Source organism: Arcticibacter svalbardensis MN12-7 (assembly GCF_000403135.1).
In the GTDB taxonomy this organism is placed as follows: Bacteria; Bacteroidota; Bacteroidia; order Sphingobacteriales; family Sphingobacteriaceae; genus Arcticibacter; species Arcticibacter svalbardensis.
This window is the reverse complement of the sequence record NZ_AQPN01000100.1, coordinates 57,672-100,897: the sequence shown is the minus strand read 5'-3', so window position 1 is coordinate 100,897 and position 43,226 is coordinate 57,672. Positions and strand designations below refer to the sequence as shown.

36 protein-coding genes (1 of these 36 only partly in view) are annotated in these 43,226 nt (G+C 39.2%); 5 read left to right on the top strand and 31 right to left on the bottom strand.

Annotated elements, in window-relative coordinates:
• The 5 genes from sov to ADIARSV_RS13435 all read right to left on the bottom strand — a co-directional run.
• A partial coding sequence (gene sov, locus ADIARSV_RS13455; protein ID WP_083936588.1) for a T9SS outer membrane translocon Sov/SprA occupies positions 1-1,832 on the bottom strand: 1,832 nt, incomplete at its 3' end.
• Between the two features lie 197 nt (positions 1,833-2,029).
• On the bottom strand, positions 2,030-2,614 hold the full coding sequence (ruvA, locus tag ADIARSV_RS13450; protein ID WP_016196108.1) for a Holliday junction branch migration protein RuvA: 585 nt from the start codon (positions 2,612-2,614) through the stop codon (positions 2,030-2,032).
• A gap of 8 nt (positions 2,615-2,622) precedes the next feature.
• Entirely contained in the window at positions 2,623-4,914 is a 2,292-nt protein-coding gene (locus ADIARSV_RS13445; protein ID WP_016196107.1) for an NADP-dependent malic enzyme, read from the bottom strand.
• 65 nt (positions 4,915-4,979) lie between these two features.
• Complete coding sequence (locus tag ADIARSV_RS13440; protein ID WP_016196106.1) at positions 4,980-6,371, bottom strand: LutB/LldF family L-lactate oxidation iron-sulfur protein; 1,392 nt, start codon at positions 6,369-6,371, stop codon at positions 4,980-4,982.
• A 12-nt stretch (positions 6,372-6,383) separates the two neighbouring features.
• The gene (locus ADIARSV_RS13435) at positions 6,384-8,207 is read right to left on the bottom strand and encodes a M61 family metallopeptidase (RefSeq protein ID WP_016196105.1); all 1,824 of its coding nucleotides are present in this window, start codon (positions 8,205-8,207) and stop codon (positions 6,384-6,386) included.
• 129 nt (positions 8,208-8,336) lie between these two features.
• Between ADIARSV_RS13435 and ADIARSV_RS13430 the strand changes: the two genes are divergently transcribed.
• From ADIARSV_RS13430 to ADIARSV_RS13410, 5 genes are all read left to right on the top strand, one after another.
• Positions 8,337-9,407 (top strand): efflux RND transporter periplasmic adaptor subunit, encoded by a 1,071-nt coding sequence (locus ADIARSV_RS13430; RefSeq protein WP_016196104.1) that lies wholly within the window; start codon positions 8,337-8,339, stop codon positions 9,405-9,407.
• A 9-nt stretch (positions 9,408-9,416) separates the two neighbouring features.
• Positions 9,417-12,524, top strand: coding sequence for an efflux RND transporter permease subunit (locus ADIARSV_RS13425; protein WP_016196103.1), 3,108 nt, complete (start codon positions 9,417-9,419; stop codon positions 12,522-12,524).
• Positions 12,493-13,845, top strand: coding sequence for a TolC family protein (locus ADIARSV_RS13420; protein WP_235048421.1), 1,353 nt, complete (start codon positions 12,493-12,495; stop codon positions 13,843-13,845). The genes ADIARSV_RS13425 and ADIARSV_RS13420 overlap by 32 nt, the downstream gene beginning before the upstream one ends.
• 94 nt (positions 13,846-13,939) lie before the next feature.
• Positions 13,940-14,305, top strand: a complete 366-nt coding sequence (locus tag ADIARSV_RS13415) for a response regulator (protein WP_235048420.1) — start codon at positions 13,940-13,942, stop codon at positions 14,303-14,305.
• Positions 14,306-14,322: 17 nt separating this feature from the next.
• Complete coding sequence (locus tag ADIARSV_RS13410; RefSeq protein WP_040300073.1) at positions 14,323-15,180, top strand: N-acetylglucosamine kinase; 858 nt, start codon at positions 14,323-14,325, stop codon at positions 15,178-15,180.
• 326 nt (positions 15,181-15,506) lie between these two features.
• On the opposite strand, the gene ADIARSV_RS13405 is transcribed toward ADIARSV_RS13410, so the two are convergent.
• The 26 genes from ADIARSV_RS13405 to ADIARSV_RS13280 all read right to left on the bottom strand — a co-directional run.
• Positions 15,507-16,697 (bottom strand): ATP-binding protein, encoded by a 1,191-nt coding sequence (locus tag ADIARSV_RS13405; protein WP_016196097.1) that lies wholly within the window; start codon positions 16,695-16,697, stop codon positions 15,507-15,509.
• 181 nt (positions 16,698-16,878) lie between these two features.
• Positions 16,879-17,337 (bottom strand): hypothetical protein, encoded by a 459-nt coding sequence (locus ADIARSV_RS13400; RefSeq protein WP_052017021.1) that lies wholly within the window; start codon positions 17,335-17,337, stop codon positions 16,879-16,881.
• Positions 17,334-17,894 (bottom strand): Panacea domain-containing protein, encoded by a 561-nt coding sequence (locus ADIARSV_RS13395; protein ID WP_016196096.1) that lies wholly within the window; start codon positions 17,892-17,894, stop codon positions 17,334-17,336. Before ADIARSV_RS13395 ends, ADIARSV_RS13400 begins: the two co-directional genes overlap by 4 nt.
• Before the next feature lie 139 nt (positions 17,895-18,033).
• Positions 18,034-19,593 (bottom strand): hypothetical protein, encoded by a 1,560-nt coding sequence (locus ADIARSV_RS13390; protein WP_016196095.1) that lies wholly within the window; start codon positions 19,591-19,593, stop codon positions 18,034-18,036.
• A gap of 15 nt (positions 19,594-19,608) precedes the next feature.
• The gene (locus ADIARSV_RS13385; RefSeq protein WP_016196094.1) at positions 19,609-20,781 is read right to left on the bottom strand and encodes an MraY family glycosyltransferase; all 1,173 of its coding nucleotides are present in this window, start codon (positions 20,779-20,781) and stop codon (positions 19,609-19,611) included.
• Between the two features lie 77 nt (positions 20,782-20,858).
• Complete coding sequence (locus tag ADIARSV_RS13380; RefSeq protein WP_040300085.1) at positions 20,859-21,617, bottom strand: glycosyltransferase family 2 protein; 759 nt, start codon at positions 21,615-21,617, stop codon at positions 20,859-20,861.
• Positions 21,618-21,763: 146 nt separating this feature from the next.
• Positions 21,764-22,480: a glycosyltransferase family 2 protein gene (locus ADIARSV_RS13375; protein ID WP_200864754.1), complete on the bottom strand. Its 717-nt coding sequence runs from the start codon at positions 22,478-22,480 to the stop codon at positions 21,764-21,766.
• A 19-nt stretch (positions 22,481-22,499) separates the two neighbouring features.
• On the bottom strand, positions 22,500-23,342 hold the full coding sequence (locus ADIARSV_RS13370; protein WP_016196090.1) for a glycosyltransferase: 843 nt from the start codon (positions 23,340-23,342) through the stop codon (positions 22,500-22,502).
• Positions 23,343-24,302: an EpsG family protein gene (locus ADIARSV_RS13365; protein WP_160166671.1), complete on the bottom strand. Its 960-nt coding sequence runs from the start codon at positions 24,300-24,302 to the stop codon at positions 23,343-23,345. It abuts the gene before it with no gap.
• Positions 24,303-24,376: 74 nt separating this feature from the next.
• Positions 24,377-25,153, bottom strand: a complete 777-nt coding sequence (locus ADIARSV_RS13360) for a glycosyltransferase family 2 protein (RefSeq protein ID WP_200864753.1) — start codon at positions 25,151-25,153, stop codon at positions 24,377-24,379.
• On the bottom strand, positions 25,122-25,895 hold the full coding sequence (locus ADIARSV_RS13355; RefSeq protein ID WP_016196087.1) for a hypothetical protein: 774 nt from the start codon (positions 25,893-25,895) through the stop codon (positions 25,122-25,124). Before ADIARSV_RS13355 ends, ADIARSV_RS13360 begins: the two co-directional genes overlap by 32 nt.
• On the bottom strand, positions 25,892-27,343 hold the full coding sequence (locus ADIARSV_RS13350; RefSeq protein WP_016196086.1) for a flippase: 1,452 nt from the start codon (positions 27,341-27,343) through the stop codon (positions 25,892-25,894). Before ADIARSV_RS13350 ends, ADIARSV_RS13355 begins: the two co-directional genes overlap by 4 nt.
• A 12-nt stretch (positions 27,344-27,355) precedes the next feature.
• Entirely contained in the window at positions 27,356-28,450 is a 1,095-nt protein-coding gene (locus ADIARSV_RS13345; protein ID WP_016196085.1) for a GumC domain-containing protein, read from the bottom strand.
• A gap of 35 nt (positions 28,451-28,485) precedes the next feature.
• The gene (locus tag ADIARSV_RS13340; RefSeq protein WP_016196084.1) at positions 28,486-30,990 is read right to left on the bottom strand and encodes an SLBB domain-containing protein; all 2,505 of its coding nucleotides are present in this window, start codon (positions 30,988-30,990) and stop codon (positions 28,486-28,488) included.
• Between the two features lie 96 nt (positions 30,991-31,086).
• Positions 31,087-33,000 (bottom strand): polysaccharide biosynthesis protein, encoded by a 1,914-nt coding sequence (locus tag ADIARSV_RS13335; RefSeq protein ID WP_016196083.1) that lies wholly within the window; start codon positions 32,998-33,000, stop codon positions 31,087-31,089.
• A gap of 246 nt (positions 33,001-33,246) precedes the next feature.
• Positions 33,247-33,843, bottom strand: coding sequence for a sugar transferase (locus ADIARSV_RS13330; RefSeq protein ID WP_016196082.1), 597 nt, complete (start codon positions 33,841-33,843; stop codon positions 33,247-33,249).
• Positions 33,840-35,054 (bottom strand): DegT/DnrJ/EryC1/StrS family aminotransferase, encoded by a 1,215-nt coding sequence (locus ADIARSV_RS13325; protein ID WP_016196081.1) that lies wholly within the window; start codon positions 35,052-35,054, stop codon positions 33,840-33,842. The genes ADIARSV_RS13330 and ADIARSV_RS13325 overlap by 4 nt, the downstream gene beginning before the upstream one ends.
• Before the next feature lie 57 nt (positions 35,055-35,111).
• Positions 35,112-35,720, bottom strand: coding sequence for an acyltransferase (locus ADIARSV_RS23070; RefSeq protein WP_016196080.1), 609 nt, complete (start codon positions 35,718-35,720; stop codon positions 35,112-35,114).
• A gap of 4 nt (positions 35,721-35,724) precedes the next feature.
• The gene (locus tag ADIARSV_RS13315) at positions 35,725-36,741 is read right to left on the bottom strand and encodes a ketoacyl-ACP synthase III (RefSeq protein ID WP_016196079.1); all 1,017 of its coding nucleotides are present in this window, start codon (positions 36,739-36,741) and stop codon (positions 35,725-35,727) included.
• Positions 36,726-36,959: an acyl carrier protein gene (locus tag ADIARSV_RS21215; protein WP_040300083.1), complete on the bottom strand. Its 234-nt coding sequence runs from the start codon at positions 36,957-36,959 to the stop codon at positions 36,726-36,728. The genes ADIARSV_RS13315 and ADIARSV_RS21215 overlap by 16 nt, the downstream gene beginning before the upstream one ends.
• 16 nt (positions 36,960-36,975) lie before the next feature.
• Positions 36,976-38,202 carry a glycosyltransferase family 4 protein gene (locus ADIARSV_RS13305; protein ID WP_016196078.1) on the bottom strand — a complete coding sequence of 409 codons (1,227 nt, stop codon included), beginning with the start codon at positions 38,200-38,202 and terminating at the stop codon, positions 36,976-36,978.
• Positions 38,199-39,152: a hypothetical protein gene (locus tag ADIARSV_RS13300; RefSeq protein WP_152439884.1), complete on the bottom strand. Its 954-nt coding sequence runs from the start codon at positions 39,150-39,152 to the stop codon at positions 38,199-38,201. Before ADIARSV_RS13300 ends, ADIARSV_RS13305 begins: the two co-directional genes overlap by 4 nt.
• 313 nt (positions 39,153-39,465) lie before the next feature.
• Positions 39,466-41,013: a lipid II flippase MurJ gene (locus tag ADIARSV_RS13295; protein WP_016196076.1), complete on the bottom strand. Its 1,548-nt coding sequence runs from the start codon at positions 41,011-41,013 to the stop codon at positions 39,466-39,468.
• A 1-nt stretch (position 41,014) separates the two neighbouring features.
• A complete protein-coding gene (locus ADIARSV_RS13290) occupies positions 41,015-41,824 on the bottom strand; it encodes a hypothetical protein (protein WP_152439883.1) in 810 nt (269 codons plus the stop codon).
• A 4-nt stretch (positions 41,825-41,828) separates the two neighbouring features.
• The gene (locus tag ADIARSV_RS13285) at positions 41,829-42,677 is read right to left on the bottom strand and encodes a DUF6492 family protein (protein ID WP_016196074.1); all 849 of its coding nucleotides are present in this window, start codon (positions 42,675-42,677) and stop codon (positions 41,829-41,831) included.
• A 13-nt stretch (positions 42,678-42,690) separates the two neighbouring features.
• Positions 42,691-43,226, bottom strand: partial view of a Wzz/FepE/Etk N-terminal domain-containing protein gene (locus tag ADIARSV_RS13280; protein WP_016196073.1) — the 3' portion only. It continues 532 nt past the right edge of the window; the window shows 536 of its 1,068 coding nt (coding positions 533-1,068); the start codon falls outside the window, past its right edge; the stop codon is at positions 42,691-42,693.

Here is a 43,226-nt window from a genome sequence, read left to right as displayed (position 1 = left end):
GGAATATTCGTCGCGTTCAACTGAAACTCAGAACTCACTTCCGACTGATACGTTCCCCTAATAATATAACGATTCAACTTCGGAAATAACTGTTGCGCAATCACACGTGTCGAGTCATACAAAGGCTGATACACATACTTATCCTTCAAACTTTGCTCTGCACTAGCAAACTGCGATGCCAGATCTGCACCAAAAGGCTCTACCAGCGGAAAAGTAATCCGGCCATACAGCGGGTCAATCGTCACGCCATCTATAAAGTCAAACGTTCCATCAGCACCCCGGTCACCCGCCTGATTCAAATTATCCAGGTCCGTTAACTGCAACCAGCGTTGCCCAGCCGTATTCTGCCCTTCAGACATCTGCGGCTTCTCCACTCCCGAATTCTCATCCAGACGATATACATTCAGATTAAAATCAGTTTTACTCACCTGGTAAGCCCCCAACGAATAAATATTCTTCATCATCAGGTCCCAGGTAGGCAAACTCGTCTTCAAATTTTCATTCTTTAGCAACTTAGTTACCAATGTCTTTGGCGCGTTCGGATCCACAGGCACATCCGTAGAAAGTTGCCCCACCTGGTACTCCACACCATTACTATTATACCGATAGGCCACCGCCAAAACCTCATCCGCATTCAAAGCAAAATTAAGCGAGATGTAACCCAGACGGGAATTAAGCACATACTCCTGATCGGTCAGCTTACGCGCATACGTCAATTTCGAGTAATTATCTGTCCCCCCGTTCTGTTGAAAATAAGTATTGATGCTATTCGAATTCGTCAGCAATGCATCCTGAGGCAGATTTTGCAACAGATTATTGGATTGCTGCGGAAATGCAGGATCATTAATTGGCCCCCCTGCCGGAAGCTGCGAATACCCTGCTCCACCCTGAAATAAGCCAGTCTGGTAAGGCGCATTCTCCCCAAGGTCCATAAATGCCAGCACATCCCTCGAATCCGTTGCACTGTTTGTACGGTTCGTAATCCATACCTCCAATTTCGTAATATTTACACTGCTCCTGATAATAGGAATACTCTGCAGCGCCTCGTTATAGCGGTTCCTAAAGTAATGCGCAAGAAAATAATGCTTGTTTGTTTCGTAACTGTCCGCGCTGATCCTGAATTCATTCTGCTGCGAACCATTCGTTATCGTGATCTCACTTTGCTGCGACTTCTGCTGCGAAAACACACTCGTCACGCTCAATGGCCCAAACTGAAGCTGCGTTTTCAAGCCAAATAAGGCCTGACTCCCTGTAATTAGGGAAGAACTCAGTGGCATACTCACATTCCCAATCTCTATCTTCTGGATAATGTCATCTGGTTTACCCTTCAAATCCAGCTTAATCTCATTTTCAAAGTCAAACTGCGATTCCGTATTATAATTGGTCGCCATCCTAAACCGCGTACCAATCTGTCCCGTCACATTCATCTGGATCCGCTGATCAAAATCAAGGTTAAACTGCTGCCTTTGCCTTTCCGTCAACAGTGGATTCTCATTTTTATTGATCTTGCCCGAAAGGGTGATATCCGCCGATCCCTGTGCCCGTATGTCAATATTCGTACCCCCAAAAATGGTGTTAAACAAAGGACTGTTCACCGAAAAGGAAGGGATTAGCCCGGACTGCTGTTTCGTTGTATCTGCTTTGGATGAAGAGATCCCCTTCCAAAAATCATATTTAAGCTGCTGATTTTCATACCGCTGATATTCATCAATGGTCATATACTGCGGAGCACGGTATAAATGCTCCCCTATTTTCTCCTGAATGATGTAACGGCGCGTTGCCGGATCAAATTCAACCGTACGGATAATATTAGATGGATTGGGCAGTATCATTCCCGACGGTTTCCGAAGCTCCAAAAGACGTGAGTCTTTAAAAGGGTAAGGAACCCTTAAACTATCCGCATGTTTATCCTGAACATGTACCAGTCTATTTTGTGCATATAATGGTAATGCGGAGAAGGAAATAAGAAATAAAAACCATACTGCAACGACAGTATTAATTCGTTTAAAAACAGGGAATATTTCCGTAATTACAAACTTTTAAGGGCAAATTTAATGAGCTGCTCCACTGATAAGTCACCAGTCTCTCTTTTATATACATTATCTAAAGCCTTTTCTGCTACATTCTTTGCAAAACCTAACATCACCAATGCAGACAAAGCTTCGTTTTTAATCGTATTATACTGGGGAAGGGAGGATAAGGTTTCAATCCCTTCTTTTTTCAATTTATCCTGCAGTTCCAGGATCATTCTTTGTGCCGTTTTCGGACCAATTCCTTTAATCTTTTGGATCAGAGGCACGTCCCCCTTCACAATCGCCACCTGGATCTCATCGGGAGTAATCGACGATAAGATCATCCTTCCGGTACCGGGACCAATGCCCGACACAGAAATCAGATGAAGGAAAACACGTCGTTCTCCTTCATCTGCGAATCCGTATAAAGTATGCGCATCTTCTTTAATATGCTGCCAGACATACAGTTTACAATTTTCTGTTTCCGGCAACTTAGCATAAGTATGAATGGATATATTGATGTGGTAACCTACGCCACCAGCTTCTATAATTACATACGCAGCGCATTTAAACACCAACTTTCCATCAATATAAGCGAACATACTTTCTACTATTTAAATAACATTTGAGTAGCTTCTTTTTGCTTCTCCTGAACTTCCACTACCGCAATGGTCACCATATTGACGATCTCACGTACCGAACTTCCCATTTGCAAAACGTGCACCGGTTTATTCAGACCCAATAAAATAGGTCCCACAGCCTCCGCTTCACCCAGTTCCTGAAGCAATTTATAGGCAATATTTCCCGACTCTAAGTTAGGGAATACCAGCGTATTCGCAGGAGCGTCAACCAGCTTGCTAAAAGGAAAATTCTCTTTAAGCAAACACTTATTTACCGCAAAGTTGCCCTGCATCTCACCATCCACCACTACCTCGGGATAATATTCATGCAATAAACGAACAGCCTCCCTGGTCTTCTCCGGAACACCCCCTTCATTGGAGCCAAAATTCGAATAAGAAAGAACAGCAATCCGGGGACTGACATTAAACTTCCTTACAGACTTATCCAGCAACAGCGCAATGCTCACCAGGTCCTCAGCAGTAGGATCTTTATTGACGGTAGTATCCCCGAAAAACACAGGGCCCTTTTTCGTCAGCATCATATACATCCCAGCCACACGGTTAATCTCCGGATCGGCACCAATTACCTGTAAAGCAGGTTTCAGTGTAGAACCATAATCATTCGTCAAACCCGTAATTAAGGCATCCGCATCACCAAACTGCACCATACATGACCCGTAATAGTTACGGTCACGCATCAGTTTACGCGCCTGGAATAAACTTACACCCCTTCTTTTTCTCTTCTGATATAGAAATTCCGTATACTCCTCAAAGCGTTCCCCATTATCAAGCGGGTCAATAATAGTGACGCCCTTTAAATCCAGGTCATGCTCCTTGATGATCTTCAGAATATTTATTTTGTTACCCAATAAGATAGGAGTCGCTATACCCTCCTCTTTCACAATCTGGGCGGCTTTTAAAATTTTATATTGATCCGCCTCAGCAAAAACCACACGCTTCGGATCCAGCTTAGCCCTGTTGCTCAATGCCCTTAAAATGGCATCATCACCACCCAGGCGTCTGCTTAACTGCTCCTTATAAGCATCCCAATCCGTAATTACCGTACGCGCAACACCCGATTCAATAGCCGCAAAAGCCACTGCCGATGATACCGTTGTAATCAAACGCGGATCCATTGGTTTAGGGATGATATAATCCTTTCCGAACTTTAAATTCTGAATGTTATAGGCCAGCATCACCGCTTCAGGAACCGTTTTCTTTGCCATATCGGCAATAGCCCTAACCGCAGCAATCTTCATCTCCTCATTAATCGTAGTCGCCCGCACATCCATAGCACCGCGGAAAATGTAAGGGAATCCCAAAACATTATTCACCATATTCGGGTAATCCGAACGGCCGGTCGCCATAATCAAATCCTGACGTGTAGCAGTAGCCAATTCATACGAAATCTCAGGGTTTGGATTCGCCATCGCGAAAACAATAGGGTCCTTTGCCATAGAAAGCAAAGCAGCAGCCGAAAGCGAATCAGCAGCCGAAAGCCCGATAAATACATCCGCATTTACCATTGCCTCTTCCAGCGTATGCAAATCCTTAGTAGTTGCAAACTCTTTCTTCAAATCTTCCAGGTTGACACGATCGGCACGAATAACACCCTTTCTGTCCACCATCACAATATTTTCGCGCTTAGCACCCAGCGTAACATACATCCTCGAGCAGGATATCGCAGCCGCACCCGCACCATTCACCACAATCCGAACCTTATCCAGGTCCTTATGCTGCAACTCACAGGCATTCAATAAAGCAGCTGTAGAAATGATCGCCGTACCATGCTGATCATCATGCATCACCGGAATTTTCATCTCTGCCTTCAGTCGGCGTTCAATTTCAAAACACTCCGGAGCCTTTATATCCTCCAGGTTGATCCCTCCAAAAGTAGGTTCCAATGCTTTCACAATCGTAACAAACTCATCAATATCCGTGGTATTCAACTCAAGGTCGAACACATCAATATCGGCGAAAATCTTAAATAGTAATCCTTTTCCTTCCATCACAGGTTTACCTGCTTCCGGACCTATATTTCCCAGTCCCAATACCGCAGTACCGTTACTGATCACCGCAACTAAATTTCCCTTTGCTGTGTATTTATAAACATCATCTACGTTATCAACGATCTTCAGACAAGGTTCAGCCACTCCTGGAGAATACGCTAAAGTAAGGTCACGCTGAGAGTTAGTAGGTTTGGTTGGTATGACCTCAATTTTACCTGGACGCCCTTGCGAATGATAATCCAGCGCATCTGTTTGTTTATTTATTTTATCCATTTTTGCCCATTAAGAAGGGGCAAAATTACAATTCTTTATATACAAGATTTAGAAAATGTTGTATTTTATAATTCATCCAGGTTCCGTTTCCCCTCTTTCCACTGTTTACTGAACGATTTAGGTGCAACTTCAGGCAATTCACGGTGTTTTCCCCAACTTTTCTTAAAAAATGTGTTTAACATCATATTCTTTACCTTTCCGCCCAGCAGGTCCACCCAGCGCCGTTTGAGCATGGCCATTTTCCATCCTTTCCAGCCAATTACCTCTACTTTGGGCGATAGTCCCGACGAAACAGAATCCCTTCTGTTCAGCAATAACATTTTGTGAATATCAATCTTCACCGGACAAACTTCCGAACATTTACCACATAAACTCGAAGCAAAGCTCAAATGCTTAAACTCCTCCATACCACTTAAATGCGGCGTAATAATAGAACCAATCGGGCCACTATACGTCGTTTCATACGTGTGGCCACCAATATTTTTATAAATAGGACAAGCATTCAAACAAGCACCACAACGAATGCAGTACAATCCCTGCCGCTGTTCCTTCTGTGCCAGCAAGTTCGTACGGCCATTATCCAGCAAAATCACATACATCTCTTCCGGACCATCAGTTTCCCCTTCCTGACGCGGACCACCCAAAATCGTATTATATACCGTCAGGTTTTGTCCCGTACCATGCGTAGAAAGCATCGGCCAAAAAAGATCCAGGTCATTCAGCGAAGGAATCACTTTTTCCATCCCAGCAATCGTAATCTGGATCCGCGGGAAAGTAGTCGAAAGACGGGCATTACCCTCATTTTCGGTAACCGCCACACTGCCCACATCCGCAAGCAGAAAATTAGCCCCCGTAATGCCCACATCCGCAGTCGTATATTTCTCCCGCAGCAGCACCCTGGCCTTAGCCGTTAACATTTCCGGTGTCGCATCCGCAGGCGTATCAAACCGCTCATGAAACAGTTTGGCAATATCCTCCTTGCTCAAATGCATGGCAGGAGTCACAATATGATAAGGCTTCTGTCCCAGCAGCTGCACAATAAATTCACCCAGGTCACTCTCCAGCGAGTCAATCTGATTCGCTTCCAAAAACTCATTGATATGAATCTCCTCGGTAGTCATCGACTTCGATTTAATCACCGTTTTAGCATTCGCACGCCTGATGATCTGCAGAATTTCCTCCTGCGCCTCCTCCTTATCATTCGCCCAGATCACCTTTCCGCCCTTTTTCTGAAAGTTCGACTCAAACTCCAGCAGGTACTTATCCAGGTTCTCCATCACTTTCCACTTAATCACATGCCCCTTTTTCTTAGAAGCATCCAGATTAGCCAGTTTAGAAAGACCACGATTTACCGCAGTGGTATAGCGTCCTATATTAAAGTTGATGATCCGGCGATGATCCATATCAAAAGCCTTCTCTTCCGAAACCTGTTGAAACTCCTCAGCAAATTTTGTCATACCTAAATTCCGTTATAAATTAAGCCACCTCTTCCGTACTGCAAACTGATCCACAGTCGCATCATTCGAATTTTCTATATGAAATTTCCCCTTCGGATCCTTTAGCAGCGTCACCGACACTGTTTTAATCAAGCCATCACGGGACAACAGCACATTAACCTTTTCACCCGCCTTTCTGTTTGCAATATATTGATCCAGATCCGTACTTACTTTCGCTGGTTCCATAGCCCCTGTAAAACGGTTCCCATCAACCGCAATGATCTCGTCATTTACGCTGATGCCATCTTTCCATGCCGCCCCATCACGCATCAGACTGCTCACTATCAACTTGCCCTCTTTATTTGAGGCCACCAAACCTAAAGAAGCCAGTTCTTTACCCTGATAGTCGTTCACCAGGTTCAATCCTGCATGATCCAGATGGATGGAGTAATTAATTGGTCCCGCCTGGTACACATACTCCTTATAAAAAGTATCCAATGAGATGCCGGACACCTTTTCAGCCATTGCCTTAAATTCCAGCGAAGTAAAACCACGCTTCAGCTTCAGGTAATACTCCGCGTACATCGCTTTCATCACATCATCCAAACCCTTTTGCGCTTTAGTTGCATTGATAATCTCCAGATCAAGGATCATGCCCAGCAAAGCACCTTTATTATAATAGGAGATTCCTGTATTCTTCGAATTTTCATTCGGGCGGTAATATTTAATCCAGGCATCAAAGCTCGATTCCGCAACAGGCTGAATCTTTGCACCCGCCTGATTTTCCACGATCTCGATATCCCCACAAAGCACATCCAGGTATTTTTCCGGCGAATAAAAATCATTGCGCCTTAAAATCAGGTTATCATAATAAGCGGTAAAGCCTTCTGAAATCCACAGATCCGTAGTATAATTTTCATTGTCGTAATCAAAAGGACCTAAAGCCTCCGGACGCAGTCTTTTCACGTTCCATAAATGGAAATACTCATGAGCAACCAGTCCCAGGAAATTGGTATACCCCTTTTCAGTAGCGTAACCATCACGCGAAGCACCCAATACCGTCGAGTTCAAATGCTCCAATCCACCGCCACCCTTCAACATATTGTGCACAATAAACACATATCTCTTATTCGGCATGTGATCGAAAATAGATTTCTCCGAATTTACGATTATCGCCATATCTACCGATAATTTCAATTTATCGTAGTTTCCACCACCAACCATCGCTACCGTATGTTTGGTGCCAGCCGCATCAAATTCAAACGTATCCTGGTTCCCAATCTCTATCGGAGAGTCAAACAGCACATCAAAATCAGATGCCCTATAGCTGAAACCCTTCAGTGGCTCCAATCCCGTAGACACCTTTTTCCATCCTGCAAAAGGCTGAATAGTGACTACAGCCGGCAAATTCAGCATCCCGTTGACATACATAAACACTCCCGTAGGCGAAATAAAGGCATGTGTATCATCCACAAAACTCGTGCGCACCGAAATCTCGAAAGCATAAACCTTATAAGAGACCGTTATTTTTTTATTATGATTTGTGGTAATCCTCCAGGTATTTTTGGAAGTCTTCGCAAAAGGCAGAATTTCGGTACCCGAGCTTCCTTTCACGCCAAACTGTTCCACATTTTTAGAAAATTCCCTCACCAGGTACGAACCCGGTGCCCATACCGGCATTTTTACATCTATAAAATCAGTATCAAGCCCCGAAAGGATCATCTTTACATCCACATAGTGCGCCTGAGGCTCTGAGAAAGACAACTCAAAGGCAATTTCCGTTTGAGCATCCGCATTTTTTACAGTAAATAGCATAATTAAAAGTACCAGTGCAGAGAAATGTGTAAGTTTATTCATATGATGAGCAAAAGTAATGATTTCATTGCTAGTGTATCAAGCGTTAATTCAGGTAAAATACTTGATACACCTGTAAACACTAACATTAACAATGTAATTTTGCGTTCTTCTTCTTGTATCCTTTAACGTATGAAACTAAAACATATCATTTACGCTTTGCTAATCGGCGGAGTAGCAGCATTGGTTATTTACAGAATCACTGCAAACAAAAAAGCTACCGCATCGGAATCCGGAGGCAAAGGAAATGCTTCTCAAAAAACAGCTACCGTAAACGGGATCATTGTAAGCCCAAGCTCTTACGCAAACACCCTTTCCATTACTGGTTCCATCGACGCCAACGAACGTGTAGACATCCGCAGTGAAGTTTCCGGAGTCGTACGCGGCATCACCTTCAAAGAAGGCGGCAGAGTAAACAAAGGACAGGTACTCCTCAAAATTGATGATTCCGAACTCCGCGCACAACTCTCACAGGCCTTAACCAAACAGTCGCTAGCCGCCGGAACCCAAAACCGGGCCAGTCAGCTCCTTGCCAAAGAGGCCATCAGCCAGGAAGAATATGATATCGCCCTTGCCGATCTCCGCTCCCTAAAAGCACAAACCCAGCTGATCCGGGCCCAGCTCAACAAAACACAGGTACGCGCACCTTTCAGCGGAACCGTAGGACTCCGCTCCACTTCGGAAGGCGAATACCTCACCCCTACTACTATTGTAGCCAGTTTAGTCGATACCGACCCCATCAAGATCACGTTTTCCGTGCCCGAAAAGTACGCTTCCAAAGTAAAGAACAACACGAAGATCACGTTTACCATCTCCGGCAGCAGCCGGAAATACAACGCGACCATATATGCCATCGAGCCACAGGTTGAAACCGCAACGCGAACCCTGCAACTCCGTGCCCGGGCAGCTAACCCCGACGGCAGCCTGATCCCCGGATCATTTGCCAATATCGCGTTACCGCTCAACAATGTCGATAAAGCCCTGCTCATTCCCAGCGAAGCTATTATCCCCATCCAGAACGGCAAAAAAGTATTCATCACCTCCAAAGGCAAAGCCAAAGAAGTGATGGTGGAAACATCCACACGTACAGAAAAAGATGTACTGATCACCTCAGGATTGAAACAAGGTGACACCGTTCTTACCACCGGTGTAATGACCCTCAAACAAGGAAATCCTGTAAAAGTGATTATTTCAAAGAAATAATAACGAACAATGAGTTTATCTACCACAGCCATTAAAAGACCGGTTTTTACCATTGTAATTAACCTGGTACTCATCTTATTCGGAATCATTGGATATACCTTCCTGGGAATCAGGGAATTTCCCTCCATAGATCCCGCCGTGATCTCCGTCCGCACCAGTTATGCAGGAGCCAATCCCGAAATTATTGAGTCGCAGATCACTGAGCCACTCGAAAAATCCATCAACTCCATCGACGGCATCCGGAACATCACTTCCTCCAGCAACCAGGGAACCAGCAATATAAGCATTGAGTTTAACCTCGATAAAAACCTGGAAGAAGCGGCCAATGATGTGCGCGATAAAGTATCCCAGGCCTCACGGAGTCTGCCACAGGATATTGATGCCCCTCCCATAGTGTCTAAATCAGATGCCGATTCACAGCCCATCATCACCATGACGGCACAAAGTAACGCCAGGGACCAGCTCGCTTTGAGTGACTATGCCGAAAATGTCATTTCGCAACGCATCCAAACCATACCCGGCGTCAGCAGTGTACAGATCTACGGACAAAAGCGTTATGCCATGCGCCTCTGGATCGACCCCATGAAGCTTGCCTCCTTTGGCTTAACAGTAGCCGACGTGCGCACTGCCCTCGAAAAAGAAAACGTAGAGCTTCCTTCAGGCAAATTAACCGGCAACAATACCGAACTAGGCGTAAAAACCCTGGGCAACCTGTCCAACGAAGAACAATTCAACAACCTGATCATCCTCACAGAAGGCGATAAGATCATCCGCCTGAGCGATATCGGCAGGGCAACACTAGGTCCCGAAAACCTCGAAACCGAAATGACCCAATCCGGCGAACCCATGGTAGGCTTAGCCATCATCCCGCAACCAGGTACCAACTACCTCGAAATCTCCAATGCCTTCAAGGATCGGTACGAACAATTAAAAAAGGAACTCCCCAAAGACATTAAGCTCGATATTGCGGTAGACAATACCCTGTTTATCAAACAGTCCGTTTTAGAAGTAGGCGAAACTATCCTGCTCTCCCTGGTACTGGTGGTTCTCATTATTTACCTGTTCTTCAGGGATTGGGGTATTGCCATGAGGCCGCTGATCGACATTCCCGTATCCCTCATAGCAACCTTTTTCATCATGTATATCATGGGATTTTCCATCAACGTACTTACCCTGCTGGCTATTGTACTGGCAACAGGACTAGTGGTCGATGATGGAATTGTAGTCACCGAAAACATCTTTAAGAAGGTAGAAGAGGGCATGTCGCCCATCGAAGCCGCCATCAAAGGCTCCAACGAAATCTTCATGGCCGTGATCTCGATATCCATTACCCTGGCAGCGGTATTCCTGCCAGTCATCTTTATGGAAGGATTTGTGGGGAGGCTCTTTAAAGAGTTCGGTGTCGTCATCGGGGCAGCCGTACTGATCTCTGCTTTCGTATCCCTTACTCTAACCCCGATGCTGAATGCCTACCTGATGAAGGCCGGGAAACATAAAAAGTCACGTTTCTACGACATCACCGAACCCTATTTCGTTAAGCTGAATAAAGGGTATGCCTCTGCCTTGAACAGCTTTATGAGTCACAAATGGCTCAGCTTCCCTATCCTGCTGGTCTGTATTGGTCTGATTGCCCTCTTCTATTCCATCATCCAGAAAGAAACAGCCCCTTATGATGACCGAAGTTACCTGCGTACCACGGTAACCGCTCCCGAAGGCGCCTCTTTCGATTACATGACCCGGTACATGCAGGATCTCACCAAACTCGTCAACGATTCCATACCCGAGAAAACCGTCAACCTGGTAATGACAGCCCCCGGTTTCAGTTCCTCTTCCATCAATTCCGGAAGGATGATCATCTCACTTAAAAAACCCGGCGACCGTACCATGAGCCAGAAGGAAATTGCCCAGAAGCTCACCCGCCTCACCAAAAAATATAGCGAAGGCAAAACATTAGTCACCGAGCAACCCACCATCTCTGTCAACAGGCGTGGAGGACTCCCTATCCAGTTCATCATCCAGGCACCCAACTTCGAAATGCTGGAGAAAAAAGTGCCCGAATTTATGGACCAGGTAGCACAGGACCCTACATTTACCACTTCCGATGTCGACCTGAAGTTCAATAAACCCGAAATCAACATCAGCATCAACCGGGAAAAAGCACAAAGTTTGGGCGTATCCGTACTCGATGTAGCCCAAACCCTGCAGCTCTCCCTCAGCGGACAGCGTTTCGCCTACTTTTTAATGAACGGCAGACAATACCAGGTCATCGGGCAGTTTGACAAAACAGACCGTGAAGCACCAATTGACCTGACCTCCATCTATGTCAAAAGCAATACCGGGCAGCTCATTCAGCTCGACAACCTGGTCAGTTTAAAAGAACTCAGCAGTCCCCCGCAACTCTACCACAACAACCGCTACCTCTCCGCAACCGTATCCGCTGGACTCGCTCCCGGAAAAAGTATAGGAGATGGCATAAATGCCATGGAGCGCATTTCAGGCAAAGTATTAGACGATACCTTCACTACCGATCTCGGTGGCGAGTCCCGCGACTTTGTAGAAAGCGGATCCAATACCCTCTTTGCCTTTGGTCTGGCCCTGTTACTGATCTATTTGATCCTTGCCGCCCAGTTCGAAAGTTTCATCGACCCTTTCATCATTATCTTAACCGTTCCCATGGCCGTTGCCGGAGCCCTTTTATCACTTTGGCTCACCGGACAGACCTGGAATATCTTCAGTCAGATCGGAACGATCATGCTTATCGGGCTGGTTACCAAGAATGGAATCCTGATTGTCGAGTTTGCCAACCATCTGCGTCAGCAGGGCAAGAGCAAAATGGAAGCCATACTCGAAGCATCAGAATCAAGGCTCAGACCAATTCTGATGACCAGTCTGGCGATATCCCTCGGCGCCCTTCCTATTGCCCTGGCCTTAGGAGCCGCATCACAAAGCCGTATGGGCATGGGGATTGTCATTGTAGGAGGAACCATTTTCTCGCTCATCCTTACCCTGTTCATCATTCCGGCCATCTATTCCATGTGGTCCAGGAAACGCAGATCCGAAGAACGGTTAAAAGAAATCGATTCATTTGAAAAACACGAAGCTGTTGAGGTTATTTAAGCACATGAGATTTAGCACGATTAGTATCGCATTACTCCTGATCATTACCACGGTCAGTACCACCGAAATCAAGGCACAGGAAGTGTTGACCCTCGAACAGGCCATCCGCATCTCCCTGGAGAACAATTACAATATCCGGATCTCCAAAAACGAAACACAGATCAGCAGCAACAACGTCAACCTGGCCAATGCCGGTCTGTTGCCTAATGCAAGTGGCGACTTCAGCAATTCCCATTCCATTCAGAATACCAGTCAGACGCAATCCGATGGCTCCATCAAGGAGCTCGACAAAGCCAAAAACTCCAGTCTCAATTACGGTGTCGGCTTAAACTGGACCATCTTTGACGGCTTTGGCATGTTTGCCACCTATGACAGGCTGAAGGAACTCGAAAAATTAGGCGAAACCAATATGAAGGCTACGATATTGAGTACCGTTTCTGATGTCGTAAACAGCTACTACTACCTCATCCGCCTGCAAAAAGAAGCAGAAGCACGCGATTCCGTAGTCACCATCTCCCGCCAAAGGCTCAACACCGCCATCAACCGCTATACCATAGGTAAGGCAGCCAAACTCGAAGTATTGAATGCCACGGTCGATCTGAATACCGATACCACCGATCTGCTCAGGCAAAAAGACCTCGTGCTCTCCAATAAAATAGCATTAAACGAACTGCTGGCGCGGGATGTCAACACCAGCTTCGAAATCAGGGACAGCATCACAATCGACAAAAACCTGATCTACCAGGAACTTCTGGAGCGTGCTTCCAAAGAAAACCCGGTTATTCAAACCGCATTTATCAATGAGCGCATTGCCCGGTTAAACCTCAAACAAGTAAAAGCATTGAGGTACCCGACTATAGGCGTCAATTCAGGATACAATTTCAGCAAGTCACATTCCGAACTCGGTTTCGCGCGCGATTCCAAGGGACAAGGATTCAACTACGGCATCACCGCCTCACTCAACCTCTTCAATGGTTTTCTGCAAAAAAGAAACGAAAAGAACGCAGGCATCCAGATTGACAATGCGCAACTCGATTACAGCAGGCTGAAACAGAATATCATCTCGCAGCTCTCCACAGCCTACCAAACGTACCAAACCAATCTTACCCTGGTGAAGCTCGAAAACGATAACCAGAACGTGGCTAATCAAAACTTGCAGATCACGCTGGACAAATACCGTTTAGGCAGTGTCACCCCCGTCGAATTCAGGGAAGCCCAGCGCAATTTCCTCGAAGCTTCCGTTCGGTTTACCGATTCCCAATACCAGGCCAAACAAGCCGAGATTGCATTAAAAGAATTAGCAGGAAATAACGCTTTCTAAAGCTAATTATGTAACTTTAAAGAGATATATCCGTATAAAGAAACGATCTATCTTCTATTAGCCATTAAGTATGTGTGATTTTAAATATAAATCAGTGCTATTAATCGATGACAACTACATCGATAATATAATCAATACCATGCTTATTGAGGCAGCTCACTTTGCTGATAAAATCACCATTATTAATGTTCCGCTTGATGCTATTGAGTATTTGAGTCTGTGTGCACAAACCAATAGCCTTCCCGATATCATCTTTCTGGACATCCGCATGCCCGGAATCGACGGCTTTCAATTCCTTAAACGGCTGGAACCCATTAAACACTACTTTCCTGCCAGTTTAAAGATATATATGTTAACTTCGTCTTTCGACCCAAGAGACCTGCAAGAAATAAAGGAAAACAAGCTTATCACTGATTTTATAGGCAAACCACTTACTTCAGAGGCTCTGGAAGAGATATAAACCAGAACAAAACCACCATGATAGTAGTTGCCGATAGCGGATCATCCAAAACAGATTGGATCATTTCAGGAAATCCCACAGGATTAATCGAATTCAGCACCAAAGGCATCAACCCCTACTTCAGCAACGAAAAAGAGATCACACGATCCATCATCCAGAAACCAGAAATTAAAAAATACGCCGAGGAAATCAGCGAAGTGTATTTTTTTGGAGAAGGATGCGCCAATCCCGACCGCCACGAAATGGTTTCCAATGCGCTCACCACTGTATTCAGAAATGCATTTATTGATGTAGAGAACGATGCCATCGGATCCGCTTATGCCACCTGTGGCAATGACAAGGGATTTACCTGCGTACTCGGATCAGGTTCAAACATCGCTTTCTTTGATGGAACATCCGTACAATACGGAAATCAGGGATTAGGTTTTATCCTCGGCAATGAAGGCTCAGGCGCTTGGTTCGGCAAAGAACTCGTCACCTCATTCCTTTATGGCACCATGCCCGCAGGTCTCCGCAAAGCATTCAAAGAAGAGTATAAAGTAGATAAAGAAGTCATCATTGAAAATGTGTACCAACGGCCCATGCCCAATATCTATCTTTCCTCCTTTGCCCCTTTTATGGAACAGCGGCGCAACGATCCTTTCATTGAAGAATTATTAAGCAGCGGGCTCGACAAATTCGTAGTCACCCACCTTTTACCCTATGCCGATCACCGCAAATACCCCTGCCATTTCGTTGGCTCCATCGCCTGGCATTTCAAAGATGTCATCACCGCGGTTTGCAAAAAGCACCACATCACCGTCGGCAAAATCCTTGCAAGACCCATCGGCGAACTTATGGAGTACATTCAACGCAGCGGCGGCATCCAGGCCTAAATAGTGTTTTGTTTTCGTGGAGCCTCATACAATATTCCATTTTGCGGTAGTAGCTAACACTTTTACCGCACCAATAAGTTTATATTTAGTAATAGGGTTTATGAAACAGCCATTCGATTGAGTGCTTTTGTTATAGCCTATTTCTTATTGACCTCAGTAGTAAAATCTACATAGGTGACTATATATCTTTTAGGGAGTCTATCGATGGTGGATGATATATAATCAGTGATTTTCATATAAGGGCTTAGACAAAACCTGAAAGTAAATGTCCAGTTTTTTTTATAAAAAACTGGACATTTACAAAACATTTAATGAGTTCCAGCCCTTTAGTATAAAAATCCAAATAGCCAGATTGGAACTTTGTTTCCTGCTCCGATTTCAATATCATCAGCTGCAATTAAATAATTATCCAGGTGCTTAACCTGAGATGTATTCTTGCCTTTTCCTCCAACCTCGATTGTCAATCCACTAATGGCAAAGTCACCTTCCGCCGGAGAATTGACCTTTAAACCTGCATTGAGTAATTGGTTTAAAACAAATGTCTCCCTAATATTTCCAATATCAGGTTTTTCTTTTAGTGCAAAAGCAAGGTTAGTATTTTCCAAAAATATCTTATCCGGCTTTTGTAAAGTGGAAACCCCTTTCCCTTCCGAACTCAGCGTGTTAAGCAACCGTGCATCTTGTAATTGGTAAATATATTGATAGACACTGTCACGGCTCAAATCAAGTTTCCTTGCAAGTGCGGCAATATTAGGTTTAAAGGGAACCGATTCGGCTATTACACCCAATAATTTTTTAACCTTGACTGCCGTCCCTGAATTATATGAAACGATATAAGCCAGGTCGATATCCACGATTGTATTGATCACCTGGTTCAACTTCATCAGATAGGTATCTTCCCCTTCAACAATAATTGGCAAATAGCCTACTTCTAAATATTTACGGAATGCAGGTAGTGGGCGAAAACCTTCAGTGATCATCCGGCTTAGGCTCCGGTGGTTACTGTTGATATCTTCAATTTTGAATGCGTCAAAACTTACCCCTTGAGTAAATGCTAAATATTCCCGAAAAGAAAGCCCTGCCAGCAAATAGCTCACCACTCTTCTACTTAAGTCAGCCTCACCACGATAAATATCCAATGCTGAAGAAGCTGAAAAAACAACCTGCATTTCGGGCAATCCATCATAAATATTCTTCAACTCAACTGACCAGTTCTCATATTTATGAACTTCATCGATAAATAATATTTTTCCTCCTTGTTTATACCAATCATTCGCTGTATCCAGTAAAGTATGATTATAAAACCATGTATGGTCAGCTGTGATATATAATGCTTTTGGCGGCAATCCAAGGTCAAACTTTAGATACTGCAACATTAGTGTAGTTTTCCCCGCACCTCGTGGACCTTTAATCCCGATCATTCTCTGTTTCCAGTTAATCTGGTTATGCAAGTATCTTCGGAAATCATTCTTTACCGGACGTAATACATTTTCCTGAAATTCAAATAAAATTTCCATATTTATGTCGATTCAATACGACATAAATATAATAAAAATGTTGATTACAATCGACACATTCAGTGTATTTTTAAAAATCCTGATACTTATTTCGGAATGAAGCCTTTAACCCGATTGTAAAAAACTTCTGTTTATCTCATTTCATTCTGATCCATTTGACTGTCAGACGGAGAGTAGTATTTTACAAAAATAGACCGTAAGTTTTTTTCAATGATGGCTTAATCGTCCTAGCGGACTTGATCAAGCCTCTAATAATTTTAAAGTCATCTTCAGAAACATTTCCAAGAGCTCTATTGGGGTCGGCACTAATAATACTTACTAGAAACTCCTTCCTTAAGACATGCAAACTGGAACAATCCACGTGAGATTTATGTTTTAAGTATACTCGTCCATCCGATGTGAATTCAGGATTGAGGCTCTGCAATTCTTTTGTCGGGAACACATTAGTATTTAATTCAGTATTAATATAAACGGTTGCAACAGAAACGTGATCATATGATTCACCAACTACGATCAACCTTTTTTCTTTTGGCGGTTTGGTATCAGCTACATACACCAATATAACTACTCCAATTACTATGATATCTGCTGCGAACCGAGCACGTTCCTCCTCCCCAAATGCATCAGCAACGGTATTCATTTCAGTCTGATAGAAGAATTCTCAGCCTGTAGCTCGATGTAAGAAAGCATTTCTTTAGAGGTACCTATCGCTTCGGCAATGTCAAAGTAAGACATTTCTATATCCAGGTTTTTTTCAGCTTTATCCCATGCGGTGTCATGAGACTTCTTAACCAATTCGTCAAATTTCAACCCGCCGTTCTCGTTAATAGAAAATTCTAATGCTTCAAGGTCAGATTCTGAAAGTTCATCCAGATCCGGTTCCATTAGCGCCTTAACTATAGGCATTTTACCATGCCTGGTTACAGAAAAGGCACCGCTTCTTTCAGTTGCTTCATCAAAGGGAGATGTCCCCTTTTCTGCCGCTTTAAAAACGTCGTAAAGAAAAGATGGAACAGGACCGTATGGCATAGCTTGATAGGAGTCCCCTGTCAAAGGTCTTCCATATGATTTCAAGTGAAATTGTTCGGCAAAATACAGTATTTTAAAGACCTTGTGGTAATCCGCATTGCCGACTTTTTTGAGCACATAAAGTGCTGCGTGAACTGCCTTGTCTTTATCGGTGGTGAATTCGAACATAATGGTTTAATCAAATGTAGGCATTATTTGTTTGCCGAACAACAAATACTAAAATAATTAGTTTTAACAACTTCGATAACTATCTATATATCAATACTATTACAACATGTATGTTTCTGGTTTATATTTTTCTATATTTCTAAAAATCCTGATACTTATTCCTGAACGAAGCCTTCAGCCCAATAGTAAAAAACTTTTCTTTATCACTCTTCAGGTCATTTACCTCGTTACGCAGGCTATAGCCCAGCTCCATGCGCAGGTTGTTCTTTGGGTTTAATAAATACGAGACATTTGTATTAGCATAAAAGAATTTGGTTTTCAGACCATGACCAATCTCTACGCCATAATCATCCACACGGGTGGTATAATCCAGGTAAATATTCTTTCCGTAGTTCAAGCCATCCATATCCAGACCATAGCGTGCCACATTACCCTGCAGACTCAGTTCCCAGCGGCTGTAGCGATAGTTAACCAAAGCCAGGTATTCCCGGAAATTCGCACCAAAAGGATGCGCCAGCGGCTCATTATAATGACCATAGTTTTTAATACGATGACTCGCCGAGTAGGTATACGGCCGCACCGCATTATATTCCAGCGTCGCGTTTAAGTTAGGCAGCTGAAAAATATCAAAAGCACGAAGCCCTACTTGCGCGCCATGTTTATTCGCCCAATAGCCGGTACCCGCAAAAACCTCTTTCAGCGTAAACTCATTCAGCACAAACTGACCATACGCCAGCAATTTTTTATTCAGCTTATAACTCCCGTTCAAACCCAGCACTACTTTATCCGGAGAACCATTATTATATTCCGTAGGACGTAACACCAATACCGGAATCGCATAACTCAAATCCAGACCCCTTGGCGCCCACATCACGTTCTCAAAAACCCCTAAACTCAGGCGTTTATTCACATTCCAGTCCAGGTAATGAAAAACGCCATATTTCTTATCATACGGCGTTTCATCATCAAAGCCAATGTCATACAGATCCTCAAACTGCGCCCACATGGCAGTATATTGCACCCTGCCCAGCGTACCCGTAACCTTTAAATACGGATAGTTGAACGCATAATCCGAAAGCAGCAGGGAACGATAGCCATTCCCGATGAAGTTCTTACCATACCCTACCTGCACATTGATATATTTCGAAGGCGTATACGAAAGCGAGGCCGAAGAATTCGAATAATCAAAGCCATCAGCACCATACGTCTTGGCATGCCCCTGTCCCGGCACCACCTTATTATTCCGGATATAGTCATTATAATACGTAGGATATACCCCTTGATTTTCACTTATGGTGGCATTAAACGAAAACATATCACCCACATGACCATCCACAGCCAGTTCCCTGGTATTATTCCAGATCGTACGGCCATCCTGCTTTCCCACCCATAGATCAGGCAGAAAGTCAAAGTTTACTACATACTCATCATTTTTAATCTCCACCAAGTGTTGTGTAAAGATCTTCCTAAACAGCCAGTTCTTTGATTGCCATTCGCTAACCGGAACATCCCGTTGCAAAATAGAATCCCGCAGTGCAGCACGTAACAGCAGAGGCTGAGCCGCAGTATGAAGCGAGAAATCTTCCAGCTGATGCAAACGAACATCCGGGTAACTATTCAATACCGGGAGAGGAGTAGATTGCGAAAACGCCTGAATAGAAAAGGCAACCCAAAGGAGCAGAACTATTTTATACTTCATGAACAGCAAATATATCTAGTTCTTTGAAATTTTCTTCAACATTTCATTCTGATCCATTTTGCTTTTCATAATCTTCTGGATCGGAAGTTCATCCTGTTCTATATCCAAAGGTTCATCTAATATTTCCTGCTCAATGACCCCTCTTTTTCTGCTATAAATATAAATCGACAACAATGTATTTAAAAAGATGATCATGATGATTAAGATCCCCACCAGTTGGTTACTGCCAATCGACTGAAAAACCAATGCAGTAGCAATAAATAAACCAGTAATCAATACCAGTACAAGCGTTGCCATCATGTGCGACAAACCCAACGATAACATCCGGTGATGCAGATGATTGCGGTCCGCTTTAAAAGGTGACTGATTATTCGCCAGACGGATAGCAAAGACCCGTAGCGTATCAAACAAAGGAAGAATAATAATGGCCATGGCTAAAGCCGGAGCCGAACTAACAAAAGTAAAACCCAGGTCTACAAACTCAAACGCCGAAGTATTAATAAATTGAATACTCAATACCGCAGCAATATACCCCAGCATTAAAGAACCGCTATCACCCATAAAGATCTTGGCAGGTGAGATATTATGAATTAAAAAGCCAGTTAAAGCACCACCAAGAGCCATACAGACATACAGCCATCCAGGTTCTCCTGCCTGATAAAAAAGCCAGGCATACACCAGAGCGAGCAACAGCCCCAGGGAACCAGCCAAACCATCAATGCCATCAATCAGATTAAAAGCATTCACAATGCCCACAATCGCAATCACACTCAAACCAATGCTAAAGGGATAGCTCAAATTATAAATGCCCATAAAACCACCCAGATCCAAAATGCGAATGTCGCCCAACATCGTCACAATAAAAGCCGCGATAAACTGAGCCACAAACTTCTTCAGCGGATCCACACCAATAATGTCATCCTTCAAACCCGTAATAAAAATCACAATTCCTCCACATAGAATATAATTAGAGACTTTAAGCGTTGAAAGGTCAATGAACATGGAAACAGACAGCAAAAAGCCCGAAAATATAGCCAGACCACCCAGGTTAGGGACGATCCGCTTATGAATTTTCCGATCTTCAGAAGGTAAATCAAAAAGCCTTTTTCGAATGGCAATAGTGATCAATGGGGAAATTGATAAAGCAACAGCTAAAAGACTAAAGACGAAAGGTAGTTCGGGTCTCATATATGAAAAAATAAATATAAGATCTATAACAATTACATTAATATACAATTGAATGAACACTTATACACATATTTTGTTTACTTTCTATATTTTCTATAACCAAAAATAGCCCATTGGCTGAGATAATACACGCTTTTTAACAATCCTAATTGCTCCACTTTATAATAAACCATAAACTGGGGTTTGATCACATTAGTTTTATTCCGGCTAACCGAATTTTGCAATACCCGATATTGAGCAAGCACCTCTGTGTTTCCGTAGGCTACCTTAACCTTTTTAATAATTTCTAACCAATATATATAATCATCCCTTAGACTTTTGAATGCTTCACGGAGATAAACTTTCCCATAAGGCTCGATGTTGTATAAACCAGTTAGACAGGATATGGCACATGACTTCAACAGGTCATGGTAATCCACTATTTTAGGAACTATAAAAGGCTCTAATATTTCTTTTGAATTTTCGTCTATCCTGGTATGCGAAGAGTAGACAAGCAAAGAGTTTGTCTTTTCCATAAAATTCAACTGTGCTTCCAGGAAGTTAGGAAACCACAAATCATCTGCATCCAGCAAGGCTATATATTGCCCTGCAGCTCTCCTGATTCCGTTGTTTCGGGCAGCTGCTGACCCTCCATTTTTTTGATGCACCAGTTTGATGCGCGGATCTTTTGATGCATATCCGGAAACTATATCTGCCCCCCCATCCTTTGATCCATCATCCACAATGATCATCTCCCAATTCGGGTAGGTTTGTTTGATAACAGACTCAATAGTTGCTCCAACATACTTTTCTGCATTATACATTGGAGTAATGATTGACACCAGCCCTCTTTCCATAAAATATATACCTAATAAAAATCTATTAGGAGTTGGAACAGATGTTCGTAAGATTTGTTTGTTGAAAGCCATACAAAAACCACAGTATGTGCTCTTTAGCATCTAAAGACAATAGAATCACTCACTATTATGTGAAAATTCGTTCTTTAATTCTTTAACCGTTTCAATTTATTTCTCAGTATAAATTTACAGAGTTCCCAGATCATCACAACCCTTCCATAAAATTTCTGTCCTACCGACCGGGAGCTTAATCCTACTCCTGCTGAACTAAAGGTGTTCTTATGCCGACGATATAAAAGCATCGGTTGGGTTAAAAAACATACACGGCCAGTTAACTCGGCTACAAGTCCTATCCAAAGATCATGACCGATCTCCTTAGTATCGGGAAACGGCATTGCTAACTTAAGAACGTTTTGTCTAAACGCCATACATGATCCATAATAAGTACTTCTAATCATATTCTTAAGAATACCCTTACCAGAACCGAAATATGCAAAGAAAGACGGGTGAAGAACCGCGAGATTTTCATCAACTATAATGGAATCGCTGACTACCAGATCAAACTCTTCAAGCACAGTTAACATCTTTTCATATTTTCCATCTATCCAAACATCATCCTGATCAGAAAGAAAAATAAATACGCCCCGGGCGCTTTTAAGCGCATGCTCAAAATTTTTAATGGGATCACGAAACCGATTACCCTCAAGTATTATAACCCGGCTGTCACAAACCGCTTTAATGACTTCCAGTGTATTATCAGTCGAGGAATCGTCAGAAATGATCAGCTCATCGTCGGCATGGAGCTGTTTTAATATAGACTCTATTTGTGGTTTGATGTATAATGCTCCGTTGTACGTAGCCATGCAGACTGAATTCATTTGCTCAGAGAATATATTTAGAAATCCATATACCAATAAATGACGGATCGACATGCTTTAGAGTTAAGCTAGCCATCCGCCGCGTAACAACGATAAAGTACCAGAAATGATCTGATGCACTATTTTTTTGGCAATTCCGGGCACTATCACAAAACAAATAAAACCGATGCTTCAATTTTTGTTTGTCATTTTCAAACCCCGAAAAGTCCTGTATACACTGCATATCCATAACATAGAAAGAACGATTCTTTTTGCTAAACCTTTCTATAAATTGAAAGTCAGCAAAGTCTAGCTTCACTTTTTCATTGTATCCACCGGCTTCTTCAAACGCATCCAGATCAATTAACATACCACTATTTACCGGACTGTATAAATTCGAATCCATAAAACCTTCCTCTACATCATCCAACCAACGTCCCTTTTTGTGTATATACCTGCATGGGGAAAGTATTTGTTTATACTGAGTTCTCAGCACTGGCACAATGAGTTTCGCACCTGGATTTTCAACAACCGCCTGATCATATCTTCCCATAAAATGATCCGGAAACAGGGTATCCTGATCAAGGAGAAGCAGCCATTTTTTGTGGGTCAATCGGGCATAAGAAGCTCCGGAATTATATGCTTTACTTACTCCAGAATTAGTACTGTCATGTACATAGCTAACATCAAGCTTTTTATAGATAAAGTCTCCCTCATACTGTGCATACTTGCTATTATCATACACAAAGACCTTCATTCGGCTGTTCGATGCATCAAGTGTCTTAATCAAAGTTTCCACACCTTTTGAACTGGTGATATCCTGATTATAAAGAACTATTACTGGCAACACTGATTCGTAAAAATTCATCTAAAAGGAATATGGTTCTAGAAATTGATTGTACAACAAATCAATAGACATGATCAAAAAGCCAAAAATAAATAAAAACAGCACAACCCAGTATTTCTCCTTAATTAAATTAAATAACAGTGGCAGCAGAATAATCTCAACCGAACCAAAAAGATCAGAAATCCTGAGCCCAAATGCAGGTAGACTGGCTAGAAGAAGCATACTTACAATCGAAATTACGAGAATCTGTATCATCACAACGAAATTTTCATTTTTACTGGCAAGGTATCGCCAATTGAACAAAAATATATAGATCAACCCCACACGTAAAAGAATTACCGGATTATACACATTGATTTTGACATAAGATCCCATCTCATATAAAGATCTGTATGATTCCATTTTACCCTGCAATTGCGGAATTGGCAATTTGCCAACAACTTCTATTAACCCAATTCCTAAAAAGTGAAGCAGGTAGGCTGCAGGAATAACATAGAAATAAATGACGGGTACTTTATTGGTGTTCAAAATATAAACAGGTAGAAATATAATGGCAGAATAATGAAATAAGAAAGCCAGGAAAACCAAGCCAACATACTGATAATGATTTCTCTTAACAATGGAAGGTATGCTTAGTAACAGCAATCCAATGGCAACGCCAACCCGAATTTGGTTCATCTCTAACACCAGGAAGAAATGTGAGAACCAGAGTGCAACAGAATAAAACACAAAAGGAGTTAATTTTTCAAAGGCAAATAGCTTTATACACACGGAAAGAACTGCATAAGCTAGAATTACGAATCTTAAATAAGGAAATATTTTTGAAAATATAACGAACGAAGGCTCAATAAACGAAAATGGCAGATATTCACTGGAAGGTCTTACCAGTTCATAATAATCCTTATAGGTTTCGAAATCACTGCTCACATTCGGCCCCCTAAACCCTGCGAACAGAATTAGTAAAATCCCTAACGGTATCAAATAGATTTTAGAGGGCTTTACATGGTTATTTATTGCAAAAACAAACAAACAAACATATATCAAATAATATACTATCATTTCGTCCTATTGGGTATCACAAACTTTACAAGTGCTTTGCAGTTGAAATACACTATCGCTGAAATCAAATAAGAAAATGATATTCTCCCGAAAATATAGTCTACGCACTTCTTCTGGTAATAACACCAGGCACCCTGAGACACCCCATTATCATTATTGGTTGAAATAACTACATTGGTTTTCATGATCATCTCACGAGGCACCGAATTAAAAAAAAGATAGTCTGATACAATAATTTTCTTTGTAACTACATATTTGCCATATATGGAATGCAGCGACTTTTTATAGATTACTGATTGATGTAGAATTATGCCTTTTTCGTAGTCAGCAATGACCCTTTCCTCATTCCCGGATCTTGTGTTTAGGATATTAAAATCTGAATAAATAAATTGAATATCAGGGGACATACTATCGGAGAAAATTTTCTTCAATACACTAACTGAAGCGAAACTATCCCCGGCATTCATAAAATTTATCCATTCCCCACTTGCGACAGCAACACCTTTATTCATCGCATCATAAATTCCCTTGTCGGGCTCGCTGATTAAATAAGCAATTTTATCCTTATACTTCGATAGTAATTCTAAAGTTCCGTCATCAGAGCCGCCGTCAATCACAACAATTTCAATATTTATATCTTGTTGATTAATTATGCTTAACAGTGTTGCTTCTATAGTGGCAACAGCATTATAAACAACTGTGATAACCGTTACGAGCGGACTGGCACTATTGTTTAAGTAACTATTTTCTGAAGAGATCATGGTAGATTCCATTAGCAATGTTATAGCAGTATTTGATCATATAATTAATTGCACTCAGTTTTAACGTTCCTCCATGACTTCCCGAAAAACCCTCAAAGCGTGGTAAAATCTTGAAATTACGATATTTGATTCCTGCAAGGCGGAGCGCGTCCGTATAAGCATTTTCCAGGTAATAACTTTTTTCATCATTCACCTTTTCAAATTCATTTAGTAATATAGTCGAAAAAATAGGTTTCGAACAATAATATAACCTGGTGTCAATCAAATCAGTATTAGAAAATGGATTAATCCTGATCTGTTGAAAACAAATGTCATCATGTTTGACATTATCTACAAGACGTTCCAAATTCAACACTTTAACTCTTCCGGTAACCTTGTAAAAAGATTCGTGATACGACAATAGGCGACTCTCAGAAAACAGGTACCGCATAATTTCACCTTCTCCATAACCTTTACCTAACGTTGAAATCCTTTCAACATCCCCACGAAAATTAAGAAACTCTATATTCTTACCATTACGGTCCGCCATGTCCTGAAGCTCCAGAATAAGTGAATAATCAAACCCACTGTTGTCACAAACAATGATACTGTCAATAGTTCTCACAGAAAGGTACCATCTTATGCTATCAACATACTGCTGCTGTCTCAGTGATGGATCGGTTAAAACAGTGAAATTGCTGTTCACATAAATAGTTGATGTGATAATAATCAACCTCTCGCCTTTCTTGCGAGGTAATTCTGATAGCTTGCTCATTTGTTTTGAAACTTAAGTTTCTGTTTTATTACGTTTAAGCCTTCTTCAATTATTATGTTTTTAAATACATAATGCTGGAAGAAGCTATAAAATAGAAAATTTACAGGTATGGAAACCAAGAGTATAAACACATCCCTCTCATAAAAGAAAATACGGGTAAAATAAACAACAGGGATGAATATTAAGCTGGATAATAGCGCACAAACAATAGGCCTGACTTTAAGGTCAAGATCATATTGCTTCCTTACGAAATAGTAATAACCAGCTGTAACAATGACTTCAGATAGGACATTGGCAGCAGCTGCACCATCTTGTTTAAAATGAGGAATTAGTACAACATTAAACAGCAAACTAGCAACCATTCCAGAGCAAACACAAAATAACATTTGCTTATCATGACTTGATGTAGTCAAAATTTGAATCCCTAATAAGTATCCCATTCCGATGATAAACGGAAGGGACGACAATATTTTCATGGAGTTGGTAGCAACTAAGAATTCTTGACCGGAAAAAAGCAATATAAATTCTTTCGCAAGTAAAAATAGCCCAAAGCATATCGGAATGGATAAGAAAACTACAAACTCATACGACTTCCTTATAAGTACATAAAATTCACTGATGCTTTTTTGATGCAGCTGACTAACTATTTTCGGCATTAATACGATACCCATCGAGGTAACAATAGGTATAGAGACCTTTACCAGTTTAACGCCTGCTACATAATAGCCTACAGCATTTTCATCTGCAAGAAATCCAAGTATCAGCACGTCAAACAAGGTGTACATACTAGACGCAAGGGTGGTCCCAAATACCAATAACAACGGTCTTCTGTGAATAATAAAATTCAGGCCCTTGGTAATTAGCTTCACGCGTTTCCACACAGCCACACTGTTTATTATATTATTGCCCAGAAGCGTACCCAGGGATATTAGGAAAAATATAAATAAGTCGTCCCTGGATTTAACGAATATAAAGAGACAGATCAGAGACAGTACCTTTATGATTGTGGACCTGATAGCAATGATTTTAAATTCCTGTATTCCAGCATAGAACCAGTCAATACTGGAAAAGCCGATAAAGACTATCAAAGACGCAGAAACATACAGGCTGTGATCATTTTTTAGTGTTGGGAAATTAGAAACAATGATCAAGTAACACAAGCCTAAAATAGCACTGCTACAAAAATAAATGATAAATAGTTCAGAAAATGTTTTCGACAGGGCATCAGGACTATTTTTTACTTTTGCTATCTCTCTGATCCCATAAACCGGTATTCCCAATGCTGCTATTAATGCGAAATATTGAGCGAAGGTAAGTATAAACTGGGTTTTACCTATTCCATACGGCCCTAAGATCCTCGAAGCATACGGAAAACTGATTATAGGAAATAGCAAATTGATCGCTGTTAATGTCAAATTATAAAAATAATTTTTTTTAGAACTCGCCACTATAACTATGAATTAAACAACAGAAAATATTTTCTTAAGAAATACGAACATTGCACCTAAAAAACCAAACAACAAGGCACCTAAAACAATACCTTTCAACAAACCTAGCTCTGTTTTCTCTAATGGAAAAATCGGTTGATCTAGCACTTGAATTAGAGGAGTTTCCTTCATAAGAGCCATTTTGGACATTTCCAGATTTTTAACTAATTCACTTAATATTGCTTTATTGGTTTCAGCAGAAAATTGAGAACGTTGTATTGGGGCCATCCGTTGTACCTGACGTGTAATATTTAAGTTAGGCGTGGCATCTGCAATGGCAACACCTGAATAAATCGCACCATTCATGACCCTTAAAACAGAATCTGTTTTGTGTTGCAATATTTTAATGTTACTTATGGATTTTTTTGTTTTTGTTTGAACATAGAAATCATTTACATTCTTGACAATCTGATCATTAAAAGCTTTTGCAAATACCTCATCAGGAGCATTAACTTCAACATTGATGATGCTTAATTTTTTATCTGGTTTAGCAACAGTTAAGTAGTTTTTGTTGATATCTTTTACAACCACCCCTAAAATACTATCCTTTAAACGCGAAGATTTTAAATTTGGATTAGAATCATCTAATGAACTAAATTGAAGCTCTTTTAACCCTGGCTTTTTGTCCCAAACTTTTCTTAGCTTATTGAACTCAATATACCAATCAACTAATAGTTGTTTCTTTCCATTAAAATCAATCTCTGTCAATAATGTCTTTTCAATCATTGTCCTGGATTTGTATAATTCCAGAATATTATCTCCCTGAAAAATGCCACCTCCTCCTCCACCTAAATCCACACCAGCTATTGAAGCTAAGCCAGCTAAAGATCCTAATGCACTTGAACCAGATTTATCCTCCTCTAATACAAAAGTAGTAGTAGCGGTATAAATCGGTTTTTTTATCCAGGCATATGTAAAACCTAAAATACCACCAAAAACACCGAACACAAAAACAGTTACCCATTTTGACAATAAATACCGACCAGCTCTTCGTATTTTTAGTATGAGATCTTTAAGCGAAACTTCATCTGAAGCTATTGTTTCTCTATTTGTATTCTCCGCCTTCATTTCGATAATTCCACTTATTCAGTTCTAATTCTTATTTATCTATACAAACTCACAATTATCGCAGCCATAGAAGCCAATGCAGTTCCTAAACCAATCCAGCCCTGAACACCAATTTTATCCCTTGGTGCCCTTTTAGGTACAAAGATCTCCGCACCCGGCTTCACATCAGGATAAAAATTAAAAAACAGCACATGGCTTACCGCATCAACCGAACCATTCGCATACTGAATATACGCCCCCCTTTTACTCGCATTATACGTAAATCCACCAGCACCATTAATGTAACCCTTCATCCTCTTGCCCGGCTTATACACCACATTTATTGGCCTTAAAACCTCACCCGTCACCTTTACCGTTTGCAATTGTTTGGGCACCCTGATAATGTCACCACCCTCCAGTATTAAGTCAAACTTAGCATGCGGCTTTTTCAAAATCCGCTCTAAATCAATCCCCACCAAGTCACTCCCCAGAATTTGAACATCCTGATCAGTTGAATCCGTTGCACCATCCGCTTTAAGTCTATCCAGATTAAGCAAATTTAGCCTTTCCTCTTTCTGTCGATCTACTGTACTTCTACTTCTAACATCCTGAGCCGAATCAGCACCTGGTCTTTTCAATGAAGCACCGTCAGCAAAAGAAAGCGCAGTTAAACCACCAGCCCTTTTAATCACATCAGAGATCCGCTCATCCTTTCGGCTGATGGTATAAAACCCAGGATATAACACTTCACCCTCAACCCTTACCTGTTGCTGAATTTCGTAACCTTCCGCACTTCGAATAGAAACCACATCAAAAGGTTGCAGTGTAATCACCGAATCCCGCAACCGTAAATCAACCGGAATGTTCACCGTAATGATATCCGCAGTTTTAGCCGACAGCGAAGTCGCATCACTATTTCGAACCCTTCTTGCTATTTCAATCCGGTTTGGCGTAGCACCCTCTTTAAAACCGCCAGCCATCTGGATTAACGATTCCAGCGTCATCCCTTGTGCATAAGGAAAACTCCCTGGCTCTCTTACTTCCCCTTTAATATCCACGCTAAACTCTTCCCTTAAATCGAATATCGAAGAAATAGTTACCTTATCCTCTCTCCGTAAAAGAATATCTTCCTGCGTGCCCGCTAATACCTTAGCTACGTCAAAAGATAACAGCGCCAGCGAATTGTCCGCATTTAACCTCGATATATACCCCCGGTTTAAAAAGGCATCCTCTTTCAATCCATCCGCCTTTGCAATCAACTGTTTCAACGTCAAACCATCCTCCAGAGCAAACTGCCCGGGACGAAATACAGCCCCAGAAATCTCTACCCGATTGGCAAAGCGATCCAATATTGTTTCCACGACATATTTATCCCCATTCTTTGGTTTGTAATCACTGAAGTCTCCTGCGTTGACATCCGTAATTTGCCTTTCCTTATTGGTGTTCTGCAACACTTTGATCTTTGCCGAATACGCTTTATTGGAGAAACCACCGGCAAACTGAAGCACATCAGCCAAAGACTCTGTTGGCAGCACCTCATATAAAGCAGGCCGTTTCACTTCACCCGACATTTCCACCCTTGCCTCATAAACCGGAATATTAATCACATCCTGATCCTGCAAACGAATGTTACCGCTTTGCATCCCCTTTAAAAGAAAATTATATACATCTATTGTGGAAACAACCCGATTATTACGGATCACCTGGATCTTCCGGAATGATCCATTTTCATTAGGTCCGCCAGAAGCATTCAACGCATTAAACACAGTGGATAAAGAAGAGAGGGTATACGATCCCGGTTTAACAACCTCTCCTAGAAGCGTAATTTTGATACTCCGGATATTACCAAGGTTTACGGCTATGTTGGTACGACCACTCTTTAAACTTGGATAAGTGCTACCCATTGCCGAGCGAATTTTTGCAGTAGCCTGCTCAATAGAAAGTCCCCCTACAGCAATCAACCCTACATATTGCAGACGGATCGAGCCATCAGGACTTACCTGTAATTTATAATTGGCCTCATTGTCCCCGGTAAGATCAATCAACAACTGATCATCAGGCCCTATAATATATCCCCTGGGAGTAGCCATCCGCAAGTTTGGCTCAAACCTGATATCGTTATTTTTGAATAGTTCAGCCCCAAAGATCTTAGGGATCAGGTTCCCAAAGGCATCCTTTAACTCTGCTTTATTCTGATTTACTAAATTTCTGTTATTGATAGACGAATCCGAATCCACATAAGATCTACCGGTTGACTCATCATTCTGATTCAGCTGTGTATTGGGAGTTTTACTAGTTTCAGGACTGGATTTCCTTATTTTCTCAACACGCGTTCTCAGCTTAGCAATCTCTTCTGCTTTCATTCCCTGAGCAGCAGCCATTTGCTCTAACTGTGCATCACTATACCCTACGGATTCAGCACGTTGAATCAACTGGCGAACTTGGACATCCGTTAATTCATCAACCCGGATGTCAGAATAATTGGTTTGGGCAAATACGGTTTGGCAAGTTAAAATAGAAAATAGAAACACTAACACAGCCAAGGCTCTTCTGAAATTCATACGTAATCTGTAGTATATTTTTAGCTATAACATATACACTACAAAAAACACACCTATTCGTTTGTTTTTTTTTCTGGGTTGAACAGAAAACGGTTACTATACCAGATCTAATTTCTCAAATACCGAATTCATGCTGATAAATTCGGGTACTATCCTCTTCATTTGCAACACAATTTGGTTATTATCATTGATAACCGCCAGTTTAAATAACTCATCAAGCTGTGCTTCCACTTCCGCAAAGTCATGCTCCCGTACCTTCCCAATCATGATCTTCTCATGATGCGTAGGCAAGGTATTCTCCCCATCATTCAAAAGCTCTTCATATAATTTCTCACCAGGTCTCAAACCGGTAAAAGCAATTTTGATATCTACATCAGGAACCAGGCCAGCCAGTTGAATCATCTTTCTGGCCATGTCTACAATCTTCACCGATTTACCCATATCAAAGACAAAGATCTCACCACCATGACCCATTGATCCAGCCTCTAATACCAGGCGGCAAGCTTCAGGAATCGTCATGAAATAACGGGTAATATCAGGATGAGTAACCGTAACCGGACCACCCTTTTCAATCTGTTGTTTAAAAAGAGGAACCACCGAACCATTCGAACCCAACACATTCCCAAAGCGGGTAGTGATGAACTTCGTAACCGGTTTCATGCTCAGGCCACCATTGATGGACAAATCCAGGTTACTCAAAGAATTATTTAGCGACTGCACATAGATTTCTGCAATCCGCTTCGAAGCTCCCATGATATTCGTTGGGTTCACGGCTTTATCCGTGGAGATCATTACAAACTTCTCTACCCCATACTTTACAGAGAGATCAGCAATCGTTTTGGTGCCCAGTACATTTGTTTTAATAGATTCCGCAGGATTACCCTCCATCATCGGAACATGTTTATATGCCGCAGCATGATACACATAATGCGGCTTGAATTTATTGAAGAGAAAATCCATTCTCTTTTTATCCCTAACATCCCCAATAAAGGCAAAAAAGTCACTATGCTGATGCGTTTCACTCAGTTCCATATACAAATGATGCAAGGGAGTTTCCCCCTGATCACAAATAATGATCATACCCGTATTGAACTTCATCAACTGCCTAACAATTTCACTTCCTATAGATCCGGCAGCACCAGTAATCAGGATTCGTTTATTGCGAAGCTCCTCCTCAATGATTCTATTATCTAACTGAATGGAATCTCTGTTCAGCAAATCTTCAATATTAATATTCTGAATCTGGTTTGTTTTGGTGTCTTTACGCGTCCAAACATCACGAGCAGGAATATTTAGCACCCTAACTTTGTGCTCCAGGCAGATATCAACAATTTGATTCTTACGTTCCAACGGAATAGCATACGATGCGAAAATAATCTCATCCAATTCATGTTGCACGATCAGCTCTTCCAGATTCTTAGCATCCAGAATCTTTACGCCATCAATAGATTTACCTACTTTACGTTCATCATCATCTACAAAAGCTAAAATCCGCTTATTCACATTCGGGTCATGATCGAATGTCCTCTTAGTGGCCAATCCTGCCTCACCCGCACCATATACCATCACACGAATCGTATCCAGTTTCAGATTTTTGATGTACATGAAAAAGTACTTTACAATTACCCGATAGGTAATCAAAAAGACAAAACTAAATAAGGTATAAATGATGATATCAGCCGTACTGATAAAGGGTGCACCCCCAAAAGCGATTACCACGGAATGAATGAAAAATAAAATGAGGGAACTTGCTGTTAAAGCGCCTAAAATACGTGTGGAATCCTCAGCAGAGGTGTATCGAATGATGCCTGCATAAATGCCAAGAGATAGAAACATTGCAATGTTGATCAACATTGCAATTACTACAGACTTATTGAGCGCAACCATGTTAATGGAATCTAAATCAAAGTTATGCCTCACCACTTTGGCCATCAATAAAGCAAGAACAGTAAGAAAAATATCAATTATAAAAATTACCCAGCGCGGAACAACGTCCAATTTTGCAAACATGGAGATACGTTTATATATAATAAATAACAAAATCTTAACCCAAAACTACATTCAAAAAAAACACGTTTTGTAGTATCTTTATAAATGAACACTTCCCATTATTATAAATATAGATCAAAAATAATTTGTGAATAAATATGCTCTAAATTAGTAAAAAAAACGCAACCCTAAATATAAATTATAATCTATTACTGTGAATGAAGTACACTTTCACGTATGATACAAAAGTAGAATACAGAAACATACTTACCTGAATTTTATTATTGAATAGCAAGTCAAAAAAATCACTTTCAGCGAACCATAAACAGATTGAGTTTCTTTATAAAATTCTAGATTAATTTTTAACTTATCTGGCATAATTACTGTAATGTATGCTAGTTCAGGGTCCTCAAGAGTCGCTAATATTTCATTCTCGTCGCGATATTTAATTGATGCCATATCAGTAATCCCCGGTTTTAGCTTTAAAACTCGTTTTTGATTATCATCATATAATTCCACATACTTACGGACTTCTGGACGAGGCCCTACCAAACTCATATTTCCTAAAAAAACATTAAGTAATTGAGGAAGCTCATCAATTTTATATCGTCTTAAATAGCTACCTACTTTAGTTATTCGGGTGTCATTATTACCGATGGTCAATAATCCTTTCGCGGATGAATCAATTTTCATAGATCTAAATTTCCATAATTTAAAATCTCGATTATCTAGCCCCACACGGTTTTGTCTAAAGAAAGGAGGTCCCTTAGAATCTATATAGATAAGTATAATAACTATTAAAAAAATAGGTGCTAAGAAAATTAATCCGATACTTGAAGCTATAAAATCAAATGCCCTTTTCATTCACCAATCAACCTATTATAAGAATTTTCAATTGTACTACATATATAATCAACTTGTTCTGTTGTTAATTGAGGATATATCGGCAAAGATATCTCCCTGGAATAATTGTCGTAAGCAGTAGGATAATTCTCTATCAAATATCCTAAATCTTTAAATACTGTCAGCATCGGCATAGGTATAAAATGTACGTTTACGGAGACACCTGAAGCTGCAATATTTTCTATCATTAAATCTCTAAATTCTTCAGTGATATTGAAAATCCTTAACGCATACAGATGATTACAGGAAACGCGATTGTCATCTTGAATTACAGGAAGTTGAGCCCACTTTTTATGTGAAAAAAAATCATTGTATTGTTTAGCGACTCTTAACCGCTCGATTAATAATTGCTTATATTGTCTTATTTGCGCTAGACCAACGGCTGCACATAAATCAGGCATATTAACCTTTAATCCTGCAAACAGTATATCATAGCGCCAACCACCTGCTTTACTTTTAGTAAAAGCATCTTTATTCTGGCCATTGAGAGACCATAATCGCATCAAGTCATACTCAACTTGATTGTTGAATTTGTCGTTCAGATTAAGACAAATAGCTCCACCCTCAGCCGTTGTAATGTTCTTAACAGCATGGAATGAAAATACAGTTATATCTGTTGCGCTACCGGAATTAATATTATCATATTTTGCTCCAATCGAATGCGCAGCATCTGATAATATCAAAATTCTACCTAACTGTAACTGCTTTGGAGAGGCAGGCGTAAATCTAGAAACAATATTATCTCTATTTACAATCTCCATAATATGCGGATAATTACACAGCAACCCTGCAATATCAACAGGGATTATTACTTTAGTCCGCTCTGTTATAGCCAATTCCAATTTATTAGGATTCATGGTGAAATCTTCTAAGACATCTACCATAACTGGAGTGGCTCCACAATGCAGTACACAAAGAGCTGTAGCAGAATAAGTATAAGCTGGCACAATTACCTCATCTCCAGGGCCTACACCAAACCACTTAAGAACTAGCATCGCGCCAGATGTCCAAGAGTTTACGCACAGCGCGTTATGACAATTAGTCAATTTAACTATTTCCTCCTCAAGACTCTTAACTTTTGGACCAGTTGTAATCCAACCCGACTTAAGCGTATCAATAACCTCTTCAATTACTTGATCATTTATAAATGGAGGCGAAAATGGAATATTCATGTAATGTTGATTTGTATAGATTCTTGCAAATTTTTCCTTAAAAGAATACGAGAGAAATTAACAATTATAATAATTAGATTTAATCGATTCATTTTTGAGGAAATATTTATCAACAGTCTCGGTACTACCTACCAATTTTGCAGGGTTGCCTGAAATAATGCTATAATCAGGAAAAGACTTATTAACTACAGAACCAGCAGAAACAATACATCCTTTACCCAATGTTACTCCCGGTAATATGATGGATGAGGCACCTATAAAAGTATATTTACCAATAATGACTTTTTCCATAGAGTAACCTACCCTCTCTGATTGAGCTAACTCAAAATATTTACTTCCATTTAATCGGATTGCATTGTGACTACTATGAGTGAAAATACCAACCCAGGCTCCAATTTGCACCCCTTCTTCTATTGACAATCCCGCTGATGCGTCAATAATAGAGTAATGCCAAATCCATACATTATCTGATATATCAGCTTTCGACCGACTCAGAAACTTAGCAGAACTGGATATTCTTGTTCTCAAATTGAAATCATTAGAGACCTTATTATAAAAACCATATACCATAAACGGCTTATGCATTGCTCCAATAATATTCATTAAATAAGAAACTACTTTCCCAAAGAATGAAAAATATATTTTAAGGTAAATTCCTTTCTTCATTTTTTTAATTTATAGAAATTATAGTAGCTCCATAAGATAAGCCAACACCAAAACCTGCTAACATAATTTTCTCACCAGTGTTTATCCCTACCTCGTCAATAAAGTTTTTAAATGCAATCGGAATAGAAGACGAGACCGTATTTCCTACACTACCAGAGTTGAATATAAACTTATTTTCAGGTATACCAATTTTCTTACGTACCTTTTCAAGCATAAATTTATTGGCTTGATGGAAAATAAAACTATCAATTTCACTAAGTATTAAATTGTTTTTTTCTAATGTCTTACTTACCATGTTTGGTACAACCGCATTGGTGAATTGAAAAACAGCTCTTCCATCCATAAAGAGATTACTGTCATTCTTTATATATACATTGTCTTCAAATAAATCCTGACCTATGCTAATTCTATTTCTTGAACCACCATTCTTTACAATTAGATTATCGTATCCTGAACCGTCAGTGCCATAAACAAACTTTTCTATTTTAGCAGCTAAGCCTTCCTCTTTATTCGAAACAAGAGTTGCTGCTGCTGCATCACCAAAAATAGTTTTATTACCCTTATCATTAGGGTTTATTAATTTAGAATATGTATCTGACGTTATTACCAAAACATTTGAAGCCTGTCCTGAGCTGATTAATCCCTTTGCAAGGCCTATTGAATAAATAAAACCAGAACATCCCAGATTCACATCAATTGCTCCTATTGATTTCTCTAATCCTAACCTGTCTTGAACAATACAGGCTGTAGTTGGCAAAACATAATCAGGATTCTGTGTGCATAATATCAAATAATCAATTTCCTGCTTTAACCTTGGAGAATTTTGATTAAACAATTTATTAGCAGCCTGCACTGCCATATCACTACAGAATTCATCAACACCTGACAAAAATCTATTTTCTATCCCTGTTTTTGAGGATATTTTTTCGATAGACCACTCTGGATGCTGAGATTCAATATCTGCGTTTGAAAGAGATTTTTTTGGCAAATAATATGCAATGTCATTTATATATTCACACATTTTTTTTCTTTAATATATGCAAAAATGTCGCCCAAAGTATTAAATGACTTAAATATTTCATCAGGTATGCTAACTCCATAAGTCTCTTCTAATAAGACTACTAATGACATTCCAGTTAACGAATCCCACTCTTCTAATTCTTTGAATTTAGTATTTTCGTCAATAGTAGAATGAGTATCAGCTAATTCTAACTTTATAATTTCTAAGAATTTTTCCATAAACTATTTTTATTTTTCAAACGTTTTCAACAACAGAGACAAATTTAGCATATTGTTTGTCTTCAGAGAAAGATTCTGAGAGATGAAATGCATTCTTTCGCATTTCATCTCTCAGATTTTCATCATCGACGATTTTACATATTGCAATAAAAAGCGCTTCGACAGACTCAGGTACATAATTGATACCAACATTATATTTTTCAACAAAGTGCCCCAAATCTCTGCCTAAAGAATTTATAAGAGGCAAGCCAAATGCTAAATAATCAAACGCTTTTATAGGCATTGAAACAGTGGAACGCCCTTTATAAGTACTTAATGCCAAATCACATTTTTTAAATACTTCTTCTAAATCCAAAGAGTTTAATCTAGCTAAAAAGACTACAGTAATTCCATCGCTGTTCTTTCTACAATACTCTGACATCGGACCATCACCCGCTACTAACAACTTGAATTTTGTAGAATGATATTTTTTACTTAATCTTTTTCCAGCTTCCATTATAGAATGAACATCATAATTTTCACCTAATGTTCCTGCATATATGCACCAGACTTCATCCTCATGTTTAAATTTAATCATGTTGGCAATAACATCATTGGTTGATGAAATCTTATTGGATAGTTCTGATTTTGGTATACTCCAATACACAACATCAGTTTTCAACTTTTCAAATGGCTTTATTTTTAAGCCTATGTGTTGGTAGTTTTGAGAAACTGCAATAAGGCCATCTGCTTGTCTATATAACCTCTTTCTCCAAAAGTACAACGGAGAAAATATAACTTTTGCTAGAAGATCTAACTCTTTAGGGAATAATAAATGAAATAACTCAGGCCAAATATCTATTAAATCTATAACAAGTTTTGCTTTCAAATCGACTTTAATCCATTTAATGATAATATTAAAGTAACAGATTGCAGGCTCAGCAAGAATAACAACATCTGGTGAATCCAGATCAACAAGACTTAAGAGATACTTTCCGAAACTACGTTCGTATTTTATCCGATCAAAAGAGATATGAGATGAATAGGAAGAAGTAGGAATAATATGTATTTTATAAGATGGGTTAATATCTCTTATCTCATAAGACTCTGTTCTAAAAGTTTTACTTCGATGCTCAAAATTTGAAATAAATTGCACTACATGATGTCCGCTCTTAACTAATGCATTAGCAATCATTGTACTTCTGTAAGTTCTCCAGCCCTCTTCAGGTAAACTTCCATATGGGTTAATTATCCAAACATTCATTTTAACAACTTAAATTTTGGACGTAGCCCAGATGAAAAATAAAGAATTACAAGAATTGGTATGAAAAATATATAAATGTCTTTGTAAATATATGAGCTCTGGTTTCTTGCTAAGTTAGCGAGCTGAGTACACATGATCGCTACTATAATATAGTTATAGTACTTGTTTGAACTATTTTGAATAAGGTACCAAACAGATAGTCCTACCATAAGCATGAATCCATTATACAAAAATCCCAGATTGCCCATGAAAATATAACCTTCTGTAAAAAGATAAAACGCATATCCAGCACTTCGTGTCGCAACACCAGGATTAAATAAATCCGTAACCGGCGCTTGTAAGTAAGGGTAATTTAACATAATCAAAGAATTGCTTATATTGGATTGAATTACTTCAAATGGTTTAACATAATCATATGCCATCGCTGCATATAAAATATGAGCAGGCGCGTAATAGTCCTTTAATAAAAATTTATGAGCAAAACTAAGATCTTCAATAGAAGATTCTGTCCTTGTCTGTTCTATATACAATAAGAATAGGACAAGACCAAACCCTAATGCACCAATAGTTAAAATTTTCTTTAAATTTAATCCCAGTTTAAATTCCAAAATCAATACCCCCAAGGTTAAAGCTACAATGTCACTTCTACTTCCAAGCTTATTAGCTAAAAACAAAAAGAGGCCTATAAATGCAACAGCAATAAAAGTAATCAAAGAGGAGCTTGAATAAGATATTTGATTAAACTTAGATTTAAACCTGGCTTGAGCGTATAAGATTACAGAGATTGGAACCATAAGCTTGAACCCAATCCTAAAAAGCTTGTATAAGGGTCCCTGTGCATCAACATAATCCTCATCATATGCTGTATTATAATCAATCGCGTTTCCTCTGGTAATTGAAAAAAAGAATAAAAAAAGCCACATCACTGAAATTATGATTATAAATATCATGTAGTTAGTGGAGCTTCTGACCCTAACTATCTCATATCTTTTGATCCGCTCCAAGTAGGGGAACGAAGTCTTAAATAATACGTAAAAAGTGAGAAATGATAAGAAATTAAAAATATAAAACTGATAAAAATAATTATGACCAAAATAGGCTTTGATAATTTCTGAAAGTTCCGGTACAAAACAATATCCAATTTGAGCAAAAATATTATATATGAATAAGAAAAAATAAATACTACCAAACAGAATATTCTTTCGTAAAATATATTGAAATGAGTAAATAAAAAATAAGGTATAAAATATTAAAAGAAATATATCAAACATTTTTATCCTTTTTAACGATTGACTTTAAACCATTTATTAAAAAAATAACCTCTTTCTGCTTGATAACGTAAGTTGACATAGCGACAAAAACCATCAGCCCTATATTACCACATATCAATACAATGATTACTTTACCTGATATATGTTGAGTATTAATATGTGTAAGCAATTGTTCTTTAATTACACCGACAAACACACCGACAACCATAACAATAAAGCCTTGCTTAACTAAAAATGAGAAATTGCCTTTATTGAGATACATACTCGTATTTCCAATGAATATTTTGCTTAAACACAAAATAAATAAGATTACCCATGTCAATATATACGACATACAAATCCCTTTAATAGTAGAAAAATATACTGCTATGCCACTAAAAACAAAATATAGAATAGTTGAAAGGATTCCTATAAGAGCAACAAATTTTATTTTTTTTTGCACAAAAAGCATTCTAAACATGATTACTACGCAAAGCATAAAAATCATACCCACTAGCATATATGGTAGGATAGAGGCAATTGCAACAGTATCATTTACAATAAAGGCTCCCCTCTGAAACATTATTTCAATAATTTCCTTGGATAATAATGATCCTATTATTGCTATAACAGATGCTAAACTAAATATGACCTTCAGAATAAGATTAACATCCATTAAAAAGTCATTTGATCTTTTTTCCAAAACGGCTAAAGTGAGCCTTGGTATCAATACAGTAGATGGTCCAGTTATTACCAAAGCGCCAACCGCTATAAGTAATCTTTGACAATAGCTCAAATAAGAAAGATAGGACGGTCCTAGTTTTGGCGCCCAATAAGCATCAATACTTTGATAAATAGTAAAACAAAGCATTGCAACTGCTGCAATTGGAATTTTTTTTAAGTACTTATTTACATACGCATTTGCAGACGGAGATAACTTATTGAATGAAATCTGGCTCTTCAATATAAAAATTGATATACATACCGATATGAAAGTTCCAATCATTATACCTAAGGGAATACTGACAATTCCTAAAGAGGCATGAAATAGTAAAAGGAAAGCTATTGAAAATAAATAGGGTAAAAAGTTTAATAAAAGTGGTTTTACAAAATGCTTATCAGAATTGAATTGACTTGCGAAAAAACCCGCAAAAAGAGTTGCAATAACTGTTATGGAGGACAACAGGAGCACTTGCTTTCCAACACCATACATAGCAATATTTATTTCTGTATAAACCCTTGGTATTAAAAAATTTATTCCTGTAGCGACAAAAACCACTATTATACTAACATAGAATAGAATTCTTTTTATCAAATTACCTACAATATTCTTAAATTCTATATCAAATATCCTTTTCGCATCAATGAGTGTTGGTGTTAGTGAATAGCTAAGTGCCGAAGAAAGTATGGCTGCGACCAAAACAGGTAGGCTTGAAAAAGTTAAAAATATATCTAAATCTTTACCTGCTCCAAAGTATTTGGCAATTAAAACTTGGCTAATAAATCCTACACCGCTTAAAATTAGCGAAAGTACAGTTACAATAATAGAGGATTTAAACATACTACTTTCCTAACATCCCTATTATAAACCTCAAAGGATTATTCAGAAGTTTTCTACCTGTTTCAAATTTTCTTCTTAAAAATGCCTTTGGTTTGTAAATCCCTCTTAAAGAGACATCGATTGAAATATTTTCCTTTTTAAATAATTCAGGAATATTTTCATGCCACTGCCCTTTAATGATACCAGTATGCATATAGGTTATTATTGGATTATTTTTACTCGAATACATTAACCTATTCGCTGTAAGAAATAAATCCGATCTCCTTTTAGCTCTTTGAGTACCGAAGATTTCAAACATCCAGCCATTTTCTGCAGGACGCAAGTAAGAGAGTAGCGTATCTTTATCCCATAATGCAGCTTGAGTAGAAATCCGATACTTACTGTTACCAACAACTACTAACCTTTTATCATGTTCATAATTTTTAAATGGACCAAAATTCCCTATATCGGTTAAGCCTATATACTTTATAACTCCACCTTCCATTAATCGGGAAAACTCGTCTATAGTATCTTTTAAAACAGGTTTCTCTATAAAGTAGTCCTCTTGAACATAAAGTATTAAAGGAGTGTCAACAAGTTCAATTGCTTTAATTAAACATTCACTCCATGATAATTTCCTATCTAATATTCCTTCATGTACTTTAGACGATACTATTTTCAATCCATCAAAACTATAATTTTTGAATTCAGTATTGAGAATCAAAGAGTAATCGAAATCAGGCCAGTTTTTCTTTAGTAAAGTAAAAAATGGCTCCCAACAGTCTTCAAACCCATCAGAGGAATTCACAATCATTGTTATATTACTTTTCAAAATATTATCTTTTATAATTATGATATGATACAGATTGATATCGCTCTTCTACTTTAGAGATATCATTATCTTCTTTCAAAAAGGAATTTTTATTAAACCAATACTGTATTTTGTATTTAATATTCGATTTTTTTAACAAAAACTGAGCATATAATTCATATTCAGAAAACATATAATAATTTTTTTCTGCTTCCAACAATATAACTGAAACCCAATTTATCCTATGGATTTCTTCGATATACGCCTTCAATTTAACTAGATGATTCTTGTTAAAAATCATATGATGGCATATAAATGATTTTGGCTTCAAATTCCAAAACCCCAATATTTTCGCATTTGTAAGTCTATAAAGAATATGAAACTCATCTGAAAACTTAATTATTGTTTCCTCCTTAGATAAAAAGAATTGTGTACTAAGCATAATTGTATCTGCATCCAACACCAAATAGTTCTCTGCTAAGTCTATAATTGTATCACTATTTAATTTAATCAATTGCTGTATATACCACCCGATCTTAGTTTTATCTTTAATTATGGAAATGAGATTTTGTTTAGAAACTGGTAATATATCATCTTCATTGATAAAATACAATTCCAAATTTTCACATAAGTTTCGTATCAATTCACTTTCAGGGGAAACCACAAATATCTTTCTGATAGGATTAACAGAATATTTTTTCAGCGAATTGATACAATTTTCAATGGAGGGTATATCCTTTTCAACTAAAGGAATTAACAAGTCAATTATTGGGTAAGCTTCCTTCGTTGGAATATTATATTTACTATAAAGAAAAGCAAAAGGTATTTTAAGTCTTGAAAAAACTTGATGTATTAAATAATCTAGAATAAACATGTCGATTTTGCCTTTATAAGCCCTTTTTTAAAATTACGTAGATACCAGTAAAGATCATCGAAATTACACTGAATATAATACTATATAGAAACATAACATTGTCTTCAACTTCTAAAGGCAAAATAGGCTCATCTACAATTTGTATAAGTGGAGCTTCTTTTCTATATGCTATTTTTGACATTTCCAAATTTTTAACCAATTCTCCTAAAAGTGCTTTATTTGTTTCAGCAGAAAACTGGGATCGTTGAACTGGAGCAATTCTTTGTACCTGTCTTGTTGGATTGAGGTTTGGTGTAGCATCAGCAATAGCTGCCGCTGAAAAAATATTCCCATTCATAACAGCTCTAACAGAATCTGTTTTTTGTTGTAAGATGTTTATGTTGTCAATATACTTCTTTGTCTTTGTTTGGACATAAAATTCATTTACATTTTTTACTATTTCATTGTTAAATGATTTGGCAAAAAATTCATCTTTACACCTAACATCAACTTTAATAATACTTAATTTTTTGTCTGGTTTAGTAACTTGAAGATTGTATTTATTAACAT

Coding starts and splice junctions, on each gene's coding strand:
- ruvA (WP_016196108.1), bottom strand. CDS start 2,614: ATGTTCGCTTATATTGATGGAAAGTTGGTGTTTAAATGCGCTGCGTAT.
- ADIARSV_RS13445 (WP_016196107.1), bottom strand. CDS start 4,914: ATGGATAAAATAAATAAACAAACAGATGCGCTGGATTATCATTCGCAA.
- ADIARSV_RS13440 (WP_016196106.1), bottom strand. CDS start 6,371: ATGACAAAATTTGCTGAGGAGTTTCAACAGGTTTCGGAAGAGAAGGCT.
- ADIARSV_RS13435 (WP_016196105.1), bottom strand. CDS start 8,207: ATGAATAAACTTACACATTTCTCTGCACTGGTACTTTTAATTATGCTA.
- ADIARSV_RS13430 (WP_016196104.1), top strand. CDS start 8,337: ATGAAACTAAAACATATCATTTACGCTTTGCTAATCGGCGGAGTAGCA.
- ADIARSV_RS13425 (WP_016196103.1), top strand. CDS start 9,417: ATGAGTTTATCTACCACAGCCATTAAAAGACCGGTTTTTACCATTGTA.
- ADIARSV_RS13410 (WP_040300073.1), top strand. CDS start 14,323: ATGATAGTAGTTGCCGATAGCGGATCATCCAAAACAGATTGGATCATT.
- ADIARSV_RS13405 (WP_016196097.1), bottom strand. CDS start 16,697: ATGGAAATTTTATTTGAATTTCAGGAAAATGTATTACGTCCGGTAAAG.
- ADIARSV_RS13400 (WP_052017021.1), bottom strand. CDS start 17,337: ATGAATACCGTTGCTGATGCATTTGGGGAGGAGGAACGTGCTCGGTTC.
- ADIARSV_RS13395 (WP_016196096.1), bottom strand. CDS start 17,894: ATGTTCGAATTCACCACCGATAAAGACAAGGCAGTTCACGCAGCACTT.
- ADIARSV_RS13390 (WP_016196095.1), bottom strand. CDS start 19,593: ATGAAGTATAAAATAGTTCTGCTCCTTTGGGTTGCCTTTTCTATTCAG.
- ADIARSV_RS13385 (WP_016196094.1), bottom strand. CDS start 20,781: ATGAGACCCGAACTACCTTTCGTCTTTAGTCTTTTAGCTGTTGCTTTA.
- ADIARSV_RS13380 (WP_040300085.1), bottom strand. CDS start 21,617: ATGGAAAGAGGGCTGGTGTCAATCATTACTCCAATGTATAATGCAGAA.
- ADIARSV_RS13375 (WP_200864754.1), bottom strand. CDS start 22,480: ATGGCTACGTACAACGGAGCATTATACATCAAACCACAAATAGAGTCT.
- ADIARSV_RS13370 (WP_016196090.1), bottom strand. CDS start 23,342: ATGAATTTTTACGAATCAGTGTTGCCAGTAATAGTTCTTTATAATCAG.
- ADIARSV_RS13360 (WP_200864753.1), bottom strand. CDS start 25,153: ATGGAATCTACCATGATCTCTTCAGAAAATAGTTACTTAAACAATAGT.
- ADIARSV_RS13355 (WP_016196087.1), bottom strand. CDS start 25,895: ATGAGCAAGCTATCAGAATTACCTCGCAAGAAAGGCGAGAGGTTGATT.
- ADIARSV_RS13345 (WP_016196085.1), bottom strand. CDS start 28,450: ATGAAGGCGGAGAATACAAATAGAGAAACAATAGCTTCAGATGAAGTT.
- ADIARSV_RS13340 (WP_016196084.1), bottom strand. CDS start 30,990: ATGAATTTCAGAAGAGCCTTGGCTGTGTTAGTGTTTCTATTTTCTATT.
- ADIARSV_RS13335 (WP_016196083.1), bottom strand. CDS start 33,000: ATGTTTGCAAAATTGGACGTTGTTCCGCGCTGGGTAATTTTTATAATT.
- ADIARSV_RS13330 (WP_016196082.1), bottom strand. CDS start 33,843: ATGAAAAGGGCATTTGATTTTATAGCTTCAAGTATCGGATTAATTTTC.
- ADIARSV_RS13325 (WP_016196081.1), bottom strand. CDS start 35,054: ATGAATATTCCATTTTCGCCTCCATTTATAAATGATCAAGTAATTGAA.
- ADIARSV_RS23070 (WP_016196080.1), bottom strand. CDS start 35,720: ATGAAGAAAGGAATTTACCTTAAAATATATTTTTCATTCTTTGGGAAA.
- ADIARSV_RS13315 (WP_016196079.1), bottom strand. CDS start 36,741: ATGTGTGAATATATAAATGACATTGCATATTATTTGCCAAAAAAATCT.
- ADIARSV_RS21215 (WP_040300083.1), bottom strand. CDS start 36,959: ATGGAAAAATTCTTAGAAATTATAAAGTTAGAATTAGCTGATACTCAT.
- ADIARSV_RS13305 (WP_016196078.1), bottom strand. CDS start 38,202: ATGAATGTTTGGATAATTAACCCATATGGAAGTTTACCTGAAGAGGGC.
- ADIARSV_RS13300 (WP_152439884.1), bottom strand. CDS start 39,152: ATGATATTTATAATCATAATTTCAGTGATGTGGCTTTTTTTATTCTTT.
- ADIARSV_RS13295 (WP_016196076.1), bottom strand. CDS start 41,013: ATGTTTAAATCCTCTATTATTGTAACTGTACTTTCGCTAATTTTAAGC.
- ADIARSV_RS13285 (WP_016196074.1), bottom strand. CDS start 42,677: ATGTTTATTCTAGATTATTTAATACATCAAGTTTTTTCAAGACTTAAA.